This is a genomic window from Mucilaginibacter sp. A5337 (assembly GCF_059690695.1).
Window position 1 is genome coordinate 173015 of the sequence record NZ_JCAWEC010000001.1, and the last position, 57671, is coordinate 230685.

The 57671-nt window shown below is 42.0% G+C and carries 55 protein-coding genes and 1 pseudogene (2 of these 56 running past the window's edge); 40 read left to right on the top strand and 16 right to left on the bottom strand.

The genetic code is table 11. The features are described from left to right. The 10 genes and pseudogenes from hisD to AC59JO_RS00795 all read left to right on the top strand — a co-directional run. Positions 1 to 1067, top strand: partial view of a histidinol dehydrogenase gene (hisD, locus tag AC59JO_RS00750; protein WP_497302788.1) — the 3' portion only. 229 nt of this gene lie to the left of the window's left edge; the window shows 1067 of its 1296 coding nt (coding positions 230-1296); the start codon falls outside the window, past its left edge; its stop codon occupies positions 1065 to 1067. A 149-nt stretch (positions 1068 to 1216) separates the two neighbouring features. Then, positions 1217 to 2263: a histidinol-phosphate transaminase gene (hisC, locus tag AC59JO_RS00755; RefSeq protein ID WP_413668726.1), complete on the top strand. Its 1047-nt coding sequence runs from the start codon at positions 1217 to 1219 to the stop codon at positions 2261 to 2263. Positions 2264 to 2308: 45 nt separating this feature from the next. Then, positions 2309 to 3448, top strand: a complete 1140-nt coding sequence (gene hisB, locus AC59JO_RS00760; protein ID WP_497302789.1) for a bifunctional histidinol-phosphatase/imidazoleglycerol-phosphate dehydratase HisB — start codon at positions 2309 to 2311, stop codon at positions 3446 to 3448. A 40-nt stretch (positions 3449 to 3488) separates the two neighbouring features. After that, positions 3489 to 4157 (top strand): imidazole glycerol phosphate synthase subunit HisH, encoded by a 669-nt coding sequence (gene hisH / locus AC59JO_RS00765; RefSeq protein ID WP_413668728.1) that lies wholly within the window; start codon positions 3489 to 3491, stop codon positions 4155 to 4157. Between the two features lie 5 nt (positions 4158 to 4162). After that, positions 4163 to 4912 (top strand): 1-(5-phosphoribosyl)-5-[(5-phosphoribosylamino)methylideneamino]imidazole-4-carboxamide isomerase, encoded by a 750-nt coding sequence (locus AC59JO_RS00770; RefSeq protein WP_121229718.1) that lies wholly within the window; start codon positions 4163 to 4165, stop codon positions 4910 to 4912. 72 nt (positions 4913 to 4984) lie between these two features. After that, positions 4985 to 5329 (top strand): annotated as a pseudogene (locus tag AC59JO_RS00775) (endonuclease domain-containing protein); the annotation flags it as partial. 9 nt (positions 5330 to 5338) lie between these two features. Further along, positions 5339 to 6124 (top strand): imidazole glycerol phosphate synthase subunit HisF, encoded by a 786-nt coding sequence (gene hisF / locus AC59JO_RS00780; RefSeq protein WP_497303854.1) that lies wholly within the window; start codon positions 5339 to 5341, stop codon positions 6122 to 6124. Between the two features lie 145 nt (positions 6125 to 6269). After that, positions 6270 to 6893: a bifunctional phosphoribosyl-AMP cyclohydrolase/phosphoribosyl-ATP diphosphatase HisIE gene (gene hisIE / locus AC59JO_RS00785; protein ID WP_497302790.1), complete on the top strand. Its 624-nt coding sequence runs from the start codon at positions 6270 to 6272 to the stop codon at positions 6891 to 6893. A gap of 96 nt (positions 6894 to 6989) precedes the next feature. Beyond that, positions 6990 to 7898 (top strand): WD40 repeat domain-containing protein, encoded by a 909-nt coding sequence (locus AC59JO_RS00790; protein WP_497302791.1) that lies wholly within the window; start codon positions 6990 to 6992, stop codon positions 7896 to 7898. Between the two features lie 294 nt (positions 7899 to 8192). Then, a complete protein-coding gene (locus tag AC59JO_RS00795) occupies positions 8193 to 11543 on the top strand; it encodes a T9SS type A sorting domain-containing protein (RefSeq protein ID WP_497302792.1) in 3351 nt (1116 codons plus the stop codon). A gap of 12 nt (positions 11544 to 11555) precedes the next feature. On the opposite strand, the gene AC59JO_RS00800 is transcribed toward AC59JO_RS00795, so the two are convergent. Both AC59JO_RS00800 and AC59JO_RS00805 read right to left on the bottom strand, forming a co-directional pair. Further along, positions 11556 to 12317, bottom strand: a complete 762-nt coding sequence (locus AC59JO_RS00800) for a C40 family peptidase (RefSeq protein ID WP_413668732.1) — start codon at positions 12315 to 12317, stop codon at positions 11556 to 11558. Between the two features lie 269 nt (positions 12318 to 12586). Next, on the bottom strand, positions 12587 to 12940 hold the full coding sequence (locus tag AC59JO_RS00805) for a 4Fe-4S dicluster domain-containing protein (protein ID WP_413668734.1): 354 nt from the start codon (positions 12938 to 12940) through the stop codon (positions 12587 to 12589). A 101-nt stretch (positions 12941 to 13041) separates the two neighbouring features. Between AC59JO_RS00805 and AC59JO_RS00810 the strand changes: the two genes are divergently transcribed. The 5 genes from AC59JO_RS00810 to dnaJ all read left to right on the top strand — a co-directional run bounded on the left by AC59JO_RS00810 (position 13042) and on the right by dnaJ (position 17259). Beyond that, a complete protein-coding gene (locus AC59JO_RS00810; protein WP_497302793.1) occupies positions 13042 to 14067 on the top strand; it encodes an acyl-CoA reductase in 1026 nt (341 codons plus the stop codon). A gap of 120 nt (positions 14068 to 14187) precedes the next feature. After that, the gene (locus tag AC59JO_RS00815) at positions 14188 to 14391 is read left to right on the top strand and encodes a fructose-6-phosphate aldolase (protein WP_090526558.1); all 204 of its coding nucleotides are present in this window, start codon (positions 14188 to 14190) and stop codon (positions 14389 to 14391) included. A gap of 5 nt (positions 14392 to 14396) precedes the next feature. Further along, on the top strand, positions 14397 to 15077 hold the full coding sequence (locus AC59JO_RS00820; RefSeq protein ID WP_091210661.1) for a cell division ATP-binding protein FtsE: 681 nt from the start codon (positions 14397 to 14399) through the stop codon (positions 15075 to 15077). Positions 15078 to 15335: 258 nt separating this feature from the next. Continuing rightward, on the top strand, positions 15336 to 15938 hold the full coding sequence (locus AC59JO_RS00825) for a nucleotide exchange factor GrpE (RefSeq protein WP_497302794.1): 603 nt from the start codon (positions 15336 to 15338) through the stop codon (positions 15936 to 15938). 157 nt (positions 15939 to 16095) lie between these two features. After that, on the top strand, positions 16096 to 17259 hold the full coding sequence (gene dnaJ, locus AC59JO_RS00830) for a molecular chaperone DnaJ (RefSeq protein WP_413668737.1): 1164 nt from the start codon (positions 16096 to 16098) through the stop codon (positions 17257 to 17259). A 129-nt stretch (positions 17260 to 17388) separates the two neighbouring features. Here dnaJ and pyrF read toward each other — a convergent pair whose 3' ends face one another. Next, the gene (gene pyrF / locus AC59JO_RS00835) at positions 17389 to 18219 is read right to left on the bottom strand and encodes an orotidine-5'-phosphate decarboxylase (RefSeq protein WP_497303856.1); all 831 of its coding nucleotides are present in this window, start codon (positions 18217 to 18219) and stop codon (positions 17389 to 17391) included. Between the two features lie 365 nt (positions 18220 to 18584). Here pyrF and rho point away from each other — a divergent pair, with 365 nt between their 5' ends. From rho to purS, 3 genes are all read left to right on the top strand, one after another. Next, positions 18585 to 20213, top strand: a complete 1629-nt coding sequence (rho, locus tag AC59JO_RS00840) for a transcription termination factor Rho (RefSeq protein ID WP_413668738.1) — start codon at positions 18585 to 18587, stop codon at positions 20211 to 20213. Positions 20214 to 20302: 89 nt separating this feature from the next. Continuing rightward, positions 20303 to 21025 carry a CDP-diacylglycerol--serine O-phosphatidyltransferase gene (gene pssA / locus AC59JO_RS00845; RefSeq protein ID WP_497302795.1) on the top strand — a complete coding sequence of 241 codons (723 nt, stop codon included), beginning with the start codon at positions 20303 to 20305 and terminating at the stop codon, positions 21023 to 21025. Beyond that, positions 21006 to 21260, top strand: coding sequence for a phosphoribosylformylglycinamidine synthase subunit PurS (gene purS, locus AC59JO_RS00850; RefSeq protein WP_497302796.1), 255 nt, complete (start codon positions 21006 to 21008; stop codon positions 21258 to 21260). The genes pssA and purS overlap by 20 nt, the downstream gene beginning before the upstream one ends. A 145-nt stretch (positions 21261 to 21405) precedes the next feature. On the opposite strand, the gene AC59JO_RS00855 is transcribed toward purS, so the two are convergent. Both AC59JO_RS00855 and folK read right to left on the bottom strand, forming a co-directional pair. Further along, positions 21406 to 21783, bottom strand: a complete 378-nt coding sequence (locus AC59JO_RS00855; protein ID WP_413668741.1) for an Hpt domain-containing protein — start codon at positions 21781 to 21783, stop codon at positions 21406 to 21408. A gap of 16 nt (positions 21784 to 21799) precedes the next feature. Beyond that, positions 21800 to 22288 carry a 2-amino-4-hydroxy-6-hydroxymethyldihydropteridine diphosphokinase gene (gene folK, locus AC59JO_RS00860; protein WP_497302797.1) on the bottom strand — a complete coding sequence of 163 codons (489 nt, stop codon included), beginning with the start codon at positions 22286 to 22288 and terminating at the stop codon, positions 21800 to 21802. A gap of 87 nt (positions 22289 to 22375) precedes the next feature. Between folK and sppA the strand changes: the two genes are divergently transcribed. Beyond that, positions 22376 to 24166, top strand: a complete 1791-nt coding sequence (gene sppA, locus AC59JO_RS00865) for a signal peptide peptidase SppA (RefSeq protein ID WP_497302798.1) — start codon at positions 22376 to 22378, stop codon at positions 24164 to 24166. A gap of 130 nt (positions 24167 to 24296) precedes the next feature. On the opposite strand, the gene AC59JO_RS00870 is transcribed toward sppA, so the two are convergent. Continuing rightward, complete coding sequence (locus tag AC59JO_RS00870; RefSeq protein ID WP_497302799.1) at positions 24297 to 25046, bottom strand: ankyrin repeat domain-containing protein; 750 nt, start codon at positions 25044 to 25046, stop codon at positions 24297 to 24299. 97 nt (positions 25047 to 25143) lie between these two features. Between AC59JO_RS00870 and AC59JO_RS00875 the strand changes: the two genes are divergently transcribed. The 8 genes from AC59JO_RS00875 to AC59JO_RS00910 all read left to right on the top strand — a co-directional run bounded on the left by AC59JO_RS00875 (position 25144) and on the right by AC59JO_RS00910 (position 33268). Next, on the top strand, positions 25144 to 26523 hold the full coding sequence (locus AC59JO_RS00875) for an outer membrane protein assembly factor BamB family protein (protein ID WP_413668745.1): 1380 nt from the start codon (positions 25144 to 25146) through the stop codon (positions 26521 to 26523). Positions 26524 to 26675: 152 nt separating this feature from the next. Further along, positions 26676 to 28349: a helix-hairpin-helix domain-containing protein gene (locus AC59JO_RS00880; protein ID WP_413668746.1), complete on the top strand. Its 1674-nt coding sequence runs from the start codon at positions 26676 to 26678 to the stop codon at positions 28347 to 28349. 86 nt (positions 28350 to 28435) lie between these two features. Further along, the gene (rfaE1, locus tag AC59JO_RS00885) at positions 28436 to 29428 is read left to right on the top strand and encodes a D-glycero-beta-D-manno-heptose-7-phosphate kinase (protein WP_413668747.1); all 993 of its coding nucleotides are present in this window, start codon (positions 28436 to 28438) and stop codon (positions 29426 to 29428) included. Between the two features lie 70 nt (positions 29429 to 29498). Next, on the top strand, positions 29499 to 30062 hold the full coding sequence (locus AC59JO_RS00890) for a D-sedoheptulose 7-phosphate isomerase (protein ID WP_413668748.1): 564 nt from the start codon (positions 29499 to 29501) through the stop codon (positions 30060 to 30062). A 334-nt stretch (positions 30063 to 30396) separates the two neighbouring features. Beyond that, a complete protein-coding gene (gene rfaE2, locus AC59JO_RS00895) occupies positions 30397 to 30900 on the top strand; it encodes a D-glycero-beta-D-manno-heptose 1-phosphate adenylyltransferase (protein ID WP_413668749.1) in 504 nt (167 codons plus the stop codon). A 13-nt stretch (positions 30901 to 30913) separates the two neighbouring features. Further along, positions 30914 to 31879 carry a glycosyltransferase family 9 protein gene (locus AC59JO_RS00900; RefSeq protein WP_497302800.1) on the top strand — a complete coding sequence of 322 codons (966 nt, stop codon included), beginning with the start codon at positions 30914 to 30916 and terminating at the stop codon, positions 31877 to 31879. A 133-nt stretch (positions 31880 to 32012) separates the two neighbouring features. Then, a complete protein-coding gene (locus AC59JO_RS00905) occupies positions 32013 to 32633 on the top strand; it encodes a porin family protein (RefSeq protein ID WP_413668751.1) in 621 nt (206 codons plus the stop codon). Between the two features lie 158 nt (positions 32634 to 32791). Next, the gene (locus AC59JO_RS00910) at positions 32792 to 33268 is read left to right on the top strand and encodes a SixA phosphatase family protein (RefSeq protein ID WP_413668752.1); all 477 of its coding nucleotides are present in this window, start codon (positions 32792 to 32794) and stop codon (positions 33266 to 33268) included. A gap of 99 nt (positions 33269 to 33367) precedes the next feature. On the opposite strand, the gene dprA is transcribed toward AC59JO_RS00910, so the two are convergent. After that, entirely contained in the window at positions 33368 to 34465 is a 1098-nt protein-coding gene (gene dprA / locus AC59JO_RS00915; protein ID WP_497302801.1) for a DNA-processing protein DprA, read from the bottom strand. A gap of 257 nt (positions 34466 to 34722) precedes the next feature. Between dprA and AC59JO_RS00920 the strand changes: the two genes are divergently transcribed. The 3 genes from AC59JO_RS00920 to AC59JO_RS00930 all read left to right on the top strand — a co-directional run bounded on the left by AC59JO_RS00920 (position 34723) and on the right by AC59JO_RS00930 (position 37321). Further along, positions 34723 to 35100, top strand: a complete 378-nt coding sequence (locus AC59JO_RS00920) for a BlaI/MecI/CopY family transcriptional regulator (RefSeq protein ID WP_091210684.1) — start codon at positions 34723 to 34725, stop codon at positions 35098 to 35100. Further along, the gene (locus AC59JO_RS00925; RefSeq protein ID WP_497302802.1) at positions 35097 to 36797 is read left to right on the top strand and encodes a M56 family metallopeptidase; all 1701 of its coding nucleotides are present in this window, start codon (positions 35097 to 35099) and stop codon (positions 36795 to 36797) included. Before AC59JO_RS00920 ends, AC59JO_RS00925 begins: the two co-directional genes overlap by 4 nt. Before the next feature lie 281 nt (positions 36798 to 37078). Beyond that, positions 37079 to 37321 (top strand): hypothetical protein, encoded by a 243-nt coding sequence (locus AC59JO_RS00930; RefSeq protein ID WP_413668755.1) that lies wholly within the window; start codon positions 37079 to 37081, stop codon positions 37319 to 37321. A gap of 188 nt (positions 37322 to 37509) precedes the next feature. Here the strand turns inward: AC59JO_RS00930 and rsmG are convergent, their stop codons facing one another. From rsmG to AC59JO_RS00945, 3 genes are read right to left on the bottom strand one after another with little or no spacing between them, the layout of a single operon-like run. Then, positions 37510 to 38136, bottom strand: a complete 627-nt coding sequence (rsmG, locus tag AC59JO_RS00935; protein WP_413668756.1) for a 16S rRNA (guanine(527)-N(7))-methyltransferase RsmG — start codon at positions 38134 to 38136, stop codon at positions 37510 to 37512. Next, the gene (locus AC59JO_RS00940) at positions 38126 to 38731 is read right to left on the bottom strand and encodes an RNA polymerase sigma factor (protein WP_413668757.1); all 606 of its coding nucleotides are present in this window, start codon (positions 38729 to 38731) and stop codon (positions 38126 to 38128) included. The genes rsmG and AC59JO_RS00940 overlap by 11 nt, the downstream gene beginning before the upstream one ends. Beyond that, positions 38722 to 39843, bottom strand: coding sequence for a glycosyltransferase (locus AC59JO_RS00945; protein ID WP_413668758.1), 1122 nt, complete (start codon positions 39841 to 39843; stop codon positions 38722 to 38724). The genes AC59JO_RS00940 and AC59JO_RS00945 overlap by 10 nt, the downstream gene beginning before the upstream one ends. 224 nt (positions 39844 to 40067) lie before the next feature. On the opposite strand from AC59JO_RS00945, the gene tgt reads away from it, so the two are divergent. The 5 genes from tgt to AC59JO_RS00970 all read left to right on the top strand — a co-directional run bounded on the left by tgt (position 40068) and on the right by AC59JO_RS00970 (position 45444). After that, on the top strand, positions 40068 to 41198 hold the full coding sequence (gene tgt / locus AC59JO_RS00950) for a tRNA guanosine(34) transglycosylase Tgt (protein WP_413668759.1): 1131 nt from the start codon (positions 40068 to 40070) through the stop codon (positions 41196 to 41198). Positions 41199 to 41262: 64 nt separating this feature from the next. After that, positions 41263 to 42366, top strand: coding sequence for an LptF/LptG family permease (locus AC59JO_RS00955; RefSeq protein WP_497302803.1), 1104 nt, complete (start codon positions 41263 to 41265; stop codon positions 42364 to 42366). Continuing rightward, positions 42366 to 43268 carry a DMT family transporter gene (locus tag AC59JO_RS00960; protein WP_497302804.1) on the top strand — a complete coding sequence of 301 codons (903 nt, stop codon included), beginning with the start codon at positions 42366 to 42368 and terminating at the stop codon, positions 43266 to 43268. The genes AC59JO_RS00955 and AC59JO_RS00960 overlap by 1 nt, the downstream gene beginning before the upstream one ends. A 1008-nt stretch (positions 43269 to 44276) precedes the next feature. Continuing rightward, complete coding sequence (locus AC59JO_RS00965; RefSeq protein ID WP_413668762.1) at positions 44277 to 44555, top strand: lipopolysaccharide assembly protein LapA domain-containing protein; 279 nt, start codon at positions 44277 to 44279, stop codon at positions 44553 to 44555. A 1-nt stretch (position 44556) separates the two neighbouring features. Beyond that, a complete protein-coding gene (locus AC59JO_RS00970) occupies positions 44557 to 45444 on the top strand; it encodes an NAD(P)-dependent oxidoreductase (RefSeq protein ID WP_497302805.1) in 888 nt (295 codons plus the stop codon). Positions 45445 to 45800: 356 nt separating this feature from the next. Here the strand turns inward: AC59JO_RS00970 and ispE are convergent, their stop codons facing one another. Continuing rightward, positions 45801 to 46601 (bottom strand): 4-(cytidine 5'-diphospho)-2-C-methyl-D-erythritol kinase, encoded by an 801-nt coding sequence (gene ispE, locus AC59JO_RS00975; protein WP_497302806.1) that lies wholly within the window; start codon positions 46599 to 46601, stop codon positions 45801 to 45803. Between the two features lie 214 nt (positions 46602 to 46815). Here ispE and AC59JO_RS00980 point away from each other — a divergent pair, with 214 nt between their 5' ends. The 5 genes from AC59JO_RS00980 to AC59JO_RS01000 all read left to right on the top strand — a co-directional run bounded on the left by AC59JO_RS00980 (position 46816) and on the right by AC59JO_RS01000 (position 53927). Beyond that, complete coding sequence (locus AC59JO_RS00980) at positions 46816 to 47637, top strand: thymidylate synthase (protein ID WP_497302807.1); 822 nt, start codon at positions 46816 to 46818, stop codon at positions 47635 to 47637. Between the two features lie 186 nt (positions 47638 to 47823). Continuing rightward, on the top strand, positions 47824 to 48306 hold the full coding sequence (locus AC59JO_RS00985) for a dihydrofolate reductase (protein ID WP_497302808.1): 483 nt from the start codon (positions 47824 to 47826) through the stop codon (positions 48304 to 48306). A gap of 115 nt (positions 48307 to 48421) precedes the next feature. Beyond that, a complete protein-coding gene (gene secDF, locus AC59JO_RS00990; RefSeq protein ID WP_497302809.1) occupies positions 48422 to 51412 on the top strand; it encodes a protein translocase subunit SecDF in 2991 nt (996 codons plus the stop codon). A gap of 238 nt (positions 51413 to 51650) precedes the next feature. Beyond that, complete coding sequence (locus AC59JO_RS00995; RefSeq protein WP_497302810.1) at positions 51651 to 52964, top strand: NAD(P)/FAD-dependent oxidoreductase; 1314 nt, start codon at positions 51651 to 51653, stop codon at positions 52962 to 52964. 72 nt (positions 52965 to 53036) lie between these two features. Beyond that, positions 53037 to 53927: a hydroxymethylglutaryl-CoA lyase gene (locus AC59JO_RS01000; protein ID WP_413668769.1), complete on the top strand. Its 891-nt coding sequence runs from the start codon at positions 53037 to 53039 to the stop codon at positions 53925 to 53927. Between the two features lie 121 nt (positions 53928 to 54048). On the opposite strand, the gene AC59JO_RS01005 is transcribed toward AC59JO_RS01000, so the two are convergent. The 5 genes from AC59JO_RS01005 to AC59JO_RS01025 form a co-directional block, all read right to left on the bottom strand. Next, positions 54049 to 55281 carry an ROK family protein gene (locus AC59JO_RS01005; RefSeq protein ID WP_413668770.1) on the bottom strand — a complete coding sequence of 411 codons (1233 nt, stop codon included), beginning with the start codon at positions 55279 to 55281 and terminating at the stop codon, positions 54049 to 54051. 251 nt (positions 55282 to 55532) lie between these two features. Further along, positions 55533 to 56066 carry a hypothetical protein gene (locus tag AC59JO_RS01010; RefSeq protein ID WP_413668771.1) on the bottom strand — a complete coding sequence of 178 codons (534 nt, stop codon included), beginning with the start codon at positions 56064 to 56066 and terminating at the stop codon, positions 55533 to 55535. A 7-nt stretch (positions 56067 to 56073) separates the two neighbouring features. Further along, positions 56074 to 56499: a VOC family protein gene (locus AC59JO_RS01015; protein ID WP_413668772.1), complete on the bottom strand. Its 426-nt coding sequence runs from the start codon at positions 56497 to 56499 to the stop codon at positions 56074 to 56076. Positions 56500 to 56563: 64 nt separating this feature from the next. After that, positions 56564 to 57181, bottom strand: a complete 618-nt coding sequence (locus AC59JO_RS01020) for a pyridoxamine 5'-phosphate oxidase family protein (RefSeq protein WP_413668773.1) — start codon at positions 57179 to 57181, stop codon at positions 56564 to 56566. Positions 57182 to 57275: 94 nt separating this feature from the next. Continuing rightward, positions 57276 to 57671: the 3' portion of a carboxymuconolactone decarboxylase family protein gene (locus AC59JO_RS01025; RefSeq protein WP_497302811.1), read on the bottom strand. The gene runs 144 nt beyond the window's last position; the window shows 396 of its 540 coding nt (coding positions 145-540); its start codon lies off the right edge, out of view; its stop codon occupies positions 57276 to 57278.

The following is a 57671-nucleotide window of genomic DNA, read 5'->3' on the forward strand; positions in this document are numbered from 1 at the left end:
CTGCCGATCAAAAAGCGGCATTGGAAACGGCCTACAGCAACATATACAAGTTTCATCAAACACAGTTAAAAACCGAGGACAAGGTTGAAACCATGCCCGGCGTAACCTGCTGGCGCGAATTACGGCCAATTGAAAAAGTTGGTTTGTATATTCCCGGAGGTTCGGCAGTATTGCCAAGTACGTTTTTGATGCTGGGGATCCCAGCGCGTATTGCAGGTTGTCATGAAATAGTAGTTTGCTCGCCCCCGCAAAAAAACGGCAAAGTAAATGCCTTTATAGCTTATGTGGCGCTAATGCTTGGGATCGATAAGATTTACCTTGCAGGTGGTTCGCAGGCTGTAGCCGCCATGGCTTACGGAACTGCCAGTATCCCTAAGGTTGATAAGATCTTTGGCCCGGGTAACCAGTTTGTAACCAAGGCCAAAACCATTATCCAGTCAACTACCACAACGGCTATTGATATGCCCGCTGGTCCGTCGGAAGTATTGGTCATTGCAGATGAAACCGCAATCCCGGCCTATATCGCTGCCGATCTGCTGGCCCAGGCCGAGCACGGTATCGACAGCCAGGCGGTATTAGTTTGTACCTCTGCCGATATTGCTCAAAAAGCCATTGCCGAAGTTGAAAAACAACTACCAGTTTTGCCGCGTGCCGAAATAGCCAAACTGGCCATCGATAACTCGTACGTAGTGATCACCAGTAGCTTAAGCGAGGCCATGGCTTTCAGCAATCAATACGCGCCGGAGCACCTGATACTGGCTACTCATAGCTGGGAACAGATCACCGGCAGTATCATCAATGCAGGTTCGGTATTTTTAGGAAACCTAACCCCTGAAAGCGCAGGCGATTATGCATCAGGCACTAACCATACCCTGCCAACCAGCAGCTATGCAAGGGCTTATTCAGGCGTATCGGTTGATTCGTTTGTGAAGAAGATCACGTTCCAGCATATCAGCCGTGAAGGAATCCAAAACATCGGACCAACAGTTGAAGTTTTGGCCGAACTGGAAGGCTTGCATGCGCACAGGAATGCCGTGAGTGTGAGGATGAGCCCCCCAACCCCCTAAAGGGGGAGTTTGCCTCCGGCGAAAAAATGCAAAATATCAACCAAACCGTCATTGCGAGGTACGAAGCAATCGCGAACTATACAGGGCAGTCCTGCTTATCGGGGATTGCTTCGTACCTTGCAATGACGGGTGTAAAAAAAGATTAAAAAATGTTCGACATAAATAATATACTTAGAGAAAATATAAAACGGCTTGTGCCCTATTCATCAGCTCGTGATGAGTACCAGGGCGAAGCAAGCGTTTTCCTTGATGCCAATGAAAATGCCTTTGGCTCCCCTTTAGATCAGCAGTTTAACCGCTATCCTGATCCTTTACAATACGATCTGAAAAAACGCATCACCGAAATTAAAGGTGTACCGCCGCGCAATATTTTTATTGGTAACGGCAGCGATGAAGCTATTGATATCCTGTTCCGTAGCTTTTGTAACCCGGGCGTTGACAATGTGATCCTGGTACCGCCTACCTATGGCATGTACGAGGTATCAGCAAACATCAACGATATCGAAGCCCGCAAGGTAAACCTTACCGAAGATTACCAGCTAAATTTAGAGGGCATTGCCGAGGCTATCGACAAAAACACCAAGCTCATCTTTATCTGCTCGCCAAACAACCCGACAGGTAATTCCATCAACCGCGATGATATTCAAACCTTGCTCGCCAACTTTAAAGGCATTGTAGTAGTTGATGAGGCTTATATCAACTTCAGCCGTCAAAAATCATTTATCCAGGAGCTTACCGAATGTGCCAATCTTGTGGTAATGCAAACCCTTTCCAAAGCATGGGGCCTGGCTGGTTTACGCGTGGGCATGGCCTTTGCGAGCGAAGAGATCATTGAAGTGATGAACAAGGTAAAACCACCTTATAACGTAAACGAATCGTCGCAGCAACTGGCTTTAGCGGCTTTAGCCAATGTTGGTCAGGTTAATGAATGGATTAAAGAAACCCTTGCACAACGCGACAGGTTGGTTTTACAACTGAAAGAATTTGATTTTGTGGTAGATATCTATCCATCCGATGCTAACTTCATTCTTGTAAAAACCACCAACGCAAACGGCATTTACGATTACCTGGTAAAACAGGGCATCATTGTGCGTAACCGTTCAAAAGTTGAGCTTTGCGAGGGCTGTTTGAGGATCACCGTAGGTACGCCAGAAGAGAACACTATTTTACTCGAAGCGCTTCAAAACTTTAAATAAAAAAATCACTAACTCAGTAATTCGCTAATTCACTAATTATAAAGAATGAGCCTACAGAAAATATTATTCGTTGACCGCGACGGCACGCTGATCAAAGAACCGGCCGATGAGCAGATTGATTCATTCGCGAAGCTGGAGTTTTATCCCGGCGCGCTAACCTATCTGCCAAAAATAGCCAAAGAACTTGATTTTGAACTGGTAATGGTGACCAACCAGGATGGTTTGGGTACCTCAGTTTATCCTGAAGACACTTTTTGGCCCGTACACAACTTCGTACTGCAAACATTTGAAGGTGAAGGCGTGAAGTTTGCCAACCAGATCATTGACCGTACTTTTGCACGTGACAACGCCCCTACCCGCAAGCCAGGCACAGCGTTGTTAACGCAGTACTTGGATGCAGATAAATATGATCTGAAAAACTCATTTACCATCGGCGACCGTAAAAACGATGTGCTACTGGCTAAAAACCTTGGCGCAAAAGCCATCTGGCTTAACAACAACAGCAATTTGGGTGGAAGTGAATTTAGCGAAGCAGATCATATTGATGACGTAATCGCTTTGGAAACTACCGACTGGCAAAAAATTTATGAGTTTCTGAAACTCGGTCAGCGGGTATTTGAGCATCGCCGTGCTACTAAGGAAACTGATATTTATATCAAAATAAACCTTGACGGTAAAGGCGACGCTAAAATCTCAACTGGTTTGCATTTCTTTGACCACATGTTGGATCAAATTGCCCGCCATGGTAGCATCGACCTGGCAATCACAGCCAAAGGCGACCTGCATATTGATGAGCACCACACCATCGAAGATACCGGCATAGCCTTAGGCGAAGTATTTGCCGCAGCATTAGGCAACAAAATGGGCATTGAACGTTATGGCTTTTGCCTGCCAATGGATGATTGCCTGGCACAGGCCGCTATTGACTTCGGAGGCCGTAACTGGCTTGTTTGGGAAGCCGATTTTAAACGCGAAAAAGTGGGTGACGTTCCAACCGAAATGTTTTATCATTTCTTCAAATCATTCAGTGATGCCTCAAAAAGTAACCTGAATATAAAAGCAGAAGGGCAAAACGAACATCACAAAATTGAAGCTATATTTAAAGCCTTTGCCAAGGCAATAAAAGTGGCCGTAAAACGTGATGTAGATAAGATGGTTTTACCAAGTACTAAGGGGCTGCTGTAAAGCCCCCCGGCCCCCTAAAGGGGGGAGTAACAAGCACAAAATGGACACACCAGATCAAAATATACAAAAAGTAGACAAGGAAAGCCTCGCAGAGGCACCCCCTTCAGGGGGCGGGGGGGGCATCGGCATCATCCTATACGGAGCCGGAAACATATTTTCCCTTACTGCCGCTTTAGAGCGCTTAGGTATTCCCTACGGCTTTATTAACAGCGAAGAGGATTTTGATAAGTATGACCGTTACATCATTCCGGGTGTTGGCCATGCGGGTGCGGCCATGAATAAACTTAAAGCTACCGGGCTTGTGCCGTTTATCAAAGCTTTGAAAAAACCTACATTGGGTATCTGCGTGGGCATGCAGCTGCTTACTTCTTATTCTGAAGAAGGGGATTCGAACCTACTTGATATCATACCGGTTAAAACTTTAAGGTTTAAAGATAGCGCCGATCATAAGGTACCCCATACGGGTTGGAACAGGGTTTTCCCCGAAAAAGAAAACCCGCTATTTGAAAATATACCGTCAGGTTCACATTTTTACTTTGTACATTCATACTTTATTGAGTATGATAAAACATACACTTTATTAGCCTCCGATTACGGAAATCAATTTTCGGCATCAATTTGGCTTGATAATTTTTATGGCGTACAATTCCACCCCGAAAAGTCGGGTGTGTTTGGCGAAACATTGTTAACTAATTTCTCAAAAATATAAAGGATATGTACATTATTCCTGCCATTGACATTTTGAACAAGAAGGTTGTCCGTCTTCGTGAAGGCGACTACGCACAGGTAACTGAATACGATGTTACCCTTGAAGAAATGATAGAGCGCTACCAAAGCAACGGCACCAACTTCATCCACATTATTGACCTTAATGGTGCAAAAAACGATTTCAGTAATCAGCAATACCTGTTTGATGTAATTCGTAAAACCGACATGAAGGTGCAATATGGCGGCGGTATTCGCAGCATCGAAAAAGTGAAAGAGCTGATAGATGCTGGTGTTCACCGCGTTATTGTTGGTACGCAGGCACTTACCAACCCTGATTTTTTACCAGATTTGAGCAAGGAGATTTGCGGTAAAGATAAATGCTCGGATCAGGTGGTTGTAGCTATCGACGTGCTTGACGAGGTGATCAAATACTCTGGCTGGATGGAAAGCTCACCTATCAAACTGATGGATTACGTTGATAAATGCCTGGCCTTAGGTTTCTTCCGTTTCCTTTGTACCGATATTAACAAGGACGGCAAATTGGGCGGCGCAGGTATTGAACTATACGAAAAACTGCTTGACCATTCTCCATTCATTAAACTGATTGCTTCAGGTGGCGTAAGCTCAATGAGCGATATCGAAAAACTAAACCGTTTAAAAGTTGAGTCGGTAGTAGTTGGTAAAGCGATATACGAGGGGCATATCACTATTGAGGATGTGAAACATTGGAATCTGGACGCGCTGATATCGATATAACCCCCCAGCCCCCTAAAGGGGGTGCTGATATGCAAGTTTAGGCATATCGGAATTGAAATATTAAACTCAGATATGAAGAAAAAGCTCTTTCTTGATGCGAACGCCGAAATATTTGCTAACGCGAAAGCATTAAGATACAATATGACTCCCGCTGAAATATTTTTATGGAGTCAGTTGAACGTTGCTTTTTCGGGAACAAAATTCAGAAAACAACACCCGCTGGGTAGTTATGTTGCTGATTTCTATTGTCATAAGTATAAACTTGTGATTGAATTGGACGGAAGCATACACCAACTTCCCGATGTAATTAATAATGATCTTCAAAAACAGGTTTTCCTGGAAAGCCAGGGATTAACTGTTTTAAGATTTACCAATGAAGAAGTCTTCAACAACTTAAATAAAGTATTGGAACAAATTAATACGCAAATCAAAGGCTCCCCCTTTAGGGGGCGGGGGGGGTTAGCCAAGCGCATCATCCCCTGCCTCGACGTTAAAGACGGCCGTACCGTTAAAGGCGTAAACTTTGTTGACCTCCGCGATGCCGGCGACCCGGTTGAGCTGGCCTGGAATTACTCGAACCAGGGAGCCGACGAATTGGTGTTCCTGGATATTACAGCTACAGTTGAGCGCCGCAAAACTATGGTTGAGCTGGTAAAATCGGTTGCCCGGCAAATCAACATCCCGTTCACTATCGGTGGCGGTATCAATGAAATAGCCGATGCTGATGCACTTTTAAACGCAGGAGCTGATAAGATCTCTATCAACTCTGCCGCGGTACGCAACCCAAAACTTATAGATGAACTGGCCGCCGCTTTTGGTGTTCAGTTTGTGGTGGTAGCTGTTGATACCCGCAGCATTGGCGATAAAAATGTAGTACACCTGAATGGTGGTAGGTTGCCAACCGAGCGCCAAACATTGGAATGGATCCTGGAAGCTGAAAGTCGTGGTGCTGGTGAAATCCTGTTAACTTCAATGGACCATGATGGTACAAAAGGCGGTTTTGATAATGGACTGCTGAAAACTGTTAATGATGCTGTGCATATCCCGGTAATAGCTTCGGGCGGTGCCGGTAAGGTTGAGCACTTTGTTGATGTATTTGAAAAAACCAATGTCGATGCTGCACTGGCTGCTTCAGTGTTTCATTATGGAGAGATATTGATACCTGATTTAAAACGGATACTGCAGGATAATAAGATAGAAGTTAGAATTTGAAATAAAAGCACGGACTTGTATGATTCCCTAAGCGCCGTTGTTGGTGTTGTCACCAACAACATGTTGTTCAATACAGGCGAGCTATGCTGATAGCTACTGATGACAACAGCGACAGAAAGGATTCAATAATATCCACACAGTCGCCGTGAAGACACGGCAACCAGGAAATAGGAAAACGAAAATGAACATAGATTTTGAAAAAACCGGCGGACTTGTCCCCGTAATCATACAGGACGAGCAGACTTTAGAGGTTTTAATGCTGGGCTATATGAACCAGGAAGCTTACGATAAAACTGTACAGGAAAATATCGTAACTTTTTATTCCCGTTCCAAAAACCGCCTTTGGACCAAAGGTGAAACCAGCAGCAATTTTCTGCATGTAAAAAACATCAGCATTGACTGCGATAACGATACCCTGCTTATTAAAGTAAAAGCCGATGGCGCAACCTGTCATACAGGCTCACGCAGCTGCTTCAATACCGAGTTTAACCAAAACTTCATCCTTGAACTGGAAAACATCATTGCCGACAGGTATGCTAACCCGGTTGAAGGATCGTATGTAAACAAACTCCGTAATAAAGGTCTTAATAAAATAGCCCAGAAAGTTGGCGAAGAAGGCGTTGAAACCGTTATAGCCGCCCTTGCCGAAACAGAAACCGACCTGATCAACGAATCGTCAGATCTTGTTTTTCATTTACTGGTACTGCTCCGCGAAAAAGGTTTAACATTAGAAACAATCGCCAAAAACCTGGAATCGAGACATAAATAATTTTGTTCCTGGTTCATAGATCATGGTTTATGGCTAAATGTCATAACCTTCTTTTTCCGGCTATGAACTATGAACCATCAACCATGAACTATAGAAATGATCACCGTACAAAAAACAGCCGAACTTACAGGTCATGCCAACCCGGTATTTACGCTTGAGCTATCGCAAAAGCCGGGAATATTGTTTACCGGTGGTAACGACAAAGGTTTGGTTGAGTGGGGGCTGAAAGATTTTTCGTTCATTAAAGTGATGTTCCCTGTTAATGCGTCTATTTATGCTATTCACTGCCCTCAGGGCTACCCTTTAATGTTTGCCGGATTGCGCAGCGGCGAGGTTTTGGTATTTGATTTTATCCAGCAAAAACTACTTAAACCATTACGGCATCACCGAAAGGCCATTTTTGACATCAAATCGTCGATAAAAAAACACGAACTGCTGATAGCTTCTGAAGATGGAACTGTATCCGTATGGAGTCTTAAAACGCTTGAAATGGTGCATGGCATTACGGTATCAAAGGATACAATTCGTAGCATTGCAGTTTCGCCCGATCAAAAACAGGTAGCATTCGGTTGCCGCGATAATCACATTGCTATTTACGATCTGGAAGATTATACGATTATAAAGGCGCTTCATGGTCACACTATGGCGGTGTTTGCGCTCGCCTATAGCCCCGACGGAAGTTACATCGCTTCCGGCTCAAGAGATGCCCAGGTAAAAATTTGGGATACCGGCAGCTATCATGAAGTAAAAAACATTCCCGCCCATTTATTCGCGGTAAACCATATCGCATTCCACCCAACCCTACCCTATTTTGCTACTGCCAGTATGGACAAAAGTATCAAGATCTGGGGATCAGATGATTTCAAGCTTTACAAAAACATCAGCAGGGAAAAAGGTTACCCAGGCCATGTGCTATCCATCAATAAATTAGCATGGGCAGCTACAGATCAGCTACTTTCGGTAAGTGATGATAAACTTGTCATCAACTGGGAAATTAAATTTTAATTTTCGCTTGCTGCATTGTCCTATATTTACGTTTTTTCAAAAAAAAAGTCCTTCCAGGTGCAAAAAATAATATTAAATTGGTGTATTTTTCACACAAAACACACTAATTTAATATTAAAAAACACCGCGCTATTCATTCGTATTTTGCTTGTTCATTTTATTCATTCCTGAAAAACAGCAACATTTATAGTCATTTACTCGTAACTATACAGCAGTACTCAAGTTCGAAAAAAGCAACCTAAATTTTCACGATAGCTTTTAAGAATATAAAAAATAGTATGAATAAGTATAGTTATGAAACCAAAACTTATCATCTTTATTATTACATTCTTAGTCATCACAGGCCTGCTAACAAGTGGTGCTTATGCAGCAACCTACGACTGGAAAGGAGGCTCGAGCACAGCCTGGGATACCCCTTCAAACTGGAGCCCGAGCAGAACAACGCCTCTCTCAAGTGATGCTTTACAAATAGGTGTAGTGTCATTTACCAACGCACCAACTATAACCACCAGTACCAGTAGTACAACTACATCTTGCGCATCAATCACTTTCGGCACTATAACATCATCAATAACCTTAACAGTAAACGGTTCGTTAACAGTTAGCGGGGCAATATTACAAAACCCTCCTACCATATCATTACTTGGGCTTGGGGGCACAGTTACCACAACGCTTACGGGTACTGGCTCCATAACATGCGGCTCAATGCAGATCGGCAACAATACTTTTTTATTAGGATTGAGCCTCCTTACTAATAACCAGATCAACTTGGTATCAAATATTAACTCGCTACAGATAGGTGGTGATGTGAGTATATATGGAAGCTCTAATTCAGTTGTTATTTTGCTGGCAAGTATTTTATTAATAAATAATTCCGCATTCTATCTTCGCGGCGGTACCACCACTATTGGCGGACAAATTTACACCAACACTTCTGCAGGATCCAATGGAATAGTTGTTTCGCTGTTATCGTCGGCTACTGCCACATTCACGGTAGACGTACCTTCAGGTTCAAGTCTCACGCCGCGATTGGTTTTAACCAATGCTACACCTATTAAATCAACAAGTGTTACAGGATCGATAGACTTTTATAATAACGGGGGCGGCTCCGGAACATGTACGGTTGAATATGCAGGCAGCGGCCAAACCGTTTATACCGAAAGTACCAGTCAGCTTGATATCACCCCTACTGCCTATCAAAATATCAACTTTTCGGCAACCGGAACCAAGACTGTAAACTCGGGCGATCTTACAATTTATGGAGACTGGAACTCGGCTTCAACATCAGGCAAGGTTGATGCGATAACCAATAACCCCAATGTTATCTTTAAAGGGGCAACACAATCACTTAGCGATGCCGGATCTGACAATGGCAATGGAGTGGTGTTTAAAAATGTTTTTGTGCAAGGCAGCGCAACAAAAACCATGTCTGGCGCAGGTAAATTCGCGGTATCTTCCTCTGGTATACTTACCATGGGCGGCTCGGCAACCCTGGCTGCAGGCGGTGTTTTAACATTAAACTCTGATGCTACCGGCTCGGCTACAGTTGCAAGTATCCCCTCGGGTACTGCAATTACAGGCAATCTCAATGTACAACGCTATATTAACGGTTACGCCTCAAAATACAGGGGATACCGTTTGTTAACTTCTTCGGTTAATACAGGCACTTCAACTCCTGTTTTTACACTGGCGTATCTTAAAAACAATGCGTTTGTTACCGGCACCACGTTAGCCGCAGGTGGCTTTGATGTTTCGCCCGGAGCCAATAACCCAACCATTTACTTTTTTAAAGAAAGCCAGGCCGCAAATCAAAGTTCTTTTACATCCGGTTATTTCAGGGGGGTTAACAGTTTAACATCACCATATTCTTTTGATGGGGAAACCGGCACAAGATATATCGGCGCAGGCAATGGTTTTGTGTTCTTTTTTCGGGGAGATCGTACTGCGGCCGGCTCTATAGCGAACGCTATTTATACCACTTATGTTCCGCAGCCAACCACGATGACCGAAACAGGAACGTTAAACCAGGGCAACATTACCGTGGCAAACTGGTATGATGGCACATCTACTTTACAGTATTCAAGCGTCGCCGCCAATACCCTGCAAGGTTATAACCTTGTGGGCAACCCTTATGCCAGCACCATAAATTTTGAAAAGTTTAATCGTAAGGGAACCTCTGGCAGTAACGCTAATGCCGCCTCTTCAATTTATATTTCCGGACAAAAAGCCCAGATCTATACAACTACGCCGGCAAATGTACCGCCATTGGTTTATATCTGGATTTACAATTTAACAACGAAAAATTTCGAGAGTTATCAGCAATATGCAGGGCAGATAACCTCGGTTAACGATACCACTACAACCATTAATCCTGGTGTGCAAAGCGTAGTTGGCGGCGCAGCAAGCAATATGATACCAAGCGGCCAGGGCTTTTTTGTTATAGCAAACGGCAGCGGGCAGGCTTTAACTTTCAGGGAATCGGCCAAGGTAACTACTCAGCCTTCATCAACTACACTTGCCGGGGTCTTCAGCTTACCCCAAGGCAAGACACCTATTGCACAGGCTTTGGGTGCCGGCAATAAAGCCATTATGAGCGCAGCAAACATGTCAATTGCGGCAGCAAGTACGAGCGAGGCGGTTGTGCAGCAAAGCCCTGTTATGCATCTCCTCCTTGAAAAAGACACCGCTAATTTTGACGGTGTTGCCCTGGTTTTTGATAAATGGGCTACTGCCAATTTCGATAAGAATAAAGATGCTGAAGATCTCGGAGGGATTGGTGCATTGGAAAGTTTTTCGGCTTTAACCAGCGACAGCGTAAAAACAAGCATCCACCATCTTCCACTCCCAGGGAAAAACAAGGAAATAATCCCTCTTTTTGCAGATGCCACGACATCAGGCCCTTATAAAATTAAATTAACCGATGTTAAATATCTGCCTGCCCTTTATGAAGTATGGCTTAAAGATAATTTCACCAAAGATTCAGTAGATCTCAAAGCGCATCCCGATTATAATTTTAATATCGATAAAAGCAACAGCGCCTCTTTTGGTGTAAACAGGCTGCAGCTTATCATTCGCCAGAACCCTGCACTCATGGTACGCCTGCTCGACTTCGAGGCAATAAAAGTAAACACAACTGCGAAGGCTACATGGTTTGTTAAAAATGAAGCTAATTATACCACCTACGTTATTGAACGGAGTACCGATAACGGCAAAACATTCGCCCCCATAGGTACCCTGAATTCAAATGGAGCAAAAAATTATTCGCTTAGCGACCAGGCGCCGGTTCAGGGCCTTAATCAATATCGCCTAAAGCAAATTGACTTAAACGGCGATTTTACTTATTCTAAAATTGTTCCGGTAATGTTTGCCAACAAGACACAAAGCGCTATAAGCAGCATCATGAGCCTATACCCCAATCCGGCTACTGATGTAATTAATGCAAAAATGAAAATAGATAATAACAGCTCTTTTAACTACAAGATCAGTATCACCAATAGTGAGGGCAGGATCATTGCTACAGCTATATCATCGCAATCTAACTGGCAAAATAACGTAGCCGCATTTATACCGGGCACTTATATCATGCAGGTTGTTAATAGTAGAGACAACAGCGTTATAGGATTTCAAAAATTCATTAAACAATAAACACAGGAATAATTAAAAAAAACGCCTGATACCACATAAGTTATGGGTATGTTTTTTTTGCTCCCGCGAGTATATACCATCTTCATTAATGGTATCAATTTTAACTTTGCCCGATGCATGGATGATGTGCTCATTATTAAGCATAATGCCCACATGAGTAACCTTGCCTTCGGCATTATCAAAAAAAGCCAGATCACCCAGCCTGGCATCCTTTATTGAATCAACCTTAGTACCTTCTGTTACCTGCATACTTGCATCGCGCTTAATTTTGAGGCCTTTAAGTTTGTAAACCATTTGTGTAAAACCCGAGCAATCAATCCCAAAATGTGTTCGCCCCCCCCACAAATAAGGAGAGTTTAGAAATGATTTAGCAGTTGCAGCGATATCTTCAGGCTCACCAACTTTGCCAATTATTTCAAAATGTTCATGACCAATGCGGCATGAGGTGCCTTCTAAGAAAGCAAGCGAACTGCCCGCCGGTAAATAAACAACGCTGTTATCGCTCATTTTCCATGCCTGCGTAACCGCCTGGTAAGTGAGTTTTGGGGGATGATGCTTAAGATTTTTATGTGCTGTATGAGCAAGCATGGTAAATTGCAAACGGCCTATCCACCCAACATAGCCATCACTTTCGGCAATAATCTTAACCCAGTTATTTTGCCACTCGGTAATTTCAAAAGCCTCGCCAAACAATAATTGTGACACCTGCTCGCTCCGCTCGCTGGGTTCGGCCCTGAGCGGGATTACGGCAAGGTTACATATTCCGTACTCCATAGTTTCTGTAAATGTCAAATAAACAAAAATTCGGCGCGTATTTTTAGTTAATACACGGTTAACATTTTAATATGATATTGCTTTTATAATTGGTATCTGTAATTTGGGGTAAAAGCTATACGATAATACAAATATTTTTAGAATTTTCAACCAACCCGGCATACCTTAACAATGCTTCATGTTCAATCGGTCACTCACTCTTTGAACTTATTGTTAAATAAAAAAGGGATATGCGTTGCATATCCCTTTTCAATATCATTAAAAAAATTTTATTCGTTCATGTGCAGCCAATCCTTTTTGGCAAGTAACTCTTCCTGGCTTTCGCGGATATCTTCGTCATCAACGCAACAATCAACAGGACAAACCGCAGCACACTGAGGCTCATCATGGAAACCTACGCATTCGGTGCACTTATCAGGTACTATATAATATATATCATCAGATAATGCAGCTTGTGTTTCTTCGGCGTTCAGGGTATTACCATCGCCAAAATCAATTATCCCTTTAAGACCCGTCCCGTCGCTAAAACGCCAGGCCGCTCCTGCATCATAAATGGCATTATTAGGGCATTCCGGTTCGCAGGCCCCGCAGTTTATGCATTCGTCGGTGATTTTAATCGCCATATTTCTAAATATCTAATAATCTCAATTAACTTTGCCTGCAAATTGCAAGCGCACAAATATAACAAAAAAAGGCTTTCGGGGTTTAATCCCCTAACATATATATGTCAAAAATTAATCCAAAAAACTCAATAAATTCATTTTCGGAGTTAGGCAGGCAACTCCTGGCCCCCGACGCAGCATTAAGCGCACTCATCGAAAACGAACAATATCATAATGCATGGTTCACACCGGCAAGCGTTTCGGAAGCAGTTTCAGCTATAGGTACCATGCTTAATGCGCCAGACCTAACTACCTGGCTTTCGAAATATAACTTTGAAACAGGTACCTCTCAAAAAAATGTTGGGCTTATACTGGCCGGTAACATCCCGTTGGTAGGTTTTCATGACGTACTTTGTGTTATTGCCTCGGGCAACAAGGCGCTTATCAAAGCTTCATCTCAGGATGCCCGCCTTATCAAAGCCGTATTGGAAAAACTGGTAGTGATTGATGCTAATTTTGCCGGCAGCTATAGCTTTGTTGACAAGTTGGAAGGGTTTGACGCCATTATCGCCACCGGTAGCAATAACAGCTCGCGCTATTTTGATTATTATTTTGGCAAAGTTCCTAACATCATTCGTAAAAATCGCAACAGCATTGCTGTACTAAGCGGCAAGGAAACAGCCAAAGAACTGTTTAATCTCGGCCATGACATTTTAGATTATTATGGCCTTGGCTGTCGTAATGTATCCAAAATACTGGTACCTGAAGGGTATGATTTTACTTTCTTTTTTGAATCGATAGAAGATCATAAAGGCATCATCAATCATCATAAATACAATAACAATTACGACTATAATAAATCGATCTATCTGGTTAACGGTGATAAACATTTTGACAATGGATTTTTAATGGTTAAAGAGGATGACAGGCTGACATCTCCACTGTCAGTATTATTTTTCAACTATTATTATGATATAGCAGAAGCAGAAAATCTGATTAGTGAAAACGCCGAAAATATTCAATGCATTGTAAGTACCCTACCTTTAAAGGTAAATAACCAGGTAGTAGGTTTTGGCCAAAGCCAGCAACCCAAACTATGGGATTATGCCGATGGCGTGGATACGATGGAATTTTTGTCAAGTCTTTAAATAAAATAAATACCTTTGGGAAGTAAGGTCATTATTTCATTAGGTCATTAAGTCATTGAACTGTTTGCAAGGAAAAAAATGACCTAATGAGCAAAGCAAATGACCCAATGATACAATACGATGTATATCATAAAAGTTAAAGGTGTTGCTAAAATACCCGATTATGTACAGTTGCGTGATGATAAGTTTACGCTGCTGGCTTATTTCAGGGTTGACAGGCCAGATAAATCGTTGGATAAGGTTGGATTGGGCGACAAAGCCGACGAGATCATGAATATTATCAAAGACCTGCCGTTTGGGCAGATCTTAAAACTAGAGCTATAAAAACGATGATTGGAAATTCTATAATAAAACTAAACAACGTTGATATTTTTCAACAGGCGCACCTGGTACTTTCAAACGTAAATTTACATGTTGACAAAGGCGATTTTGTATGGCTGATAGGCCAGACAGGATCAGGTAAAAGCAGCCTGCTGAAAGTAATTTATGGCGATTTAGGAATAAAAGCCGGTACAGGCCATGCCTGTGGCTATGAGCTAAGCAAGTTGCCGGGCCGTGATATTCCTTATTTACGCCGTAAATTGGGTATAGTTTTCCAGGATTTCCAGTTACTGACCGATCGTACCATTGAACAAAATCTCAACTTTGTAATGCGTGCCACCGGTTGGAACGATAAAAAGCTGATTGCAGATAAAGCCCTTGACGTGCTTGAAAAAGTTGGTTTGCGTTCAAAATTAAAGAAAATGCCCCACGAACTTTCGGGTGGTGAACAGCAGCGTGTGGTTATAGCACGCGCCCTGCTCAATGATCCTGAAATAATCCTGGCCGATGAGCCCACAGGCAACCTCGACCCTGAAACATCCGAAGAAATTGTACTACTGCTTAAGCAGATCAGCCAATCAGGCACTGCCGTACTGGTAGCTACTCACGATTATCACATTATCCGGGCTTTTCCATCGCGCATTATCAAATGCGAAAATGGCAAGGTTTTGGAAGATGTAGAGATATGACCGCTGATCGTTGATGATTTCGCTGAATTTTTATTAAAATGATTGGTTGATTAATATTTTGACTTCACCAGCAAATCGAAACCAAGCCGGTTAGCAAAATAAACACCTTCAAAAGGAATCAACGCAATCATTGTAATCAAAAAACCATCGGTGACAAATCAGCGGTCCGCCTGTCACCCTTACTTAAAATTATTTCATGCCACTGACAGCTTGACCGCTTTACGGTTATGGCAGGATACTTGATTGGCACTACTCGCTATGAAATTTAACGATATGTTGAAGAAAAAGAAGAAAGAAAATACGGATAATACTGAAAATATAAACGAAGTGGATAACGAGCAATTACAAAACGAAGGGCTGGAACAAGCCCAGGAAACAGAAGCTACGGCTACAGAAACTGCAGCAGCCCCTACTGCCGAAGAAAAGTTAAAAGACGAGCTGGCACAAGCTATTGACAAGTACTTGCGTTTATATGCCGAATTTGATAACTTTAGAAGGCGTACCATTAAAGAACGCGAGGAAGCCCGCAAAACCGAAGGTAAAGATGTTATTGTGGCTTTACTACCTGTACTTGACGACTTTGAACGCGCGCAGCGTGCCATGGATAAGGCTACCGAAGTTGCCCCTGTTAAAGAAGGTGTTACTTTGATCCAAAACAAGCTGAAAAATATACTGGGCCAAAAAGGCCTTAAAGAGATGACATCAATTGGCAATGCCTTTGATGCCGATCTGCATGAAGCTATTACCAATATTCCTGCCCCTACTGATGACCTTAAAGGCAAGGTAATGGACGAAATGGAAAAAGGCTATACCCTGAATGACAAAGTGATCCGCTTTGCTAAAGTGGTAGTTGGAGCGTAAATTAATTAGTGAATATTGAATTAGCGAATTAGTGATTGATACTTGTTTGCCGAATTCAGTTCTTCTTTTAATGCTTTACTAAATAAATAAAATATCAGAATACGGGTTGGTAATTTTTAAGTCACTAACTCACTAATTCAATAATTCTACATTAAACATGGCTAAGAGAGATTATTACGATGTGCTTGGAGTTGCTAAAGGAGCAAGTGCAGATGACATAAAAAAGGCATATCGTAAAATGGCTATTAAATATCACCCTGATAAAAACCAGGGCGATAAGGAAGCGGAAGAAAAGTTTAAAGAAGCTGCTGAAGCTTACGAAGTACTAAGTACTCCCGAAAAGCGTCAGCGTTATGACCAGTTTGGTCATGCTGCCAATGCGTCATCGGCCAATGGCGGTGGTTACGGCGGCGGCGGCATGAATATGGACGACATATTCAGCCAGTTTGGTGATATCTTTGGTGGCGGTAGCCCATTTGAAGGTTTCTTCGGTGGTGGTCGTCAAAGCGGCGGTGGCGGCAGGCGCGTAGCCCGCGGCAGCAACCTGCGCATTAAAGTGCGTTTAACCCTTGAGGAAATTGCCAACGGTGCCGAAAAGAAGATCAAGGTTAATAAACAAATTATCTGTAAAACCTGCGATGGCAGCGGTGCAAAAGATAAATCATCGTTCCAAACCTGTAAAACCTGCGGTGGCTCGGGTGCTGTGCGCAGGGTAACCAATACAATTTTAGGTCAGATGCAAACTACCAGCACCTGCCCTACCTGTAACGGCGAAGGTTCAACTATCCTGTCAAAATGTAATGTTTGTCATGGTGACGGGGTTGTTCGCGGGGAAGAACTGATCACTATCCAGGTACCTGCAGGTGTAAGTGAAGGCATGCAGTTGAGCATGAGCGGCAAAGGTAACGCAGCTCCACGTGGTGGTGTTCCCGGCGATCTGATCATCCTGATTGAGGAAGTACCTCACGAAACTTTGAAACGTGATGGTAACAACGTGATCTATGACCTGCACGTAAACTTTGTTGATGCAACTTTAGGCACCTCTGTTGAAGTACCAACCATCGACGGCAAAGCCAAGATAAAAATTGATCCCGGAACGCAAGGTGGCAAGATCCTGCGCCTGAAAGGCAAGGGATTACCTGAAGTGAACTCATATCACCGTGGCGACCAATTGGTGCATATTAATATCTGGACACCAAAAGCCCTGAGCCGCGAAGAGCGTGAGATCCTGGAGAAATTACAAGGTTCGCCTAACTTTAAACCCAATCCGGGCAAAAACGAGAAAAGTTTCTTTGAACGGATGAAGGAATACTTTGAATAAAGCTTAAGGCTGAAAGCCGAAAGCATAAAGCATAAAGCATACGAAAGCCCGGAGTTTTAACAACTTCGGGCTTTTTAATTTTCTTTCAGCAAGTTCAAGCGTCCACGCTTGAACTTGCTGAAACTTACATTATATCACCCCTGCCTTCTCCAGCTCCCCCTGCATCTGCTGCTGTAAACTTAGGGCTTCTGCACGTGCGGCGTCGGCAAAATCCTCACCGTTACTTGCATATAGTATGGATCGGGACGAGTTTACGATAAGGCCGCAATCTTTGGTGATGCCGTATTTGCAAACTTCTTCCAAACTGCCGCCTTGCGCCCCTACTCCGGGTACCAGTAAAAAGCTATCGGGTGCGTATGCGCGGATGTTAGTAAATTCGGTGCTTTTAGTAGCACCTACTACATACATGATCCTGTCGGCACCTGCCCAGGTGTTGGCCTTTTTGATTACATTTTCATACAAATAACCATCGCCGGTTTGCAGGTATTGAAAATCCTTGCTACCAACAGATGATGTTAAAGCTAAAATAATAACCCATTTACCCTCATAAGCAAGGTACGGTGTAACGCTGTCATTACCCATATAAGGTGTAATGGTAATGGCATCAAAGCTCATCCCGCCCGATTGCTCATCGAAAAATGCTTTGGCATATTTATCGGATGTATTGCCGATATCGCCGCGTTTAGCGTCAATGATGCTTAAACAATCTTTAGGCAAGTATTTATAAGTATCAATTAAGCTTTGCAATCCTTTTATGCCATAAGCCTCATAAAAAGCGGCATTAGGTTTATAGGCAATGCAAAGGTCCTGAGTAGCATCAATAATGCGTTTGTTAAATTCAAATATAGGATCGGGGTACGATTTTAAAAATTCGGGGATCTTATTGATATCGGGATCAAGCCCAACACATAAAAATGATTTCTTTTTTTTGATCTGTTCAATTAACTCCTGGCGGGACATCATCAGCTGCTGAATAATATTTTAATTGTCAAAAAAACTAAAAATTTGGCTTATGTGTTCTGATATAGGTGATATTTATTTAATTAATTTGAAATTAAAGAATAATTGTTTACACTTGCATCGTTTTCCATTGAATTTTTCTTGCACTAAAGAAACAATTTAAATCACCACGCTTTTTATTATCACTTTATATAATACTTGCTTGGGTTTGGATGTTTACTAAAACAAGGTTTCAAGATCAATTTCTTTCAATTATAGCCTCATATGTTTTTACATGTGCTCAAAGCTTTAACACTTGCATAGAAATTTTTACCGTTTGAAAACACATTACAATTAAAAAATCCCATTGAACTATAATTCATATCATGTCTGATAAAATTGAATTGAACGACAAACTCGTTTCTGAGTTGCGCGAAATTGCCAGAAATTTAGGTATTGCTGAGGCCGACGAACTACGTAAAGCTCAGCTTGTTACCCGCATTATTGAACAACAACAGCTTATTGAAGCCGCCAGGGCCCAGCAAAATCTTGTTGAATCAAATTATACCCCTACCCCTGCTCCTGGTGAAGAACCGGCTGAAACAGCTGAAAAGCCCCGCAAAAGAGCCCGTGTTATAAAAACTAAAGATTCATCAAAACCACGCATCGAAGTTCCGTTAGATGATACCAATCTTTTTGATGCACAGGATGATGAGCCCGCACAGGAAGATCCGGAAAGTGAAGTTCCTGTAACTGCAGAAACAGAAGCCCCTCAAGCAGGTGAAACAGTAACCCGTACAGAGGAAGTTGTTCCTGAAGCCCGCCCGCAAAAATTTGAGCGCAGGGTTAACAGCAACCAAAATCAGCAAAAAGCACAGGAGATCCCAATCAATCTCGACTTTGATAACGTAATTGTAAACGAAGGTGTTTTGGAAATCATGCCTGATGGTTACGGCTTCCTTCGTTCATCTGATTATAACTACCTTACTTCTCCCGATGATATTTATGTATCGCAATCGCAGATAAAATTATTTGGTCTTAAAACAGGTGATACCGTTCGCGGAAGCATTCGCCCTCCTAAAGAAGGCGAAAAATATTTCCCGTTGGTACGCGTTGAGGCTATTAACGGCCGGATCCCTGCCGAGGTACGTGACCGCGTTCCGTTTGATCACTTAACACCGCTTTTCCCATCAGAGAAACTGAGCCTGTTCACCGATCCGAACAACTACTCAACCCGCATCATGGACCTGTTTTCGCCAATTGGTAAAGGTCAGCGTGGTTTGATCGTGGCGCAGCCAAAAACAGGTAAAACCATGTTATTAAAGGATGTAGCCAATGCAATAGCCAAAAACCATCCCGAAGTATACCTTATTATATTATTAATTGACGAGCGTCCTGAGGAGGTTACTGATATGGCCCGCAGCGTACGTGCCGAAGTTGTATCATCAACCTTTGATGAGCCTGCTGAGCGCCATGTAAAAATTGCCAATATCGTGCTTGAAAAAGCAAAACGTATGGTGGAGTGCGGTCATGACGTAGTAATTCTGTTGGATTCTATTACCCGTTTGGCCCGTGCTTATAACACCGTTGCCCCTGCATCGGGTAAAATATTATCAGGTGGTGTTGATGCTAACGCGCTGCACAAACCTAAACGCTTTTTTGGTGCTGCCCGTAACATTGAGGATGGCGGTTCATTAACCATTATCGCTACTGCGCTTACTGAAACCGGCTCAAAAATGGACGAGGTTATTTTTGAAGAATTTAAAGGTACCGGTAACATGGAATTACAGTTGGATCGTAAATTATCAAACAAACGTATCTTCCCTGCTATCGATATCACAGCTTCAAGTACCCGCCGCGACGACTTACTACTTGACCGCGAGACACTTCAACGTGTTTGGATCCTTCGCAACCACCTTGCCGACATGAATTCGCAGGAATCTATGGAGTTTTTACAGGCCCAGATTAAGGGTACAAAAACTAACGAAGAATTTCTGATTTCGATGAATTCGTAATATTTTAGCGATAATGAAGTTATAAGTAAGTAGAATATTATTTGTAACTTCATTATTACTTAATAATTTCCTGATAACTTCATGGCGAAATGAAGAGACGCGTTAAAAAACACCTTCCGAATGCTATTACCTGTGCCAATCTATTTAGCGGTTGTATAGGGATTGTTTTCGCCTTTCAGGGTAACCTGGTAGTGGCTGCTTATGCCATTTTCCTTAGCTCTATATTTGACTTTTTCGATGGACTTGCGTCAAGGGTACTAAATTCCTATTCATTCATAGGTAAAGATCTTGATTCACTTGCCGATATGGTAAGCTTTGGCGTGCTGCCATCGGTTATTATGTATGAGCTATTTTTACAGGCACCACAGATAAACGGAGTAAGCCAGCTATTAAACTTTGTAGCCTTTTTGCTACCGGTATTTTCGGCATTAAGGTTAGCTAAATTTAATAACGATACCAGGCAGTCGGATAGTTTTATAGGCCTGCCAACACCGGCAAATGCTATACTGATAGCATCGCTACCATTAATAGTACAGCAATACGATGCTTTGGCCCATTACATACTAAGCCCATACTTCCTTACTGTGTTGGTACTGGTAATGTGCTCACTATTGGTATCCGAAATACCGTTAATGTCGCTTAAATTCAAAAACCGCGACTTTAACAAAAACATTTTCCGTTATTTACTGCTCTTGTTTTCGGCAATACTCATACTATTTTTTAAATTTGTGGCCGTTCCGGTGGTTATATTTATTTATATCACCTTATCTCTAATTCAAACAAAACTCACAAATGACAAAGTTCCGGGCTGAAATCGAAGTAATGCCCAAAAAAGAAATACTTGATCCACAAGGAAAAGCAGTAACCGGCAGCATGAAAAACCTCGGTTTAACCGAAATCCATAACGTTCGCATCGGCAAACACATTACGCTTGAAATTGAAGCTAAAAATGCCGAGGTTGCCAGCGCCAAAGTTGATCAGGCCTGTAAAAGCCTGCTGGCTAACCTGATCATGGAAAGCTATACTTTTAAAATAGCTGAAGTTTAATTCAGGTTAAAGGCGAAAGGTAAAAGGCCAAAGGTTTTTTATCTGTATAAACAACTAAAACTTTATAAAATACAAAAGGCAAAAGGGAAACCTCTTGCCTTTGTTTTTTTATCTAATCGGGAAGGAAAACCTTTAACCTTTCACCTTACAAATTAGCTTCCTTTTCAGCTTTAATTTCTTTTAAAGTGATGAGGTTTGCGGATACCATGCTGTTCACCTGGTTAAACTTTTCGAATATCTCTGCCGGATTTTGACCGCCGGCTTTGCAGGCCAGCTCAACTTCCTGAATAGTGGCCTGGCTTATAGGCATACCAAAAAAACCAAGGTTGGGTTTTAATTTATGAGCTGCTTGTGCGGCCAGCGCCCAGTCCTGGTTATTTAATGCGCCGCTGATTGTGTTAAGTAATTCGGGCGATTGCTCTAGGAACATCCCTATCGAATCGACAATAAAATCATCGCTACCATCAGCAATCTCGTATAAAAAAGAAAGATCAAGATCCTGATCCGGTGAAATATCTGCCATTATAAAAGCTTTGTGTTTATTCAAAAATATGCTTTTTTACGATTAAGTTATCCTTTAGTTCATCCTTTAGCTGCAAAATATTTTTTTTAAACACAGGATGAATAAAATCAGGTACTATCTCGGCCAAAGGGATAAGCGTAAAACTGCGTTTATACAATTCGGGATGCGGTACCACCAGGTTAATCTCATGGATCACTTTATCGCCATAAAACAAAATATCAATATCAATGATACGCGATCCCCATTTAACCTCACGCTTGCGCCCCATTTGCAGTTCGATACCTAATATTTTTTCAAGGACATCCTGCGCCGAAAGATCTGTTTGCAGCATCAGCACCTGGTTAAGGTAGTCGGGTTCATCGGTTTTCCCCCACGACTGCGTTTCATAAACAGATGATACCAATTTAACAGGGGCAATTTGAGCAGAGATAGATTCAATTGCCTGCTGCAGAAACAATTCGCGGGTACCAAGGTTACTCCCGAGTAATAAAAAAACATCAATCATGTTGTAACAAATATAATGGAAACCGCTCTTAGCATTATACGGCTCCTTATTACTAAGTTTGCATAGTTAAAAAGATTTATAACATTAATGAAACAATTCTTCAAATTCGTTCTGGCCACTATTGTAGGGGTAATTATTTCAGGTATTATATTAGGTGTTATAGGAGCTGGCATTGTAATCGGCCTCATAGCATCGGCCGGCAGCGACAAAACGGTAGATGTTAACCCAAACTCCATCTTATATATGTCGCTCAAAACCCAGATAACCGAGCGTACTCCCAATAATCCGCTTGCAGGCCTGGATTTTTTAGGACTGAGTGAAGATAAATCAATCGGGTTAAATGATATCCTTGCTGATATCAAAAAGGCCGAAACCGACGATAACATTAAAGGCATATATCTTGATGAAAGCTATATGACAGCAGGTCAGGCTACCACCGAAGAAATTCGCAATGCACTTATCGATTTTAAAAAATCGGGCAAATTTATTGTAGCCTATGCCGAAGTTTATACACAGGGCTTTTACTACCTGGCCTCCGTTGCCGATAAGGTTTACATTAACCCCAAAGGCATTTTTGAGTTTCATGGCTTTAGTTCACAAACCACTTTCCTGAAAGGTGCGTTGGATAAGTTAGGGATTGAAGCACAGATCATTAAAGTTGGCACCTATAAAAGCGCCGTTGAGCCGTTGTTCCTTACCAAAATGAGCGACGCCAATAAGTTACAGGTAACCTCATACCTGGGCTCGTTATATGATCACTTTTTAACCGGTATCAGCAAAAGCCGCGGTGTAAATAAAGATTCATTATTTACTTATGCCGATAACATGCGCATACAATTTCCTGAAGATGCCTACAAATTGAAATTGGTTGATGGCTTAAAATATAAAGACGAGATCCTGAACGATTTGAAAAGACGTACCGGTACCGATTTAAAAGACGACCTGAAAAGCGTGGATCTGCGGGACTATGCCAAAAGCAAAAGCGATGATTCGGATGATAAAGAGGACGACTCGTCATCAAAAAACCGTATTGCCATTGTTTACGCATCTGGTGATATTACCGGCGGCGATGGCGATGATAACAATATTGGCTCGGAAACTATTTCTAAAGCATTGCGCAAAGCCCGTTTGGACGATAAAGTTAAAGCTGTAGTACTGCGTGTAAATTCACCAGGGGGCAGTTCGCTTGCATCTGATGTGATCTGGCGCGAGGTAAAACTGATCCACGAAAAGAAACCAATCATCGTTTCTATGGGCGATTATGCGGCATCGGGCGGTTATTATATTTCATGCGCTGCCGATTCTATTATCGCGCAGCCTAATACTATTACCGGCTCTATAGGCATTTTTGCAGTGCTGCCAAACATGCAAAAACTATTTAACGATAAATTGGGTGTAACGTTTGATGGCGTAAAAACCGGTAAATATGCAGATCTGGGTGATATCAGCCGCCCGCTGAGCCCGGAAGAACGACTGATACTCCAAAATAGTGTAAACCACGGTTATGATGAGTTCACTAAAGCCGTAGCCGATGGCCGCGGTAAAACACAGGCCTACATTAACAGTATTGGCCAGGGCCGTGTGTGGACAGGTGAACAAGCCTTGAAAATTGGTTTAGTTGACCGTTTGGGAAATATAAACGATGCCATAACATCCGCCGCTAAAAAAGCTAAGATTAAAAGCTACAACATTGTAAGTTACCCTGAGCAAAAAAGTATTTTCAGCAAAGTGGGCAGTGGTTTAAGTGCAGAAGTTCAAACCCGCATGGTAAAAAATGAGCTTGGCGAAAACTACAGAGTTTATCAACAGATAAAAGGTGTCACCCAAATGATGCGTACCCCGCAGGCCCGCCTGCCTTACGATCTGGTGATTAAATAAAATTTCATTAATACATACATTTTGATTGTGAAAAGCCACCTGTATGGGTGGCTTTTTTTTGAAACGCGAGGTTGTAAGCAAGACTTACGAAGTTTTAAAAACTTCGTAAGTCTGTTAAATATAATACCCCTTACCCCCTCTTCAAATAAGCATTCGGAACATTCTTCGGCACATAATCAATTCCATAAGCATGCTTTATAAGCAGACTCACAGTTTCCATAATCGTTTGCTCTTTACGATGAAATTGTGGCAACGAACCCATCATGGCATAACTTATCGGGTTTACGGCCGGGATAAACGTCTCCCATTCGTATCCCCTGCCCCAAATCAAACCATTAACAGTGATATACAAATCGGCGCCGTTTTGCAATAGAAAGTGAAGCATGTCAACCGAGCTATTACCGTTTTGATTAACCGTATGAAAAATGGGCGTATGCCCGCCGAAACCGTGTTCGTCAAAGGCGGCTTTAGCATTTACATCAGCACCATGTTCCAAAAGCATCTTAGCACAGGCAAGGCTATTATATTCGGCACAAAAATGCATTAAAGTGCCGCCAGTTAACGGAGTGTATGTGTTATTGTATAAGGAACAGGTCTTGTTAATAACCGTGGGGTCTGCATTTAAAGCCTGCTTCAACATTTCCTCATCGTGAGCCAAAACTGCCAGCAGCGCTTTATCTTCATACTCAAGTCCGGCATCAATAAACGCCTGCACACAATCTTTAAACCGCGGACCGCGGGCGTACATTTCAACCATCATAGTAAAAACCGGCATCCCATCATGAACTTCGTTCGGGCTGCCGCCTTTATTAAAGTACGCTTTGATCTCATCAACTGAATGAGTTTCGGCTGCGTAAAGGATGTCGTTATAATTGGGCATATTATTTTCAGGAACTTAAAATAAGTTTGCTTAGCGGCGTTCAGTGATATTTGTTGTCGCAACAACTTTTAGCCTTATATTCGCTAACTATAAATTTATGAAAACAAAAAACCTACACCTCCGAATTCCTGCTTTAATTTTATTAACAGCTATCCTTTTCACATCTTGCAAAAAAGACAGTCCGGTTAAACCAAAAGAAAACCACCTTTCAAGCTTCAACATTTTAAAATCAGACGGCACAGCATTTGATAAAAACGACATCTCCATCTCCGTTGCTACAGACAGCATCAGTGTAACGGTACCTATTTTTACTGATGTTACCAATCTTATCCCTGATTTAAAAGTAGATGCCGGAGCATCTGTATCACCTGCTAATGGTGTTAAAAACAACTTTATCGAACCCGTTACCTATAGCGTTACGGCCTCCGATGGCACCGTAAAAAAATACAAAGTGATTGTTCATCATGATAAACTTAAAAATGTGGTTTATGTAGGTGGACATGACAAAAACCTATACGCGCTTAACGCAAATACGGGTGCGCTTATCTGGAAATATACCGCCCAGGGCGGTATGGAGTATTCCAGCCCGGTATTGGTAAACGGCATTTTATATATTGGCAGTGTTGACCATAACATGTATGCGCTTGATCCCGTTACCGGAGCGCTAAAATGGAAATTTGCAACGCAAAGCAGCATCATGTCGGTTCCGGCAATTGTAAACGGCATTGTATACTTCGGTAGTGACGACAGCTATGTTTACGCTGTTGATGCTTTGACCGGAACATTAAAATGGAAATATAAAACTGGGTTTAATGCCGATACCGACCCTCTTGTTAAAAACGGCGTTGTTTATATGGGCAGTGGTGATGGAAAGTTATATGCTTTAAACGCTTTATCCGGAAATCTAAAATGGAGCTTCGATACAGGAAATTTATTGATCGACTGGCGCATACTTGAATCAAACGGGGCGGTGCTTATAGGCGGTCGTTCGGGAGTATTATATGCGCTTAACGAAAACGATGGCTCGGTAAAATGGAGTGCTTCCGTTGGCGGCGGTAACACTTTAGAACGATCAAAAGTAGTGATTAACAATGGCGTTATTTATATTACAGATGGAGCGTATGGCAGCCTGCGTGCAATAAAAGAAAGCGATGGCTCGCCGATATGGAAAAGCCTTGACAATTTAGGCTTTTGGTCGGGGCCAACCCTCGCAAATGGCTTTTTATATGTCAGCTCCAATGATAACAACTTCTACATAATTAATGCAGCTACCGGTGCCGTTATCATCAAAAAAATGCTGATAACAAATGGATCCTTAGCTACCATAGCCGATGGTAAAATATTTGTTGCCGCCGGCGGCGAACATTTCTTTTACGCGCTTGATGCCGTAACAGCAACTCCTGTATGGAAATTTCCACTACCTGAAAGTATTCTCAACTCGCAGGCGCTGGTTGTAGATAAAAATGGGGACTGGTAATTTCCCTCGTTAAAAGACAAAAAACGCCACCAATTATGTGGCGTTTTTTGTTTTAGATAACCTCTTTGAATATTAAGCTGAATTAAAAACAAACACGCCGCTTAAGCTGTCATTACAATGGCTTTTTGTATTTTTACCGCCTCATTGTAATTATGGAAAATAAACCCATAGCCCGTACGCTTCGTCTACTCTCGCAACTCATGGAACTCCATGAGGTTAATCCGTTCAAGATCAAATCGGTAGCTAATGCAGCTTTTAAGGTTGACAAGCTGCCCTTCCCTATCGCCGGTAAAAAGCTGGACGAATTGGAAAAGATTGATGGCATAGGTAAAAGTATTGCCGGCAAAGTAGCCGAGCTGCTTGCAACCGGCACCATGACCGAACTGCAGGACCTGCTGGATAAAACTCCCGATGGCGTGGTTGAAATGATGGGTATTAAAGGTATCGGCCCTAAAAAGGTAGCCATCATCTGGAAAGAACTTGGCATCGAAAACACCGGCGAGCTTTTTTATGCCTGCAATGAAAACCGGTTGATAGAGGCCAAAGGCTTCGGTCTTAAAACGCAGGAAGAGATCCGCAAGGCAATCGAGTTTAGGATGGCAAGTAACGGCAAATTCCTTTTTGCCCAGGTTGAAAAGGAAGCCAACGAGCTGATGGATGAGGTGAAAGCCATTTTCCCTGATGCATTGAAGCACTTTGCCGGCGAATTCAGGCGCTTAAATGAAATCATTACTGAAATTGTGATCGTTGTTGGCAGTATTAACCATGATGTAGCCTACGATGCATTGGTAAACTCAACCATACTTGGTAACGTAAGCAAGAACAAAAACCATATCCAGGGCGAACTGCAAAACGGCCTGCTTGTTGATATTGTTTGCGTTGACAAGGCCGATTATTATAAAGAATTATTCATCAATACCGGTACCGAAGAGCATGTACAGGCAGTGTTTGACAGGATAAACGTTCCTGTTGAGCAGCCCGAAACAGAAGAAATGATCTATACCAAAGCCGGTTTGGCCTGGCTACAACCCGAGCTTCGTGAAGGTACCCTATTTATTGAAAAGGCTGAAAAGAACGAGCTGCCAACGTTGATCAACTGGCATGACCTGAAAGGCACACTTCATAACCACAGCACCTGGAGCGATGGCGTAAACACCATTGAAGAAATGGCATTATATTGCCGTGATACGCTGAAACTGCAATACCTGGGCATGTGTGATCATAGCAAAAGTGCATTTTATGCCAAAGGCCTAAGCATTGAGCGGGTATTGCAGCAACACGAAGAAATTGATACCCTTAATAAAAAGCTCGACGGCTTCCATATTTTTAAAGGCATCGAGTCGGACATTTTGTATGATGGTTCGCTTGATTACCCGGACGAGATTCTGCAAAAATTTGATTTCATTGTAGCTTCGGTACACTCCATCCTCAAAATGGATGAAGAAAAGGCTACTTCAAGGCTCATTACCGCCATTGAAAACCCTTATACAACTATATTAGGCCATCCTACCGGCAGGCTTTTATTAAGCCGTAGCGGATATCCTATTAATTATAAAAAAGTAATAGATGCCTGCGCAGCCAATAACGTAGTTATTGAGATCAATGCAAATCCATTGCGGCTCGACCTCGACTGGCGCTGGCACCAATATGCTTTGGATAAAGGCGTTATGCTATCCATAAACCCCGATGCCCACCGCATTGAAGGTTTCACCGATATGCATTACGGCATCCTGGCGGCCCGCAAAGGTGGTTTATATAAGGAGATGTGCATGAACGCAATGTCGCTGGCAGAAATCACGCAGGCGTTTGCAGCTAAAAGAGGTTAGGAAAAAGAGATTAGAGGTTGGAGATCAGAGGTTAGGAAGACACAATTTAATGACCTAATGACGCAATGAAACAATGACTAAATTAAATGAACCACTTAAAAGATAAAGTACAATCTATACAGGCAGCATCCCATAAACCGGCAATACTGGTTATTGGCGACCTGATGGTTGACCACTATATATGGGGCACTGCTACCCGCCTGTCGCCCGAGGCGCCTGTACCTATTGTAAACGTAAAAAACGAAACAACCACACTGGGTGGTGCCGGTAACGTGGTTCAAAACCTGGTATCATTAGGTGCAAAAGTTATTGTTGCCGGTGTAATTGGCGATGATCAGGCGGCCGGAGAACTCATTAAGATCCTGGCTGACGAAGGCGTTGAAACCGACACCATCATAAAAGATACCAACCGCCCTACAACAGTTAAAACCCGTGTTGTTGTAGGCAGCCATCAACTGGTACGTGTTGACCGTGAAATTACCGACGAAGTATCGGAGCCTATTGCCAACGAACTTATCAGTAAGCTAACCGGTTATATCGATAATGCTGACATGGTACTTTTGTCTGATTATAACAAAGGCTTGTTTTCGCCGTTTCTAACACAAGGCATTATCAAGGCGGCAAATGCTAAAGGTAAAAAAGTGATTATTGATCCTAAGGGACTTAATTACGAAAAATACAAGGGTGCTTTTATCATCAAACCCAACCGCAAGGAATTGTCGGAGGCTGCTAAAACCGAAAAAATCAACTCGATAGAAAGCCTGCAGCAAGCCGGAAAGGTTATTTTTGAGCAAACAGGTACGCAATATATCGTAGTTACTTTGTCTGAAGAGGGCATGGTAATACTAAGCGAACAGGATTATCAAAGTTTGCCCGTAAAAGCCACCGAGGTTTTCGATGTAACAGGTGCAGGCGATACTGTATTAGCTACAATGGCCTACTTTATGGCTGGTGGCTTGAGCATTGAAGATTCATGCGAACTGGCCAACCACGCAGCTGCCATAGTAATCCGCCGCGTGGGCAGTGCAACAACTACTTTGGACGAGATTGTTGAAGATATATTAAAAGGTGAAAGGTAAAAGGTTAAAGGCGAAAGATAAAAGGTCAAAAAATGACTCGATGACTTAATGACCTAATGAAATAAAATTAATGAACCAAAAGATATTAAACGAACTTAAAGATCATCAGGATACCCTGCAAAAGGTAATTGATACGCTTGGCAGCGATATTGAGGTAGCCTGCGATATGATCACTTCAACTATAAAAAACGGTAACAAGGTATTGCTGGCCGGTAACGGCGGTAGTGCTGCTGATGCCCAGCATATTGCAGCGGAGCTTAGCGGGCGTTATGTGAAAGATCGCAAACCTTTACCGGGCATTGCCTTAACTGTTGATACTTCGGCGCTTACTTCTATTGCCAACGACTATGGTTATGAGCATGTATTTTCACGCCAGCTGGAGGCCTTTGCCCGGCCGGGCGATTTATTTATTGGCATTTCTACAAGCGGCAACAGTCCGGGGATTTTAGCAGCCTTTGAGTCGGCTAAAAAACTGAAAGTTAAAACTTTAGGCCTTTCAGGCAGGGATGGTGGTAAAATGAACGGACTTTGTGAATTGAATATCATCGTGCCATCAAATATTACCGCGCGCATCCAGGAAATGCATATCCTTATCGGGCATATCCTGTGTACAGCAGTTGATGATCTTTTTTGATTAATAACATTATATACTAACTTAACCAAGGCAACAGCTTTAAAAACAGGAGGCACCTACGGAGCCAATACTAATCGATTTTTGTCTACACACATGGTACTCCTACGGAGTTTAACATACTGTAAATTCAACTCCATAGGAAGTAACATGTTTATAGGAAGAATACACTCCAAAGAAGGGCTCCAGCGGAGCCTCCTATTGGCCATTTGATTTAAAAGCGATTGGCCATCAAGAAGGTTACTACCATAATATAAAGTAGAGACGCATGACATGCGCCTTTTCAACTGATAAAATACAGAGAGACATGTAACGTATCTCTACAGGAAAAAAATAAATGAGGACAGGTTTCGAAAAAACACTTCTTGATAAAATAACTGACCAGCCGTCATTGCAGGCACAGATCAAAAACTGGCAGGCCGAAGGTAAAAAAGTGGTATTTACCAATGGCGTTTTTGACCTGTTGCATATAGGACATCTCACCTACCTGGCTAAAGCAGCCGAACTTGGCGACAAGCTGGTGATTGGTCTTAATGCTGATAGCTCGGTAAAGCGTATCAAAGGCCCAACCCGCCCTGTTAACGATCAAAACAGTCGTGCAGCATTGTTGGCGGCCCTATTTTTTGTAGATGCCATTGTTGTTTTTGAGGAAGATACGCCTCTTAACCTGATCAGTTCCCTCCTACCTGACATCCTGGTAAAAGGTGCAGATTATGCAGTTGAAAACATTGTTGGCGCTAAAGAAGTGATTGCCAACGGCGGCGAGGTTAAAACCATTAATTTTGTTGAAGGATATTCATCAACCTCAATAATCGAAAAAATCAGGAACCAGATTTCCTGAACTTGATATAAACATGAAGATACTGGTGATCCGCTTTAGCTCGATGGGTGATATAATTTATACCACACCTGTTGTGCGCTGCCTAAAAAAGCAGGTACCTGATGCTGAAGTACACTTTTTAACCAAACCGGCCTTCAAATATATTTACGATAATAACCCTTACGTTGATAAACTGCTGTTACTAAAGCCTTCTTTAACAGATACTATCAACGAGATTAAGGCCGAAAAGTATGATCAGATCATTGATCTGCATAATAATCTCCGTACAAGTATAATCAAACTACGCACAGGCATCAAAGCATCAACCTATAAAAAACAGCCAATTTTAAAATGGCTGAGCTTAAGGCTGAAACGTAACCTGGTAAGTAAGGAGCATTTGGTTGACAGGTATTTAAAAGCAGTTAAGTTTTTAGGCGTAGTTAATGACGATAGCCCGATTGACTATTACATCAAAGCCGAACATGACATAACTAAATTACTTCCGGTTAGTCATCAGAATGGTTATGTTGCTTTTGTAATAGGCGCCACTCATTTTACCAAGCGGATGCCTAATTACAAAATCATCAGTATTTGTAAACAGCTTCAACTACCAGTTTTATTATTGGGCGGCAATGATGTAAAAGCCAATGGCGATGAAATAGCTGCGGCTGTTGGCGTATCTGCTTATAATGCCTGCGGTATTACCTCCCTTGATGAATCCGTTTTCCTGGTATCCGAAGCGCAAAATGTAATTGGTTTTGATACCGGCCTCACACATATTGCCGAAGCATTTAACGTGCCAATAGCCTCGGTTTGGGGCGGCACCACTCCCAACTTGCTGGGCGTTTGGCCTTATAAAGTGAAGGAAGTACTGGTTGCAGGTATTGATCTGCCCTGTCGCCCCTGTTCCAAATTCGGTCTTGAAAAATGCCCCCTTGGCCACTTTAAGTGTATGAACGATATGCCAGAGACAGATATCGTGAGTTTCTCCAACCGATAACTGACAATTGTAAAACATTGCCTGCGTTATACTTACAGCTTCACAACTGTTAATATTTCGCAAAAAACATTAGATGTCTTTTACCGTAAGTGTATTTGTATAACTTTGTGAATTAACTTAAAATCCTTACACGATGAAAAAAACCTTACTCAGCCTGTGCCTTTTAATGGCATCCTTCGCAGCATTTGCTCAATTACCAACCTTTGGCGTTAAAGGAGGCGTAAACTTCGCTACTTTACATGCAACAGTCGATGGATTTAGTGGTTCCGGCAATTCCGGTAGCTTAACCTCATTCAATGTAGGCGCTTTTGTCGATTTCAAATTTGGAAACGTATCATTGCAACCGGCTTTAAACTTTACCGGCAAAGGCGGTTCGTCAAGCTTCGCTGTCGACGATGAAACGAGCTCAAACAGCAAAGTAAAACTTTACTATCTACAGGTACCTGTAAATGTTGTTTACCATGTACCTGCAGTTGTTGGCGACTTTTATTTTGGTGCCGGCCCATACCTTGGCATGGGTATTTCTGGCAAAGCAAAAGATGATAGCGGCAATTCCGAAGATGTTAAATTTGGCAGCGGGCAGGACGAAATTAAAAGAACAGATGCTGGTTTAAATGCCATAGTTGGCTTTAAATTTAAAACCGGCTTTCTTATCAATGCTAACTACGATTGGGGTTTAACCAATATCACCAATGTTGATGGTATTAAACTTACAAACCGCGTTTTCGGCGTTTCAGTAGGCTACGCGTTCTAATTAACCCCCAAAATTAAAGAGGATTCTGCTCCTCTTTAAAAAGGAGGAGCCTTTGCTTCTCCTTTTTAATTTAGTATAATTGAAACCTATTAAAAACCTTTCACGTTATATTTATAAAACCGTAATATTATAAACCGATTGCTCTCCCGTTTAGAATCATGAAAAAATTATTACTGATACGCCACGCAAAAGCCACTCATGAAAGTGGTTATATTGATTTTGACAGGCCGCTAAAACAATCGGGAATGCAGGATGCGGTTTTAATGGCTACCCTATTAAAAGGGCAGTTGCAAATTCCTCAAATTATCATAACAAGTCCGGCGCTTCGTACAAAAACTACTGCCGATATTTTTGCCAACCAGTTTAAATTATCTGCCCCCCGCGAGGATAAAAGAATTTATGAAGCAAGTGAAAATACCTGGGTAAAAGTAATCAACAGCCTGCCCGATGAGTATGATTTTATTGGCATAGTTGGCCATAACCCGGGCATAAGCCAGATATTATACTACCTTACCAGTCAGTTAAAAGAAATGCCTACCTGCGCCGTGGCAGTCATAACTTTTGAAAATGACAGCTGGCAATCTATCAGTGAAGAGGATGGAAAACTGGTACATTTTGATTCGCCGAAGGGATAGTTTTAAGTCCGAAGTCTTAAGTCTATAGTCTTTAGTTCTAAGTCGAAAGATTTTAAAACAGATAGTCACTTTTTGACTTAAGACTTAGAACTTAAAACTTCAATTCACCTTATAAGTTTTCCCCGGCAGCGAGCTGATATAACCCTGCATCTCCATATTTAGTAAGTTCATTGCCAGCTGGCTCATAGGCATATTGGCCTTCAGCGTAAGATCATCGATAGCAACCGGTGTGCTGTTTTGCCGAAGTATATCCATGATCAGCCGTTCATCGTCCGACAGATCAAACGGTAGCATAAATTGCTCAACAGGCTTATTAGTATCATTCTTTTCCCAGCCCAAACTAAAAGCCAGATCAGCAGTACAGGTTAGCAGGCTTGCTTTATTATTGCGGATCAGGAAGTTACAACCTTCAGAAAATTCGTCGCCTAACCGGCCTGGAAAAGCAAATACATCCCGGTTATAAGAATTGGCTATTTCGGCCGTGATAAGTGCACCGCCCTTTATACTGGCTTCAATCACTACTGTTGCGTCGGCAATACCGGCAACAATCCTGTTTCGCTGCGGAAAGTTTTCCCTATCGGGATTGGTTCCCGAAGGATATTCAGACAATAATCCCCCGTTTTGAAGCATTTTATCAGCTGTAGCACGGTTTTGAGCAGGGTAAAGTCTATCAAGCCCATGGCCAAGTACACCTACGGTTGGCAGATTGAGTTTCACGCATTCTTTATGAGCAGCTACATCAATACCATGCGCCAGGCCACTTACTATTAAAACGTTATATTGCTTTAATTCCTCAATCAACTGATGACATAACTGTCGGCCATAATCTGTGGCATTCCGGGTACCCACTATACTAATGATATGAGGAGGGTTAAGATCCATTTTCCCCTTTGCATAAAGCAACACCGGCGAATCGTGGCAATTTTTTAGGCGTTTAGGATACCGGGGATCAGTATAAAAAATAACATCTATACCTTGTTGTTCTATAAACTTAAGCTCCTTTTCGGCCTGCTTTAAAGCATCATCAAAATCCCATTTTACAGCCCGCTTCTCTCCTATTCCCGGTATCCTGGTCATTTTTTCGGGCGAAGCTTTAAACACCTCTTCTTCATTGCCGAGGTAAGCAATTAGTGCTTTAGCCGCTACAGGACCGAGATTTTTAACAAAAGATAAGGCAACTTTATGGAGTAATGACATTGGGTTTAGATGCGCAGATTATAGATTACAGCCCCGCAAATTATAAATATTCGGCCGATTTCCAAGTAAGATCGAACGTTATTTGAAATACAGGATATGCAGCCTGAATAACATATTCAGCTTTAAAAGTCAAGACTTCTCTACACAATTTGCATATCTGCACACCCGTAATCTGCACATCTACCAAAAAACTATAAAAATAGTTTGTAAACTATAAAAATAGTTTTATCTTTATCTAACTATAAAAATAGTTTACTATGCATATCAAAGAACTAACCAAAGCCGAGGAACAGGTAATGCAGATCCTTTGGCAACTTAAAGAAGCCATTGTTAAGGATATTATTGAGGAAATGCCGGAGCCCAAGCCCGCGTACAACACGGTATCAACCGTAGTAAGGGTGCTGGAAGGCAAGGGTTTTATCGACCATAAGGCTTATGGCAACTCGCATGTTTACTTCCCCCTCATCAGCGATGCCGAGTATAAAAAGTTCACTTTTGATAAGATGATGAAAAACTATTTCAGCAATTCGTATCAAAGCCTGGTATCTTTTATTGTGGATGAAAAAAAGATTAGCGTGAAGGAACTGGACGAATTAACTTCATTAATTGACAAACTTAAAAACGAAAAACAATGAACTGGCTGCATTACCTCCTGGAGGCAAATTTGTACCTCGGCATATTTTATGCGGTGTATTGCCTGTTTTTAAATAAAGAAACACACTACACGCTCAACCGTGTATACTTGTTATTGAGTTGCATAATTTCGTTTGTATTGCCGGTGATACAAATTGGCTGGCTAAAAGCACTCGAATCACCAACTACTGCTTTTATTATACCGCGCAACAGCAAGCAAGCTATTGACCATAAACTGGCAGCACAACCTGCTTTAGATTTTCAGGAGCTGCTGCTTTATGTTTATATATTGGGTGCAATAGTACTTACAACTGTACTTTTAGCACGACTATACCAACTGGCAAAACTTACAAAAGCCACCAAAACCCTGGTTGATGATAAGTATAAACTTATCAATATCGAAGGTTCAAATACGGCTTTCTCCTTCTTTAACTACCTTTTTATCGGCACAAAAACAGAGGCCAACAATATCATTATCAGGCACGAACTGGTGCATATCCGTCAAAAACACTCGGCTGATATTGTTTTCCTCGAGCTGATCAAGATCATCAATTGGTTTAATCCACTGATTTATTTATTGCAGATAAGCCTGAAAACCCTACATGAATATATAGCCGATGAGCAAACGGCAGCGCAGGAAAGCGATGCATTAAGCTACTCATCATTTTTAGTAAGCAACGCTTATGGGTTAAACGGCTCGGCTCTGGCACATTCATTTTTCAATTATAACTTATTAAAAAAGAGGATAATCATGTTAAACCAAAAACGTTCGGGGAAGTTAGCCAGGCTAAAATACCTCGTGGCCGTACCCATAAGCGCCGGCCTGCTTTGCGCGTCGACCTTAGTATTCAGTAAAAGCTATGGATTTATTGACCTGATGCCAGGCTCAAAAAGTACATCCACCGCAACTGTGACTTCCCATAATCCTATTGTCGACACTTCACAAGTCAACAAATTATCCACCACTGCCAAAGGCTATAAGTACGAGGAAACCGGTTACCTTATTAACAGCAAAACCGATTTCCGGGTGATCATTACCGAAAAAAACGGCGAGCAAAAAGAATACTTCAAAAGTAAAGCAACACCAGAAGAATTGGCTACGCTGAAAAGTAAATATGGCTATACCTTCCCTAAAATGATGATCTATCCAAAACTTCCGCCTCCGCCACCTGCACCGCCTGCTCCTGGCAAAAAGCCAAAAGTAACTGACGTAAAGCTTCCGCCTCCGCCACCACCAGCAAATCCGGAAAAAACAAAAAAGGCTCCTAAAGTGGTAGAAGTTCAGGAAGCCATACCTGTAGGTAACCCCGTAGCCTCGGCGCAGCCTTCGGCTTCAGTGCAATTACCCCCTCCACCGCCCCCTGCCGATCCGATGGCACCGCTTTACAAATACATAGCCAAGCATGTAAGGTATCCAGCCGCCGCACGCAACAATCGTATTACAGGGCAGGTAACTGTGGGTTTTAAGCTAAGCAACGGAAAAATAAACGGGGTTAAAGTACTCAAAACTGTTGACCCGCAAATAGATAAAGAGGTAGCAAGGGTAGTGAGTGATTTTGATGAAAAGCTTGACGGCTTAAACCAGGGCGATTATACCCTTACCGTAGCTCTTAAGCTGATAGATTCGCACGATAAATATATAGCTAACAATATTGACAAAGAAAAAAGTCAGGTTGTTGTGGTTGGATATGTAGAATAAACTATTCTTCTATCTTTCTCGACTAAATTCATTGCCGATCGGCCTAAAACCGTCCCGGCAATTTTCTGCGTTCAGACATCTTCTCTTCCTCAAATCTCTTCTTTCACAAATAGTTAAATAATTTCATTTGATATCCAAAAGTTTGTAACTTAGTAATATATCCAATAAAATTTTAACCAAACAAGGCAAACCTATCCAAATACGCTTTGTTTAATTTATACCAATTATACTTCCTGAGCCTTACCAGCAACCTGATTTTGTTCATTTTTAAACTTTATATTATGAAAAAGTTCGGTATCATTTTAGCAATTGTGGGCGTTTTAATGCTCATTGGAGGCAACTTTTTTTATGGTCATACAATCAACGCCGTAGATAGCTCAGGCAGCTCAATTATTACTACCGGCTTAAATGGCGGTTGGACTTTTAAGCTACCTGTTTTTGCCGGTGGTGCTTTATTTTACCTGGGATTTGTTTTCTGGGCTGCATCACGTACCGACAACCAGCACCATGATCATTTGATATAAAACACGCTGCAGATTCAAAGAAATAGTAGCTTTAATAAAAGAGTCATATTACTTTGTCAGGCGAAAATCTGCCTACAAAACCCAGCTTCGGGAAGCACCACGAGCAGGTAAAAACTTACGAAGTTTTTAAAACTTCGTAAGTTTGGATTAGATATCTTATAAACGGCAATGATGTTGACAGCGGGGTATTATCCCTTTACATATATCACCTGTTTGGTTTCAAAAAATTCCTCTTTGAAGTAATCTTTCAGGTTATATTGGGTAACCTTTAACCCCGATTCTTTGATCTCCAGGTCAAGGTTGCCGCCTTTTAAATACAGGATGCCGTTGGGCAATTTATTGTTAGATTCTTTGTTGAATTTACCCTTTACCCATGGATAAAAATCCTTCAGTTGAGTAACAGCACGTGATACTACAAAGTCAAATTTATCAGCAATTTGCTCGGCCCTTGAGTGCGATGCCTTTACATTTTTGAGCCCTAAGCCTGATGCTACTTCACTAACAACCTTGATTTTTTTTCCGATAGAATCAACCAGATGAAACCGGGTCTCCGGAAATAAAATAGCCAGCGGAATACCGGGAAAACCGCCGCCGGTACCTACGTCAAGCACATTTTCGCCCGGTAAAAAAGCCATAACTTTGGCAATACCGAGTGAATGCAGCACGTGGCGTTCATACAAAAGATCAATATCTTTGCGCGAAATTACGTTGATCTGGCTGTTCCAATGCTCATATAAAGCAGGCAATTTTTCAAATTGCTGCCGCTGCTCTGTACTTAAATCAGGAAAATATTGTAGAATTATTTCAGATGTCATCCCTGTTAAAACGGTTAATAATATTGCCAAGCAGGTACCTTGCCCTAAACAATTGAGCCTTTACGGTACCTAAAGGAAGGTCAAGCTGCTGGGCTATTTCCTCGTACGAAAGCTCATCAAAATAGCGTAAAGTAATGAGATTTCTGTAACGTGTTGGCAAGCTTTCAATCAGCAATTTCAACTCCTGGGTTTGTTGTTTTTTGATAGAAGTTTCTTCCGGGTTAAGAGTATCAGCCTTAATTTGCAGGGGCTTTTCATCACCTTCGTCATCCATCATACCATGAATTGACATGGTACTTAACTTCTTTTTTCGAATAAAATCGATGCAATTATTGGTTGCCACCCTAAAAAGCCAGGTACTAAAAGCAAAATCGGGCTGGTATTTTTCAAGCTTTTCAAATGCTTTGGCAAAGGTTTCAACCGTTAAATCCATCGCATCCTCCTTGTTGTTTACCATTTTAAGCACCATAAAATAAATCGAATCTTTATAACGGTGCATCAGGTCAGCATAGGCTTTTTGATCTCCCTGCCTTGCTTTCACAACCAGGTGAAAATCATTCTTTGCATTTTCGGTAAAGTTGGCGTTTATTTCCATTGAGTAGTTTTTAAAAAGGTACCGATCAATCCAAAAACGTTTAAATACATATAATACAATATGTCAAAAAAGGGGAGATACCACAAAAGGTCTTTGCCATTAAGTTTCTTAAATATACGATTATAAATGGCTATTTGTAATATCAACCGAAAAACGCACAAACCTAATGCCAGTAACGGCTCATATCCTAAAATAAGGAATAATATCAATAAAATATAGAATATAAAACCACTAACCGCATCAAAACTAAGCATACGCCTGTGCTGGTTTTTATACAATTTACCCACACCCATGTGGCGTTTTTTTTGCTTAAACCACGATTTAAATGTGGTTTTAGCTTCTGTAAACATAAATGATTCGGGGCTCAATTCAACTACCGTATTATCGGGAGTAGCATGTTGGTTAACAAACAAATCATCATCGCCGGATATTACGTGCATGTGCGACGCAAACCCTTTTGCACTAAAAAATAACGTTTTTGTATAGGCAAGGTTACGGCCAATACCCATATAAGGGTCGCCGGTTAAGGCGCTGGAAAGATAGTTTGTTGCCGTTTTAATAGTTTCAAAACGGGTAAAAGTGTTAATGAAACCACCTGCCTTATAATAAGGAGAGTAGCCTAAAACTATTTGCACCCCACTTGTAAAATTGGCGGCCATGCGGCTTATCCAGTTTTCGGAAGCCGGTTTGCAATCAGCATCGGTAAATAAAAGATATTCGTTTTTTGAGGCCTTGATCCCCAATGTAAGGGCAAACTTTTTCCCGGTTTTAAAACGGTCATGCTCAGTAATGGTAACAACTTTAAGGCGGGAATAGCGCTTTTGCATCTCCTCCAGCACCTCATCTGATGCATCGTACGAGCAATCGTTAATAACAACTACTTCAAAATCGGTGTAGTTTTGCTCAAGTATGGAAGGCAAATTTTCCTGCAAATTGCGGGCCTCATTACGGGCGCTTATAATAACAGAAACGGGGATCATGACCTGCGGCGGCGGTCCTTCGGCGGGTTTATAGCCTGCAAGGCGGGTGTGTCTGCTTACCAGATAATACAGCTGAACTATAAAACAAAGCTGAAAAAGAATAAAAAGCGCGTCGTGTAAGTACGTTTCCAAACAAAAAAAATAATGAGGCAAATTTGTTAAAAATCAATGAAATTAACCGCCAATATCAGCGTTAATTTGAAGTTTAATGTGCTCTTATTTCACCCCCTTCAAAATAAAAACACTTTAATTAACATGGTTTTAATATTCAGCACGTTTATAAATAGCTTTTATCCTGCTATAGCCTTTGAAACGGCGGGCATGAGGCTTTTTTTTGTTAATTTTGCAACCCTAAAATGAAATTTAACTTAACAGCACAAGACCCGCTTTCAAAGGCCCGCGCCGGCGAGATCACTACCGACCACGGTACTATACAAACTCCTATTTTTATGCCGGTAGGTACCGCAGGTACCGTAAAAGCAGTACACCAGCATGAACTTAAACAGGATATTTCGGCTCAAATTATACTGGGTAACACCTATCACTTGTACCTGCGTCCGGGTTTAAACACCCTTGAAAGCGCCGGGGGACTGCATAAATTTAATGGATGGGACGGCCCCATCTTAACCGATAGCGGCGGCTACCAGGTATATTCACTAACAGAAGTACGCAAAATTAAAGAGGAAGGCGTTACGTTCCGTTCACATATCGACGGATCAAAACACCTCTTCACTCCCGAAAATGTGATGGATATCCAGCGCGTAATTGGCGCCGATATTATCATGGCTTTTGACGAATGTACACCTTACCCCTGCGATTATAATTACGCAAAACGATCAATAGAAATGACCCATCGCTGGCTTAAACGCTGCTGTGATAGGTTTGACAGCACCCAGCCAAAGTACGGTTACAGTCAAACACTTTTCCCTATTGTACAGGGTTCGGTCTATAAAGATCTGCGTGTGCGTTCGGCCGAAGTGATTGCTTCATATGAGCGCGAAGGCAATGCCATCGGCGGTCTTTCTGTAGGTGAACCTGCCGAAGAAATGTATGCTATGACCGAGATAGTATGCAATATATTACCAGAGCAAAAACCACGCTATTTAATGGGTGTAGGCACACCGGTAAACATCCTTGAAAACATAGCCCTGGGCATTGATATGTTTGATTGTGTTATGCCAACCCGCAATGCCCGCAACGGCATGCTTTTCACCAAAAACGGTATTATAAATATCAAAAACGAAAAGTGGAAAAACGACTTTTCGGCTATTGAAGATGACAGCGATCTGTTTGCAGACAGAGACTACAGCAAGGCTTATTTACGCCACTTGATCCATTCGGGCGAGATGCTGGGTGCTCAGATTGCTACACTGCACAATCTACATTTTTACCTTTGGCTTGTTAAGGAAGCCCGGAAAAAGATTATCGCCGGCGAGTTTTACAACTGGAAAAACATCATGGTAAAACGCCTTGGCCAGCGTTTATAAAAGCCTGAAAAGTTAAAAACCATCACAAGAAAAACATGATTACTAACAATCAAATAGCCTGCAGATGAAAGCTTTTTTTAAAAAACATTTAAAGATCATCGATAGGTTTATTATCGGAAAATACCTGGGCACTTTTTTGTTTACCATGGGTATTTTCATGGTAATTTCTGTAGTGTTTGACGTGTCAGAAAAGCTGGATAATTTTTTGAATAAGCACGCCAGTTTTCATGATATTGTATTCAGATATTATGCGGGTTTTATACCTTTTTATTTGAATATGTTATCGCCATTGATCAACTTTTTGGCGGTAATTTTCTTCACCGCCAAGATGGCAAACCAAACTGAAATTGTTCCGATATTGAGCGGAAGGGCAAGCTTTAATCGCTTTTTACGACCATATGTAATTGCCTCTACCATCATATTTGTGGTATCATTTTTTGCAAATGTTTACCTTATTCCGTTTACAAATCGCCTCAAAATCGACTTTGAAAATGCCAACGGAATGATGGATAATGACCCAACCAAAGTTGAAGTTCACATGCAAATTGACAAGCACACGTTTGTTTATCTCGCCAATTACGACCCGACAACCCACCTCGGTTATAATTTTATAATGGAAAAATTTAACGGTGACACTTTGCGCGAGAAACTAATTGCCAATACAATTCAGTACGATTCGGTAAAAAGAATATGGTCGCTCAAAGAGTACAGTGTTAAATATGTGAACGGCATGAAGGAACAATTCATCAAGAGTTTCACACCAAAAGACACTGTTTTAGATATGCACCCGAGCGATTTTATTGTATACGATAATGTATATCAAGCTATGTCATTAAGCGATTTGAATAAGAATATTGACAAGGAAAAACTGCGCAGACCCGAGTATTTAAAGGCTATTTATTTTGAAAAATACCACCGGTTTGTTTACCCGTTATCGGCATTTGTGCTAACACTTATTGGCGTTTCCATATCCTCAAGAAAGGTACGCGGCGGCGTTGGTTTGCCACTTGGGATAGGCATCCTGTTATGCTTTGCTTATATAATATTAGAGCGGTTTGCACTTGTATTTTCGGTAAAAGGGGGCATGACACCTTTAATAGCCGTGTTCATTCCTAATATCATTTTTGGCATTTTAGGCTATTACCTGCTTCTAAAGGCACCCAAATAATGACACAAAACACCCCTTCATCCCCAAATAAGAACCTAATTATCCTTCATTTTACGGTTTTTGTGTGGGGATTTACCGGAATTTTAGGCGCTCTGATCACGATTTCGGCCGTACAATTGGTGTGGTTTAGGGTACTTATTGCTTTTTTATCGCTGTTTTCGTATTTCAAATTCAATAAAACCGATTTTAAAGTCGACAGAAAAACGCTGATCAAACTGGTGTTTACCGGGGGAATTGTGGGCGGACATTGGATCCTTTTTTTCGCCGCTATCAAGCTTTCCACAGTTGCAGTTACCCTGGTTTGCCTTTCATCCATCACACTTTTCACCGCCATTTTTGAGCCGATCACCAATAAAAAAAGCATTTCAAAACTTGAAATTTTAGCCGGTCTTTTAATTATCACCGGTATTGTTTTGATTTTTAAATTTGAAAGCAGATACACTAAGGGCATCATAACCGGGCTTGCAAGTGCTGTTTGTGCAAGTCTTTTTTCCATCATCAACTCGCGCCAGGTGCAAAAAGTACCGGCACCGGTCATCGCATTTTATGAGCTTTCCGGAGCCTTTGTGTGGATTTCGACATACCTGTTTATAACCTCCGGCTACACCCGGGCCATGCTATTGAAGCCGGCTGATATCGGCTACCTGGTGCTGCTTGGCACCGTGTGCACATCCCTTGCTTACGTGGCCGGTGTATCTGTAATGCGTGAGCTTTCGGCATTCAGAGTTGCCCTGATCACTAACCTTGAGCCGGTATACGGCATCATCCTGTCGTTCATTTTTTTTGGTGACATTAATAAAATGACGCTTGGTTTCTGGGGTGGCGCACTCCTCATTTTGTCTACAATTTTTCTATATCCCGTAGCCCGAAAGCAAATTACCCAACGCAAAAGCAGGGCTTGATCTTTTACATTTTTCACCTCCTTGCTTCATAAAAGCGGTTGAAAAACCGTACTTCCGCCAGCTACCTGATAGCTGTTTGAAAACTCAAATCTGCGCTGCATTTTTAATTTCCAACCCAAAATAGGGGCAAAATCCCCATGTCCGTTTTGGCCATTTTTAGCCCTTTAGAGCGATCCTAATTTTTTAAGGTATTCCGGGCTCAAACAACACTTCAGCGCAAAACAGCGGCAAAATCCGTTTTTTACTTAGTGTACTAAATTCAAAATATAAATTCAGGACACCAATTTCCATAAACCCACTTTTGCTTACTTTTTTTTAGCATGAAAATTTCAGATATTGATTTAATTAAATAAAATATAAGTTTTAAAATCAGATATTTATATAAATTATATAAACAAACAATCAAACACAATAAGCCTAAGTAAAATCGCAAAAAACTAAAAATATTAGCAAATAAAATAATCACATTAAAAAGTCATCATATAAATTTAAAAATCAAATAATTAAATTACGTTATATAACGTAAAAGTTTCAAATCAGACAAGAACGGAAATGACTTTACAAAGTGTAGTGAAGTAATAATTCAGGAATCAAAAAAAATCAGCGCCCATCTCCCGTCCGTATACAAAATCTGTTTTCGTGCTGATTTTTTTTCGCTCTCGTACGATTGTCGTGAAGAAATTTAAGGCGTTAAGATTTTCCAAAAACGCAAACGCCAGGAAAGCACAGCGCGCAAATCTTACCTCTAAAAAAAGAGCACTAAAGTTTTGGATGGCGTACGCTCATTCTGTTTTTCGGGAGAGAGATCGCCGGCAGACGAAATCCTAAAATCTAATGAGCTACGGAAATACCAGACATCGCTGCCGGCAGTAAATATGTGGAGGTAAAAACATGGAGCATCCTCCCGCTCCGATCGAATCAGATTACGAAGGATCAATTTGCCAGAGATCAATTTTTATTAAACATTTAAAAAGCGGATATTGTATTACTCTAAAACCAACATCCATCATGAGCATTAAAACAATAGTCATTGTAGCCATCGCAGTTTTGCTTACCATCGTGCTGATGCAAAATACCGAAGAGGTTTATTTCAAATTTCTGTTCGCCACATTCAGGGTATCTAAACTAATGATGATGCTTGTAGTTGCCGTAACCGGTTTTGTATTGGGGCTGATTGTTGCCTGGCCAAAAAAACAGAAATTCGATATTGAGGGCTATCATGACGCCATACACAAAAAAGACAACACCGATACACTAAGTGACGAAGACAGAGAATACATCAGCTAATATGAAAACAACAATTGGATTTATCGGCCTTGGCCACATGGGCATCAACATGGCCAAAAATCTTATCGCCTCGGGATACCATCTGCAGGTTTACAATCGCACACTTTCAAAAATTGACGAGCTCGGCGCCGGCAACGTAACCAGGTGCCTGAGCCCAGCCGAAGCGGCGGCAAACGTGCCATTTTTGATCTCTATGGTGTCGGATGACGAAGTGTTGCGAGAATCGGCTGTAGGCGACGGCGGAATTTTAAAAACGCTACAGCCAAATGCTGTGCACATATCCATGAGTACCATTTCGCCGGATACTTCTGAAGAATTGGCCAAATTACACGAGCAGGCCGGAAGCCGTTACCTCGCCTCCCCGGTGTTTGGCAGGCCCGAAGCGGCGGCTGCGCGCAAGCTCTGGATTTGCGTTTCAGGCGACGAGCAAACTAAAAATGATGTCCGGCCGATCCTCGATTTATTGGGACAAGCGGTTATAGATTTTGGCCCTTCTGTTGGTGGTGCAAACGTGGTTAAAATAGCAGGCAATTTCATGATCATGGCCTCCATGGAAATGATGGCCGAAGCATTCACCCTCGCTGAGAAAAACGGACTAAGCCGAACACAGGTTTCCGAGTTTTTTGGCTCGACACTTTTCAACGCCCCCATCTTCCAAAATTATGGGAAGCTCATTGCAGGTAAGCAATACGAATCTGTGGGCTTTCAATCAAAACTTGGCTATAAAGACGCGCGCCTGGCGTTCAAATTATCGCAGACAAGCGAGATGCCTATGCCCATCGCAAACGCGGTACACGGCCGCTTATTAACCGCCGTAGCCAAAGGCTGGGGAGAACGAGACTGGGTAGAAGGAATAGGTCGCGGTGTGAGCGAAGATGCTGGAATTTGATTTCGGATTTCGGATGTTCGATTTCGGAATTGTGATTGATGATTTCTGAAATTAATGCCCGATATAAAATAAGATGCCGGATGAAATATTGATCGTTTTACAGATCGATAATTCGTCCGGCATTTTTGTATCTAACAAAACAACTTAATTGGATAAACAAGTCGTTTAAGTTCAGACTTACGAAGCTTTAAAACCCTCGTAAGTCTGTTATTATAACACCAAGTCGTTACCAGGAACGAAGCAATCCCAAACTATCGTGGAGCGCCCCTGCTACTTCGCAATGACACTTTTATTTTTATTACTGGGCAGCTTCCCAAATCCAGCTAAATACGAAATTGAACATCCCAATTCCGAAATCATAAATAGAACACTTCGTTCTCCCCTTCCAAAAATTTCAGATCGGGAGTTTCGGCAAAAATGCCAAACACGGATGCACCGCTTCCACTCATACTGGAGTAGATAGCACCGGCTTCATAAAGGGCAGCTTTGATGCCCCGGATCTCCACATGGTTTTTAAAAACGGTTTGCTCAAAATCATTTTTGATAAGCTTCTTCCAATCGGCAATTGGCTCTCTGATCAAATCAAAAAGCGAGTCCTTTACAAGCGTCGGCTTTATACCACGAAAAGCCTCTCCCGTTGACACATGAACAGGCGGCATTACCAATACTATTTTATATGCCGAGAGATCAAGTTTGATATTTTCAAATTCATCACCCCGTTCAAAAGCAAATACCGGTTTGTTCTCAACAAAAAAGGCGCAGTCGGCGCCCAGGCGACGGGCATAATCGGTCATCTCTTCAACGGATAAACTAAGCTTAAATTCGTCGTTCATCAGCCTGATAAAAAACGCCGCGTCAGATGAGCCACCACCCAAACCCGCGCCTATCGGGATATGCTTATGCAGGTGGATGCTTACGGGTGGCAGGTCATAATCCTGCTTTAGCATATGATAACCTTTAACACAAAGATTATCCTCCATCAGTCCAGGGATGTCCAAGCCGCTTGAAGTAAAACTAAGCCTGTCGCTCTTCACCACTTCAAGGGCGTCTTTAATGTCGATAGGGTAAAAAATGGTTTCGAGATTATGATAACCATCCGGCCGGCGTTCGGTAATATTGAGGCCGATGTTTATTTTTGCATTCGGAAATAAAATCATACAAAGTAATTAACACGAGATGTATTTGCCAACATCCGTAGGAAACCAAAGGTAGATTATTTTTCTTTGCCCTTTGAAACTTTGGTCATTGAGTCATTAGGTCAGTGGTTCATTGGTATCGCTTGTATAAGCCTTTAAAGCTATACACTATCAATACCCATGCAAATACTAATGAACTAATGAACAAGTGAACTGATGAACTAAACAAAATAAAATGAAACAGTATCTCGACCTGATGAGGCATGTGATGGAAACCGGCGCGCAAAAGCATGACAGAACCGGCACCGGTACGGTAAGTGTGTTTGGCTACCAGATGCGTTTCAACCTTAAGGATGGTTTCCCGATGGTGACCACCAAAAAGCTCCACCTCAAATCAATTATCCACGAGCTTATCTGGTTTTTGAGCGGCGACAGTAATATCCGTTATCTGAAAGAAAACGGCGTACGCATCTGGGACGAATGGGCCGACGAGAACGGCGACCTTGGCCCGGTGTATGGTAAACAATGGCGCTCGTGGCCAACGCCTGATGGGGGCCATATCGACCAGATACAACAGGTGGTAAACCAGCTTAAAAACAATCCCGATTCACGCCGCATTATCGTATCGGCATGGAACGTTGCCGAGGTTAACCAAATGGCCCTGCCTCCGTGCCATAGTTTGTTTCAATTTTATGTGGAGCCCCCTAACCCCCTGAAGGGGGAACTGAAGGGTAAACTTTCATGTCAGTTATACCAAAGGAGCGCTGATATATTCCTGGGTGTTCCGTTCAACATTGCATCTTATGCCCTGCTCACCATGATGATGGCACAGGTATGTGATCTTGACCTTGGCGACTTTGTACACACGCTTGGTGATGCTCATTTATACAACAACCACCTGGAGCAGGTGCGCCTGCAGTTAACCCGCGATCCGCGTCCGCTGCCTACCATGAAAATAAATCCGGAGGTAAAAGATATCTTCTCATTTAAGTTTGAAGATTTCACTTTAGAGAACTATGATCCATGGCCGCACATTAAGGCCGAGGTGGCAGTGTAGTTCATTTGTTCACTGGTTCATTAGTTCATTGGTATAAGGCGTAGATTGAGTTTACGATTTCAACAGAATTTTGTTATCCTTACAGAATTAAAAAACTACCCGTCATTGCGAGGTACGAAGCAATGACGCATTGAAAAATAAAGGTTCAGATGCTCAGCACCAATGAACCAGTGAACAAATGAACTAATGATTTTATCCATCATCGTAGCCATAGCAAAAAACCACGCTATCGGTAAAGACAATAAATTACTCTGGTACCTGCCTAATGATCTGAAACATTTTAAGGATGTAACTACCGGTCATACCGTGATCATGGGGCGTAAAACTTTTGATTCGGTTGGTAAACCTTTACCTAAGCGCCGCAATATTGTAATTACGCGGCAAGCCATCAGCATTGAGGGCTGCGAGGTGGTGCCATCTGTCGAAGCAGCTATTGAGCTTTGCAAAGCCGAGGATGAAGTTTTTATTGTTGGCGGGGCCGAGATCTACCGGCAGTCTATCCCGCTAACTGATCGCATATATCTCACCATAATTGACCAGGATTTTGAGGGGGATACCTTCTTCCCGGAGTTAAATCCGGACGAGTGGCAGGAAAAAGATCGCGAAGATTTTGAGCCCGACGAAAAAAACAAGTATAAATATTCGTTTATCACACTTGAGCGTCGCTAACATTTTTTGTCATGATTTTGTTTTAATTTAAAATTTTGTGCTTACGAAATTTTATTAGATTTGCTGCCTTATTAAAAAAAGCTTATAAACTAATTTATTACATATTAAAAATTCGATGCAAGGCAAAGGGGTTATTAAATTTTTCGCCATACTACTGGCAGTTGTGTGCTTGTACCAGCTATCATTTACGTGGGTGGCACACAAAGTTGAGAGTGATGCCAACGTATATTCAAAGGGTGATTCTGCGAAATATAAAGCTTACTTGGATTCTGTTTCCAATCAGCCGGTATATCCGCTATTCAAACATGACTATGCTTATGTAAAGCAAAGGGAAATTGCATTAGGTTTGGATTTAAAAGGTGGTATGAACGTTACCATGCAGATCCAGCTTGATGAACTGGTTAGGAAAATCGCCAACAACAATCCTGATGCTACTTTCAATCAGGCTTTGGCTAATGCCGATAAATTGCAGGCCAACGCTCAAACCAGCCAAAAAGACTATATTGCATTATTTGTAAGCGAATACGAAAAGCTCAATCCTAATGGTAAGCTTGCCGCCATCTTTTCAACAAAAGATAACCAGGACCACCTGAAGTATAATGCTTCAAACAGCGAGGTTAAAACTTACCTTGAAGACCTGGCTTCAACTGCGGTTAAACAATCATTCACTGTTTTGAACACACGTATCAACCAGTTTGGCGTAACCCAGCCTAACATTCAGTTGCAACAAGGTTCAAACAGGATTTTGGTTGAGCTACCAGGTGTTAAAGAACCAGAGCGTGTTCGTAAATTACTTTCAGGCTCTGCAAAACTGGAATTTTACGAAACTTTTGATAATGCCGAGGCTTACCAATACCTGATCAACGTTGACAACCTGCTTGCTGCAAAAAGCAAAACCGTTAAAGCGGATACAGGTAAATCAGCAAAAGCTGATACCACTGCTAAACTTGCTGCCGGCAAAGCTGATACTGCTAAAGGCAGCTCGTTATTAAGCAAAGTTCAGAAAAACGCTGCTAAAAACGATACTTCAGCCGCTTCATTAAGCAAAACCAAATTAGCTGCACAACACCCGTTGTTTGCAGTAATGTCATTAAACGTTGGCCAGGGAGCAAACGGCCAGCAGCAATTAGGCCCGGGCCCTGTTGTTGGTTACGCTCCACTTCAGGATACTGCTAAAGTAAATTCATACCTGCACAGTGCCGATGCGCAGTCAGTTATTCCGCGCAACCTGAAATTTTTATGGGAAGTAAAACCTATCAAAAACACCAAAACCTTTGCATTATACGCTATCAAACTTACAGGTGCCGAAAACGGCCCGGTATTATCAGGTGACGTAATTAACGATGCCCGTGCTGATAATGACCAGAAAGGCAGCCCTGAGGTTGTGATGATCATGAACTCGGAAGGTGCCCAAAAATGGCGTGCAGTTACTGCTGAAGCATCATCAGGTACTAACAAAAAGGCTATCGCTATCGTATTGGACGATAACGTATACTCTGCTCCTACTGTGCAAAACGAAATTTCAGGTGGTGTATCATCAATCTCTGGTAACTTCACTATTGATGACACCCGCGACTTAGCCAACGTGTTAAAAGCCGGTCGCTTACCGGCTCCTGCCCACATTGTATCTGAGTCAATTGTTGGTCCGTCATTAGGTCAGGAAGCTATTACTGCCGGTATTACTTCAAGTATTTTAGGTTTAGTTGTGGTATTGATCTTCATGATCGCTTATTACAACCGTGCAGGTACTGTAGCGGTAGTTGCGGTAATCATCAACATCTTCTTCCTGATGGGTGTATTAACCAGCTTAGGCGCTGTGTTAACCGTACCGGGTGTTGCAGGTATCGTATTAACCTTAGGTATTGCGGTAGATGCCAACGTACTGGTTTACGAACGTGTACGTGAAGAGCTTGGCTTAGGCAAATCATTAAGGGTTGCTGTTGCCGATGGTTTCAAACATGCATTACCTTCAATCCTCGACTCACAGATCAGTACATTCCTTACCGGTTTAATCCTGTTTGTATTCGGTTCAGGTCCTATCCAGGGCTTTGCAACCACGTTGATGATCGGTATCGCAACTTCATTGTTCTGTTCATTATTGATCTCAAGGGTTATATTCGAGTGGATGCTTGACAAAAACATGGATATTAAATTCTCAAATCCATGGAGCTCACATACCTTTAAAAATGCAAACTTCGCTTTCGTTAAAAACCGTGGCAAGTTCTACATTTTCTCAGGCTTGTTCATTGCTGCAGGTTTGGTATCTATCTTTACCCGCGGATTTACCTACGGTGTGGATTTTGAAGGCGGCCGTAATTACATTGTTAGCTTCCCTAACAAAACCGTTACTACCGAGCAGATCCACGATGCTATTGATGCTACTTTAGGTCGCAGCACCGAGGTTAAAACTATGGGTACCGATAAATTCAGTATCACTACCAACTACCTGTTTAATGATAACTCAACTGCTGCTGATGCTAAAGTAAGGGCAACCCTTGTTAGCACATTAGCTAATAAAGCTGAAACTAAAATTACCGACAGTAATATTTTAGGTGGTTCAAAAGTAAGTGCTACTATTGCCGATGAGTTAAAAACATCAGCTATCTACACCGTATTGTTTGCTATCTTCGTAATCTCGGCTTATATCCTGATCCGTTTCCGCAAATGGCAGTTTAGTCTGGGTGCGATGATCGCGACCGCGCATGATGCGTTGTTGGTATTATCGTTCTTCTCATTGTTCAATGGTTTCCTTCCGTTCTCACTGGATATTGACCAGGCGTTTATTGCGGCTATCCTTACTGTAATTGGTTATTCAATTAACGATACCGTGGTAGTATTTGACAGGATCCGTGAATTCCTTGAACACTCTAACAAAAACGAAAAACCGGAAGAGGTTATTAACAAAGCTATCAACAGCACATTGAGCCGTACAATCATTACTGCATTAACCGTAGTATTCGTATTGTTAGTATTGTTCATCTTTGGTGGTGACGTTATCAAAGGCTTCTCGTTCGCGTTATTGATTGGTGTTCTTTTCGGTACATACTCGTCGATCTGCGTGGCAACACCGGTAATCGTTGACTTTGGAAAGAAAGACCTTAAATAAGATAAAGTTTAAATAATCTGAAAGGCTCCAAAGTAATTTGGGGCCTTTTTTGTTATAGTCAATCGCTGCTAAAAACACACAAAACAGCCGACAGTTGGTGTTGCATATCCTAAACAATGAAGTATAATTGCATTGTACTTCAACATGCATTATAATTGGCGGCACGGTGATTGTGCAATCATCTGTATATAGATCACAAGTGCCTGTAAAAGAACATATTTTTAATAATAACCTGCTCATGAATACATCCAATGATTCCAAATTTCCTTTAGTAGTAATAGTGGGCGGCGGCTTCGGCGGCCTGCAGGTGGCAAAACAACTAAAGGACAAACCAGTAGACGTTTTGATGCTTGATAAGCACAACTACCATACATTTCAGCCCCTATTGTACCAGGTGGCCATGGGCAGCCTCGAATCCGAGTCTATCGCGTTCTCCTTAAGGAAGAATTTTGCCAGTCAAAAGAACTTCAGGTTCAGGATTGCCGAAGTAACCAGGGTTGATGCGGATAACAACATGCTCGAAACAACCATAGGTAATATCGCCTATGATTACCTGGTGATAGCAACGGGCTCAACCACCAACTTTTTTGGAAATAAAGATATCGGGCATTATGCCATGCCGATGAAATCGATCCCCGAGGCGCTGAACCTCCGGTATTCGATTTTGCAGAACATTGAGGAAGCCCTGCTTAAAGTGGGCAAGGCCGAGCGCGACCCTTACCTTACCTTTGTGCTGGTAGGTGCCGGGCCAACAGGAGTTGAACTTGCAGGTTCATTGGCCGAGCTCCGTAACCACGTGTTGACCAAAGACTACCCCGAGCTTAAAAAAGAGGATATGAAGGTATACCTGGTCGACTTTCTGCCCAAAGTACTCGGACCTTTCTCTGAGCAGGCATCCAACGCGGCACGCACATTCCTGACCAATATGGGCGTGGAGGTATTAACGGGTGTTAAGGTAGAGAGTTATGACGGTGAGGAGATAAAGTTTGAAGGCGGCAAAACTATCCGCACCAAAAACGTGATCTGGAGTGCCGGGGTTATGGGTGTTGTACCCGAAGGTTTTGATAAAAACGTTATTGAACGTGGAAATAGAATAAAGGTTGATAGCGTTGGCCGCGTTGTTGGCTTTAACAACGTATTTGCCATTGGTGACGTTGCTGCCATGATCACCGACGAAACACCTAAGGGGCACCCGGGCGTGGCGCAGGTAGCCATACAAATGGGGCAACATGTGGCTAAAAACATCATTCACATCATTAACGGTGAACAAACCTCGCCGTTTAAGTACAATGATAAAGGTTCATTGGCTACCATTGGCCGTAATAAGGCAGTGGCTGACTTAGGCAAAGTGAAGTTCCAGGGATTTTTTGCCTGGCTGGTGTGGATGTTTGTGCACCTGATATCGCTTTTAGGCGGCCGTAACAAGGTGATCGTATTTATTAACTGGGTATCAAGCTATGTAACCTACAATGGCGGCACAAGGCTTATAATCCGCAAATTTGAGCGCGAAGGTCTAACTGAAGATCAGCATTTGCCTAACGCGGTTGATTAGTTTAAGTTTGAAGTCCGGAGTCGGAAGTCAGAAGTTTTAAGTTGGAAGTTTAGTGTTTTGTAAACTAAATTGATGACTTTTGATTTAGTACTTAAGACTTTCGACTTAAAGATGAACATCAAAATAACCGAATGCCCCCGCGATGCCATGCAGGGTATTCATAATTTTATTCCTACTGAGATAAAAGCAGCGTATATTAACCTGCTTTTACAGGTAGGTTTTGATACGATAGATTTTGGGAGCTTTGTATCGCCGAAGGCCATCCCCCAACTACAGGACACAGCCGATGTATTGAAGAGGCTTGACCTAAGTAATACCAGTTCAAAGCTGCTGGCTATTATAGCCAATTACCGCGGAGCTGAAGACGCTGTGAAGCATAGTGAGATTACCTATCTGGGGTACCCCTTTTCCATTTCCGAAACTTTTCAGCTCCGGAATACAAACTCAACCATTGAGCAGGCCTTTGAAACTGTACAACGGATAAATGAATTGTGCCAGAAAAGCGGTAAGCAATTACTTGTTTATCTTTCCATGGGTTTCGGAAACCCTTACGGCGATGAATGGAACACCGGCATCATTGAATACTGGGCAGAAAAAATGATAGCCGAAGGTATAAAAAACATCGCCCTTGCCGATACCATAGGCATTGCAGATGCAGCGCAGATCAGCAGCATTTATCCTAATCTTTGCCGTTTATTTCCAAAAACGGAGTTTGGTATTCATCTCCACTCTACTCCCGATACCTGGCAGCCCAAAATAGCGGCCGCCCATCAAAGCGGATGCAAGCGTTTCGATACTGCATTGAAAGGCTACGGAGGCTGTCCGATGGCTAAAGATGACCTTACAGGCAATATCGCCACCGAAAACCTACTTGCTTATCTTAAAATACAAAACGAACCTACAGGGCTTAATATGGACAAATTTCAGGAAGCGATGAACTATTCGGGAAAGGTCTTTGTCTGAATCAGAATTTATAGAATTTAAGGATTTTCAGAATGCAGCTAACATTATATCTGCCTAAATAAAGTGAAGAACATTTATTCTGTTAATTTTAAAATTCTGCAAATTCTGATTCAGACAACCTTTACGCTGCCGCGCTCTTAGCCGCTTTTGCAGCTTTGCTTTTCACCACCCGGTCAAAATTTTCCATTACCAGTACAGCTGCGCCAATCAATTCAGCATCAAAACCAAGCTCTGATACCAGCAGCTCTGTACCTGCAGCCAGGCGCGGGATACAATACTTGTGCAGCGCTTGTTGTATTGGGGCTGTTAAAATTTTAGCCACTTTGGCTCCGCGGCCACTTAACACAATAATTGCCGGGTTCATGATGTGAATGAGGATGGCCAGGGCCTTCCCTATTTTGTAACCGGCGTCTGATAAAAGTTCAATAGCAAACTGATCGCCGTTATTGGCAGCTTCTATCAGGGCATCGCCCATCAGTTTAGAATGATCTTCACCGTTGTATTTCAAGCTGGTTACACGGCCTTTTTTGATGCCCTCTATAGCTTTACGGGCCACCACAAGCAGCGAGGCTTCGGCTTCGAGACAGCCGCGCTTACCACATTCGCAAAGGGAGCCATCTTCTGATAACGGAATATGACTCAATTCCCCGGCAAAACCGTTGTGACCGCGAAATAGCTTGCCGTTTACAATCATCCCCAAACCAATACCCCAACCCAGGTTAATTACCATAACTTCCTGCTGTGATTTGGCTATACCGAATTTTTGTTCGGCGAGCGCAATGAGGCTCGAATCGTTATCGATATAAGTTGCGATGCCTGTTTTTGAAGTAAGATAAGCTGTCAGGCTTTGTCCACCGGCATCAAGGTAAGTGTAATTGATGCCTTCGGTAATATTTATAAATCCTGGCATACCGATGCCTATACCGGCAATTTTTTCTTTTGGGATGCCACTATGTACAATATAGCCATTAATCTGATCGACCAGTGTAGGTAAAGCCTCCGGATTATTAAGCAGTTTAAGCTCAAAAGTAAGCATATCTGCAACCGGGTTGTTTAACAGATCAAACATCTGGATGCGGGCGGTAAGCTGATCAAGTGCAATTGCTAAAATATGCATGGCGCTTGATTTTACCGAATACATTAACGGGCGACGGCCGCCGCTTGAGGGGGCATAACCCTGCTCAACAACAAAACCCTCGTGCATTAATTCGTTTATAGCTTTGGCTATAGACGGAATACTTTTATCAAATAACTCACTTAATCCTGCGCACGACATGGCCTTATTAAAATAAAGCCTTTTAATGATCATATTTTTTAACTGGCTGCCTTTTACCCCTTTATTCGTAAGTTCCATCAACAATTATTATAGTTTGGTTTATAACAGGCAACACCTTAGTGTTCTGAATTTTATAAAATTAAAAATAAAGTTATTAAGTACAACTGTAAATATTACAGTATTAAACCTGTTGTAAGTACATGGACACTATTAATACACCATTTGCCTACAACGCACAAAAATATCTATTATATCCGTGTACGATATAAAATAAGCGAAAGTTTTGATTAAAAATTTAGTTTTAGAGCATGTTTGAATCTGACAACTAACTATGGCAGCAGCCAAAACCGCCAGCCATTCCAGTATTCATCATATTGCGACCTGAAGCTTTGCAGTTGAAGCGATAAAGGTAAACCGTATGAAAAAGCAAAGGCATCGTACATTTGCCCTTCGCTAAAGTTAACAACGCCTTTAGTTTTCAAATTATACACTTTATACCCCGAATCAACCGACATACAAAGGTTATCGCCCTTCAAAACAAAAGTTTTTACATGTACTTGTTTATTTGTGCCTTTGGGTGTAAAATATGCAAACTGATCATCTTGCTTTATCGCTTCACCATGTCCTAAAGGGATCCGTGCACCATCGCCAAAGCCATGATCTCCATAATAGGTAAATGAAAAAACAACCAGCAACAAGCTTATAACCGCATATGCTGCAAATACTTTAGGCCACTTGAAGCCGGTATATTTTTTTTGCGCTTTTAAAATCAACACCCATAAAAACCAGATCAGGGGTGTATAAATTAAGCCAAGAATAAGCGATTTAATTACAACAAATAAAAAATGGAGCAGTACGGTCATAAGGCAGTTAATCTTTTTCAATTTGCATAAACATCCAGCGCTGGCCTTCTAAATCAGCAGCACGGTAGCGGGTGCCGGGATATCCATATTCAAGTTCGCTTAATATTGTGGCGCCTTTGTTTTTTGCGATATTGTAATGTTGTTCAACATCTTGTACGTATACTAAAATCCCGTTGATAATATATGGTACGGCACTCCATTTAGCAGCGATATCACAATTTTGAGCGTGATGAGCAGGACCCTGATAATGCGGCGTAGGTTCGGCCAGCATAACCAAACTATTGCCCATTTTAAGCTCGCCATGAGTAAGCCGACCGGCGTCATTGGTCATCCGTATATTTTCTGTGAAACCAAAAACATCACACAGCCAGTCCATAGCCGCAATGCCATCTTCATAGGCAAGCATAGGGATTATATGTTGGTTATTGTTCATTGGTTTACGCTTTAGTGTTAGCAGCACTAAAGGTAAACTATTGCAGTCTATTTATCAAAGCAGCTTATTTTTCTTCCAACTGTTTTTTAAGCTTAGCAACTTCATACTCCAATTTAAGCACATATTCATTTTGCGGTGCGAAGGCTTCTTTAATTTCATCAACAGTATAGCGCGGAGTAATATGCTGCGGGCAATTCCAGTCGAAAGCTTTTACGTCAAAGATAAGCATTCGTTCGGCTGTATGTTTGTATTCAGCTGGATCTATCAGCTCAAACAATTCAGGATTATCGGCAAGCTCAACAATACGCGCATCGGCATAGATCTTGAGCCTTGTTTTATGCGGATAATCCATCAGAAATAACGATACCTGCGGATGTTCCATCACATTGCCAACCGAAATATACTGCTTGTTGCCTCTGAAATCAACCACACCGAGCGTATGATTATCTATTACTTTAATAAAACCAGCCGGGCCTCCCCTGTGCTGAATGTAGGGATAGCCGTTTTCGCCCATGCTGGCCATGTAAAAACTATCGCGGCTTTCAATAAACATTTGTTCAAATTCTGTAATGCCATCCTTATCAGCCATAGGGTTTTCCATGCGGGCGTATGCATCCCGGCTACCGTATTTTTCCTGTAATTTTTTAACACCATCGGTAAAAGCAAAGCGTGCAAAGTTCATAATGTAAACAATTTTAAGGGGTAAAATACTTATGCCCGCCTTGCGGTGCAAGGCGGGCATAAGGGTGTAAACTATAAATTATAAATCAGGAATATTATTTTACCAGTTCAGGGATAGCAGGCCAGTCAACAGGTACCTGGGTTAAGGCATATACATAGTTGGTAATGGTTTTATCACCAACAGCTACTGCTACATCAATCAGATTGGCCTGTGTATAACCGGCAGCGTAAAAGTTTTCAACCAACTGATGATCGGCATGGCCTTTATTTTCGGTAATTGATTTAGCTACTTTAACCAAAGCATCAATTTTTGGATCAAATGAAGCAGAACCACCGCGAATCTCAACAATCTGATCATCGTTAAAGCCATTCATTTTAGCAATGGCAGTGTGAGCGGCAGAACAGTAGGCACAATCATTTACCTGGCTTACGATAAGGTTTACGGCTTCTTTTTCTTTAGCACGCAATGATGTTTTACCGTTTGAAAGTGT

What these genes read in the sequence shown, in the direction of transcription:
- AC59JO_RS00805 (WP_413668734.1), bottom strand. Translation starts at nt 12,940, where the DNA reads ATGGCGATTAAAATCACCGACGAATGCATAAACTGCGGGGCCTGCGAA.
- AC59JO_RS00870 (WP_497302799.1), bottom strand. Translation starts at nt 25,046, where the DNA reads ATGCCCAATTATAACGACATCCTTTACGCAGCCGAAACTCATTCAGTT.
- ispE (WP_497302806.1), bottom strand. Translation starts at nt 46,601, where the DNA reads ATGATTTTATTTCCGAATGCAAAAATAAACATCGGCCTCAATATTACC.
- AC59JO_RS00930 (WP_413668755.1), top strand. Translation starts at nt 37,079, where the DNA reads ATGAAAAAGTTCGGTATCATTTTAGCAATTGTGGGCGTTTTAATGCTC.
- AC59JO_RS00820 (WP_091210661.1), top strand. Translation starts at nt 14,397, where the DNA reads ATGATTGGAAATTCTATAATAAAACTAAACAACGTTGATATTTTTCAA.
- AC59JO_RS00890 (WP_413668748.1), top strand. Translation starts at nt 29,499, where the DNA reads ATGAACCAAAAGATATTAAACGAACTTAAAGATCATCAGGATACCCTG.
- AC59JO_RS01010 (WP_413668771.1), bottom strand. Translation starts at nt 56,066, where the DNA reads ATGACCGTACTGCTCCATTTTTTATTTGTTGTAATTAAATCGCTTATT.
- AC59JO_RS00825 (WP_497302794.1), top strand. Translation starts at nt 15,336, where the DNA reads ATGAAATTTAACGATATGTTGAAGAAAAAGAAGAAAGAAAATACGGAT.
- AC59JO_RS01000 (WP_413668769.1), top strand. Translation starts at nt 53,037, where the DNA reads ATGACTTTTGATTTAGTACTTAAGACTTTCGACTTAAAGATGAACATC.
- AC59JO_RS00955 (WP_497302803.1), top strand. Translation starts at nt 41,263, where the DNA reads ATGAAAGCTTTTTTTAAAAAACATTTAAAGATCATCGATAGGTTTATT.
- rfaE2 (WP_413668749.1), top strand. Translation starts at nt 30,397, where the DNA reads ATGAGGACAGGTTTCGAAAAAACACTTCTTGATAAAATAACTGACCAG.
- hisH (WP_413668728.1), top strand. Translation starts at nt 3,489, where the DNA reads ATGGACACACCAGATCAAAATATACAAAAAGTAGACAAGGAAAGCCTC.
- tgt (WP_413668759.1), top strand. Translation starts at nt 40,068, where the DNA reads ATGAAATTTAACTTAACAGCACAAGACCCGCTTTCAAAGGCCCGCGCC.
- rsmG (WP_413668756.1), bottom strand. Translation starts at nt 38,136, where the DNA reads ATGACATCTGAAATAATTCTACAATATTTTCCTGATTTAAGTACAGAG.
- secDF (WP_497302809.1), top strand. Translation starts at nt 48,422, where the DNA reads ATGCAAGGCAAAGGGGTTATTAAATTTTTCGCCATACTACTGGCAGTT.
- AC59JO_RS00875 (WP_413668745.1), top strand. Translation starts at nt 25,144, where the DNA reads ATGAAAACAAAAAACCTACACCTCCGAATTCCTGCTTTAATTTTATTA.
- AC59JO_RS00995 (WP_497302810.1), top strand. Translation starts at nt 51,651, where the DNA reads ATGAATACATCCAATGATTCCAAATTTCCTTTAGTAGTAATAGTGGGC.
- hisC (WP_413668726.1), top strand. Translation starts at nt 1,217, where the DNA reads ATGTTCGACATAAATAATATACTTAGAGAAAATATAAAACGGCTTGTG.
- AC59JO_RS00920 (WP_091210684.1), top strand. Translation starts at nt 34,723, where the DNA reads ATGCATATCAAAGAACTAACCAAAGCCGAGGAACAGGTAATGCAGATC.
- AC59JO_RS00810 (WP_497302793.1), top strand. Translation starts at nt 13,042, where the DNA reads ATGTCAAAAATTAATCCAAAAAACTCAATAAATTCATTTTCGGAGTTA.
- AC59JO_RS01005 (WP_413668770.1), bottom strand. Translation starts at nt 55,281, where the DNA reads ATGGAACTTACGAATAAAGGGGTAAAAGGCAGCCAGTTAAAAAATATG.
- sppA (WP_497302798.1), top strand. Translation starts at nt 22,376, where the DNA reads ATGAAACAATTCTTCAAATTCGTTCTGGCCACTATTGTAGGGGTAATT.
- AC59JO_RS00940 (WP_413668757.1), bottom strand. Translation starts at nt 38,731, where the DNA reads ATGGAAATAAACGCCAACTTTACCGAAAATGCAAAGAATGATTTTCAC.
- dprA (WP_497302801.1), bottom strand. Translation starts at nt 34,465, where the DNA reads ATGTCATTACTCCATAAAGTTGCCTTATCTTTTGTTAAAAATCTCGGT.
- rfaE1 (WP_413668747.1), top strand. Translation starts at nt 28,436, where the DNA reads ATGAACCACTTAAAAGATAAAGTACAATCTATACAGGCAGCATCCCAT.
- AC59JO_RS00790 (WP_497302791.1), top strand. Translation starts at nt 6,990, where the DNA reads ATGATCACCGTACAAAAAACAGCCGAACTTACAGGTCATGCCAACCCG.
- AC59JO_RS00880 (WP_413668746.1), top strand. Translation starts at nt 26,676, where the DNA reads ATGGAAAATAAACCCATAGCCCGTACGCTTCGTCTACTCTCGCAACTC.
- AC59JO_RS00970 (WP_497302805.1), top strand. Translation starts at nt 44,557, where the DNA reads ATGAAAACAACAATTGGATTTATCGGCCTTGGCCACATGGGCATCAAC.
- AC59JO_RS00925 (WP_497302802.1), top strand. Translation starts at nt 35,097, where the DNA reads ATGAACTGGCTGCATTACCTCCTGGAGGCAAATTTGTACCTCGGCATA.
- AC59JO_RS00855 (WP_413668741.1), bottom strand. Translation starts at nt 21,783, where the DNA reads ATGGCAGATATTTCACCGGATCAGGATCTTGATCTTTCTTTTTTATAC.
- rho (WP_413668738.1), top strand. Translation starts at nt 18,585, where the DNA reads ATGTCTGATAAAATTGAATTGAACGACAAACTCGTTTCTGAGTTGCGC.
- pyrF (WP_497303856.1), bottom strand. Translation starts at nt 18,219, where the DNA reads ATGTCCCGCCAGGAGTTAATTGAACAGATCAAAAAAAAGAAATCATTT.
- AC59JO_RS00985 (WP_497302808.1), top strand. Translation starts at nt 47,824, where the DNA reads ATGATTTTATCCATCATCGTAGCCATAGCAAAAAACCACGCTATCGGT.
- AC59JO_RS00815 (WP_090526558.1), top strand. Translation starts at nt 14,188, where the DNA reads ATGTATATCATAAAAGTTAAAGGTGTTGCTAAAATACCCGATTATGTA.
- AC59JO_RS00800 (WP_413668732.1), bottom strand. Translation starts at nt 12,317, where the DNA reads ATGGAGTACGGAATATGTAACCTTGCCGTAATCCCGCTCAGGGCCGAA.
- AC59JO_RS00910 (WP_413668752.1), top strand. Translation starts at nt 32,792, where the DNA reads ATGAAAAAATTATTACTGATACGCCACGCAAAAGCCACTCATGAAAGT.
- AC59JO_RS01020 (WP_413668773.1), bottom strand. Translation starts at nt 57,181, where the DNA reads ATGAACTTTGCACGCTTTGCTTTTACCGATGGTGTTAAAAAATTACAG.
- folK (WP_497302797.1), bottom strand. Translation starts at nt 22,288, where the DNA reads ATGATTGATGTTTTTTTATTACTCGGGAGTAACCTTGGTACCCGCGAA.
- AC59JO_RS00900 (WP_497302800.1), top strand. Translation starts at nt 30,914, where the DNA reads ATGAAGATACTGGTGATCCGCTTTAGCTCGATGGGTGATATAATTTAT.
- AC59JO_RS00965 (WP_413668762.1), top strand. Translation starts at nt 44,277, where the DNA reads ATGAGCATTAAAACAATAGTCATTGTAGCCATCGCAGTTTTGCTTACC.
- AC59JO_RS00905 (WP_413668751.1), top strand. Translation starts at nt 32,013, where the DNA reads ATGAAAAAAACCTTACTCAGCCTGTGCCTTTTAATGGCATCCTTCGCA.
- AC59JO_RS00795 (WP_497302792.1), top strand. Translation starts at nt 8,193, where the DNA reads ATGAAACCAAAACTTATCATCTTTATTATTACATTCTTAGTCATCACA.
- hisB (WP_497302789.1), top strand. Translation starts at nt 2,309, where the DNA reads ATGAGCCTACAGAAAATATTATTCGTTGACCGCGACGGCACGCTGATC.
- AC59JO_RS00980 (WP_497302807.1), top strand. Translation starts at nt 46,816, where the DNA reads ATGAAACAGTATCTCGACCTGATGAGGCATGTGATGGAAACCGGCGCG.
- AC59JO_RS00960 (WP_497302804.1), top strand. Translation starts at nt 42,366, where the DNA reads ATGACACAAAACACCCCTTCATCCCCAAATAAGAACCTAATTATCCTT.
- AC59JO_RS01015 (WP_413668772.1), bottom strand. Translation starts at nt 56,499, where the DNA reads ATGAACAATAACCAACATATAATCCCTATGCTTGCCTATGAAGATGGC.
- dnaJ (WP_413668737.1), top strand. Translation starts at nt 16,096, where the DNA reads ATGGCTAAGAGAGATTATTACGATGTGCTTGGAGTTGCTAAAGGAGCA.
- pssA (WP_497302795.1), top strand. Translation starts at nt 20,303, where the DNA reads ATGAAGAGACGCGTTAAAAAACACCTTCCGAATGCTATTACCTGTGCC.
- AC59JO_RS00770 (WP_121229718.1), top strand. Translation starts at nt 4,163, where the DNA reads ATGTACATTATTCCTGCCATTGACATTTTGAACAAGAAGGTTGTCCGT.
- purS (WP_497302796.1), top strand. Translation starts at nt 21,006, where the DNA reads ATGACAAAGTTCCGGGCTGAAATCGAAGTAATGCCCAAAAAAGAAATA.